This is a genomic window from Pseudomonas sp. TE4620, assembly GCF_056279045.1.
This window is the reverse complement of sequence record NZ_JBWBQO010000001.1, coordinates 338,707-394,795: the sequence shown is the minus strand read 5'-3', so window position 1 is coordinate 394,795 and position 56,089 is coordinate 338,707. Positions and strand designations below refer to the sequence as shown.

At 62.7% G+C, this 56,089-nt stretch carries 57 protein-coding genes and 1 pseudogene (2 of these 58 running past the window's edge); 36 read left to right on the top strand and 22 right to left on the bottom strand.

Going from position 1 to position 56,089, the window contains the following annotated elements; translation table 11 throughout:
- The 8 genes and pseudogenes from ACZ9A3_RS01895 to ACZ9A3_RS01860 all read left to right on the top strand — a co-directional run.
- Positions 1-405: the 3' portion of an RNA polymerase sigma factor gene (locus ACZ9A3_RS01895; protein ID WP_476252074.1), read on the top strand. 108 nt of this gene lie to the left of the window's left edge; the window shows 405 of its 513 coding nt (coding positions 109-513); the start codon falls outside the window, past its left edge; it ends in the stop codon at positions 403-405.
- 93 nt (positions 406-498) lie between these two features.
- Positions 499-1,461, top strand: a complete 963-nt coding sequence (locus ACZ9A3_RS01890) for a FecR family protein (RefSeq protein ID WP_476252073.1) — start codon at positions 499-501, stop codon at positions 1,459-1,461.
- 119 nt (positions 1,462-1,580) lie between these two features.
- Positions 1,581-4,175 carry a TonB-dependent receptor gene (locus ACZ9A3_RS01885; RefSeq protein ID WP_476252072.1) on the top strand — a complete coding sequence of 865 codons (2,595 nt, stop codon included), beginning with the start codon at positions 1,581-1,583 and terminating at the stop codon, positions 4,173-4,175.
- Positions 4,176-4,308: 133 nt separating this feature from the next.
- A complete protein-coding gene (locus tag ACZ9A3_RS01880; RefSeq protein WP_093387105.1) occupies positions 4,309-4,923 on the top strand; it encodes a biliverdin-producing heme oxygenase in 615 nt (204 codons plus the stop codon).
- Between the two features lie 60 nt (positions 4,924-4,983).
- A complete protein-coding gene (locus tag ACZ9A3_RS01875) occupies positions 4,984-5,409 on the top strand; it encodes a YbaN family protein (protein WP_045196600.1) in 426 nt (141 codons plus the stop codon).
- 100 nt (positions 5,410-5,509) lie between these two features.
- Positions 5,510-6,778 (top strand): annotated as a pseudogene (locus ACZ9A3_RS01870) (PDC sensor domain-containing protein); the annotation flags it as partial.
- 102 nt (positions 6,779-6,880) lie between these two features.
- Positions 6,881-7,636 carry a methyl-accepting chemotaxis protein gene (locus ACZ9A3_RS01865; RefSeq protein ID WP_371128687.1) on the top strand — a complete coding sequence of 252 codons (756 nt, stop codon included), beginning with the start codon at positions 6,881-6,883 and terminating at the stop codon, positions 7,634-7,636.
- A 49-nt stretch (positions 7,637-7,685) separates the two neighbouring features.
- Positions 7,686-9,044 (top strand): CoA transferase, encoded by a 1,359-nt coding sequence (locus tag ACZ9A3_RS01860; protein WP_476252071.1) that lies wholly within the window; start codon positions 7,686-7,688, stop codon positions 9,042-9,044.
- Positions 9,045-9,059: 15 nt separating this feature from the next.
- Here ACZ9A3_RS01860 and arcD (ACZ9A3_RS01855) read toward each other — a convergent pair whose 3' ends face one another.
- Positions 9,060-10,487: an arginine-ornithine antiporter gene (gene arcD / locus ACZ9A3_RS01855; protein WP_045196419.1), complete on the bottom strand. Its 1,428-nt coding sequence runs from the start codon at positions 10,485-10,487 to the stop codon at positions 9,060-9,062.
- A 442-nt stretch (positions 10,488-10,929) separates the two neighbouring features.
- Here arcD (ACZ9A3_RS01855) and arcD (ACZ9A3_RS01850) point away from each other — a divergent pair, with 442 nt between their 5' ends.
- The 12 genes from arcD (ACZ9A3_RS01850) to ACZ9A3_RS01795 all read left to right on the top strand — a co-directional run bounded on the left by arcD (ACZ9A3_RS01850) (position 10,930) and on the right by ACZ9A3_RS01795 (position 25,172).
- Entirely contained in the window at positions 10,930-12,357 is a 1,428-nt protein-coding gene (gene arcD, locus ACZ9A3_RS01850) for an arginine-ornithine antiporter (RefSeq protein WP_045196417.1), read from the top strand.
- 33 nt (positions 12,358-12,390) lie between these two features.
- Entirely contained in the window at positions 12,391-13,647 is a 1,257-nt protein-coding gene (gene arcA, locus ACZ9A3_RS01845; protein ID WP_045196415.1) for an arginine deiminase, read from the top strand.
- A 78-nt stretch (positions 13,648-13,725) separates the two neighbouring features.
- Complete coding sequence (locus ACZ9A3_RS01840) at positions 13,726-14,736, top strand: ornithine carbamoyltransferase (protein WP_045196413.1); 1,011 nt, start codon at positions 13,726-13,728, stop codon at positions 14,734-14,736.
- 131 nt (positions 14,737-14,867) lie between these two features.
- Complete coding sequence (gene arcC, locus ACZ9A3_RS01835) at positions 14,868-15,797, top strand: carbamate kinase (protein WP_093387115.1); 930 nt, start codon at positions 14,868-14,870, stop codon at positions 15,795-15,797.
- A gap of 54 nt (positions 15,798-15,851) precedes the next feature.
- Positions 15,852-16,217, top strand: coding sequence for a DUF5064 family protein (locus ACZ9A3_RS01830; RefSeq protein ID WP_195885744.1), 366 nt, complete (start codon positions 15,852-15,854; stop codon positions 16,215-16,217).
- A 145-nt stretch (positions 16,218-16,362) separates the two neighbouring features.
- Positions 16,363-17,871: a sigma-54-dependent transcriptional regulator gene (locus ACZ9A3_RS01825; protein WP_476252070.1), complete on the top strand. Its 1,509-nt coding sequence runs from the start codon at positions 16,363-16,365 to the stop codon at positions 17,869-17,871.
- A 274-nt stretch (positions 17,872-18,145) separates the two neighbouring features.
- Positions 18,146-18,529, top strand: a complete 384-nt coding sequence (gene gcvH, locus ACZ9A3_RS01820) for a glycine cleavage system protein GcvH (protein WP_045196405.1) — start codon at positions 18,146-18,148, stop codon at positions 18,527-18,529.
- A 10-nt stretch (positions 18,530-18,539) separates the two neighbouring features.
- The gene (gcvP, locus tag ACZ9A3_RS01815; protein WP_476252069.1) at positions 18,540-21,395 is read left to right on the top strand and encodes an aminomethyl-transferring glycine dehydrogenase; all 2,856 of its coding nucleotides are present in this window, start codon (positions 18,540-18,542) and stop codon (positions 21,393-21,395) included.
- Between the two features lie 100 nt (positions 21,396-21,495).
- The gene (locus ACZ9A3_RS01810) at positions 21,496-22,872 is read left to right on the top strand and encodes an L-serine ammonia-lyase (protein WP_195885742.1); all 1,377 of its coding nucleotides are present in this window, start codon (positions 21,496-21,498) and stop codon (positions 22,870-22,872) included.
- Between the two features lie 28 nt (positions 22,873-22,900).
- On the top strand, positions 22,901-24,025 hold the full coding sequence (gene gcvT / locus ACZ9A3_RS01805) for a glycine cleavage system aminomethyltransferase GcvT (protein ID WP_213602317.1): 1,125 nt from the start codon (positions 22,901-22,903) through the stop codon (positions 24,023-24,025).
- A 348-nt stretch (positions 24,026-24,373) separates the two neighbouring features.
- Positions 24,374-24,586: a cold-shock protein gene (locus ACZ9A3_RS01800; protein ID WP_007931076.1), complete on the top strand. Its 213-nt coding sequence runs from the start codon at positions 24,374-24,376 to the stop codon at positions 24,584-24,586.
- 97 nt (positions 24,587-24,683) lie between these two features.
- A complete protein-coding gene (locus tag ACZ9A3_RS01795; RefSeq protein ID WP_093387135.1) occupies positions 24,684-25,172 on the top strand; it encodes an RDD family protein in 489 nt (162 codons plus the stop codon).
- A 52-nt stretch (positions 25,173-25,224) separates the two neighbouring features.
- On the opposite strand, the gene lptG is transcribed toward ACZ9A3_RS01795, so the two are convergent.
- Complete coding sequence (lptG, locus tag ACZ9A3_RS01790; RefSeq protein WP_045196392.1) at positions 25,225-26,286, bottom strand: LPS export ABC transporter permease LptG; 1,062 nt, start codon at positions 26,284-26,286, stop codon at positions 25,225-25,227.
- Positions 26,279-27,394 carry an LPS export ABC transporter permease LptF gene (gene lptF, locus ACZ9A3_RS01785; RefSeq protein WP_045196390.1) on the bottom strand — a complete coding sequence of 372 codons (1,116 nt, stop codon included), beginning with the start codon at positions 27,392-27,394 and terminating at the stop codon, positions 26,279-26,281. Before lptF ends, lptG begins: the two co-directional genes overlap by 8 nt.
- A 280-nt stretch (positions 27,395-27,674) precedes the next feature.
- Between lptF and ACZ9A3_RS01780 the strand changes: the two genes are divergently transcribed.
- From ACZ9A3_RS01780 to rlmF, 5 genes are all read left to right on the top strand, one after another.
- On the top strand, positions 27,675-29,168 hold the full coding sequence (locus ACZ9A3_RS01780; RefSeq protein ID WP_045196387.1) for a leucyl aminopeptidase: 1,494 nt from the start codon (positions 27,675-27,677) through the stop codon (positions 29,166-29,168).
- Between the two features lie 51 nt (positions 29,169-29,219).
- Positions 29,220-29,648 (top strand): DNA polymerase III subunit chi, encoded by a 429-nt coding sequence (locus tag ACZ9A3_RS01775; RefSeq protein ID WP_093387140.1) that lies wholly within the window; start codon positions 29,220-29,222, stop codon positions 29,646-29,648.
- A gap of 5 nt (positions 29,649-29,653) precedes the next feature.
- Complete coding sequence (locus ACZ9A3_RS01770) at positions 29,654-30,001, top strand: hypothetical protein (protein ID WP_045196382.1); 348 nt, start codon at positions 29,654-29,656, stop codon at positions 29,999-30,001.
- Positions 30,002-30,136: 135 nt separating this feature from the next.
- Complete coding sequence (locus ACZ9A3_RS01765) at positions 30,137-32,983, top strand: valine--tRNA ligase (protein ID WP_045196381.1); 2,847 nt, start codon at positions 30,137-30,139, stop codon at positions 32,981-32,983.
- 101 nt (positions 32,984-33,084) lie between these two features.
- Positions 33,085-34,047: a 23S rRNA (adenine(1618)-N(6))-methyltransferase RlmF gene (gene rlmF / locus ACZ9A3_RS01760; protein WP_093387145.1), complete on the top strand. Its 963-nt coding sequence runs from the start codon at positions 33,085-33,087 to the stop codon at positions 34,045-34,047.
- A 51-nt stretch (positions 34,048-34,098) separates the two neighbouring features.
- Here rlmF and ACZ9A3_RS01755 read toward each other — a convergent pair whose 3' ends face one another.
- On the bottom strand, positions 34,099-34,380 hold the full coding sequence (locus ACZ9A3_RS01755; protein ID WP_009398256.1) for an HU family DNA-binding protein: 282 nt from the start codon (positions 34,378-34,380) through the stop codon (positions 34,099-34,101).
- 408 nt (positions 34,381-34,788) lie between these two features.
- Here ACZ9A3_RS01755 and yejK point away from each other — a divergent pair, with 408 nt between their 5' ends.
- Positions 34,789-35,796, top strand: a complete 1,008-nt coding sequence (gene yejK / locus ACZ9A3_RS01750) for a nucleoid-associated protein YejK (protein WP_045196375.1) — start codon at positions 34,789-34,791, stop codon at positions 35,794-35,796.
- Here the strand turns inward: yejK and ACZ9A3_RS01745 are convergent.
- From ACZ9A3_RS01745 to ACZ9A3_RS01680, 14 genes are all read right to left on the bottom strand, one after another.
- The gene (locus ACZ9A3_RS01745) at positions 35,777-36,076 is read right to left on the bottom strand and encodes a GIY-YIG nuclease family protein (RefSeq protein ID WP_045196374.1); all 300 of its coding nucleotides are present in this window, start codon (positions 36,074-36,076) and stop codon (positions 35,777-35,779) included. The genes yejK and ACZ9A3_RS01745 overlap by 20 nt on opposite strands.
- A 39-nt stretch (positions 36,077-36,115) precedes the next feature.
- On the bottom strand, positions 36,116-36,586 hold the full coding sequence (locus ACZ9A3_RS01740; RefSeq protein WP_093387155.1) for a nuclear transport factor 2 family protein: 471 nt from the start codon (positions 36,584-36,586) through the stop codon (positions 36,116-36,118).
- Positions 36,587-36,674: 88 nt separating this feature from the next.
- On the bottom strand, positions 36,675-37,958 hold the full coding sequence (locus ACZ9A3_RS01735) for a CynX/NimT family MFS transporter (protein ID WP_093388192.1): 1,284 nt from the start codon (positions 37,956-37,958) through the stop codon (positions 36,675-36,677).
- A 15-nt stretch (positions 37,959-37,973) separates the two neighbouring features.
- Complete coding sequence (locus ACZ9A3_RS01730; RefSeq protein WP_258716396.1) at positions 37,974-38,624, bottom strand: FadR/GntR family transcriptional regulator; 651 nt, start codon at positions 38,622-38,624, stop codon at positions 37,974-37,976.
- A 106-nt stretch (positions 38,625-38,730) separates the two neighbouring features.
- Positions 38,731-39,777: a histidinol-phosphate transaminase gene (gene hisC, locus ACZ9A3_RS01725; protein ID WP_093388186.1), complete on the bottom strand. Its 1,047-nt coding sequence runs from the start codon at positions 39,775-39,777 to the stop codon at positions 38,731-38,733.
- 2 nt (positions 39,778-39,779) lie between these two features.
- Positions 39,780-41,105, bottom strand: a complete 1,326-nt coding sequence (gene hisD, locus ACZ9A3_RS01720) for a histidinol dehydrogenase (protein ID WP_213602325.1) — start codon at positions 41,103-41,105, stop codon at positions 39,780-39,782.
- Between the two features lie 135 nt (positions 41,106-41,240).
- Positions 41,241-41,876, bottom strand: a complete 636-nt coding sequence (hisG, locus tag ACZ9A3_RS01715; protein WP_038996931.1) for an ATP phosphoribosyltransferase — start codon at positions 41,874-41,876, stop codon at positions 41,241-41,243.
- Between the two features lie 107 nt (positions 41,877-41,983).
- Positions 41,984-43,249: a UDP-N-acetylglucosamine 1-carboxyvinyltransferase gene (gene murA / locus ACZ9A3_RS01710; RefSeq protein ID WP_010223372.1), complete on the bottom strand. Its 1,266-nt coding sequence runs from the start codon at positions 43,247-43,249 to the stop codon at positions 41,984-41,986.
- Positions 43,250-43,272: 23 nt separating this feature from the next.
- The gene (locus ACZ9A3_RS01705; protein WP_093388180.1) at positions 43,273-43,512 is read right to left on the bottom strand and encodes a BolA family protein; all 240 of its coding nucleotides are present in this window, start codon (positions 43,510-43,512) and stop codon (positions 43,273-43,275) included.
- A gap of 115 nt (positions 43,513-43,627) precedes the next feature.
- A complete protein-coding gene (locus ACZ9A3_RS01700) occupies positions 43,628-43,933 on the bottom strand; it encodes an STAS domain-containing protein (protein WP_045196361.1) in 306 nt (101 codons plus the stop codon).
- Positions 43,930-44,580 (bottom strand): MlaC/ttg2D family ABC transporter substrate-binding protein, encoded by a 651-nt coding sequence (locus tag ACZ9A3_RS01695; protein WP_045196359.1) that lies wholly within the window; start codon positions 44,578-44,580, stop codon positions 43,930-43,932. Before ACZ9A3_RS01695 ends, ACZ9A3_RS01700 begins: the two co-directional genes overlap by 4 nt.
- Before the next feature lie 9 nt (positions 44,581-44,589).
- Positions 44,590-45,057 carry an outer membrane lipid asymmetry maintenance protein MlaD gene (gene mlaD, locus ACZ9A3_RS01690; RefSeq protein ID WP_010223376.1) on the bottom strand — a complete coding sequence of 156 codons (468 nt, stop codon included), beginning with the start codon at positions 45,055-45,057 and terminating at the stop codon, positions 44,590-44,592.
- Positions 45,057-45,854, bottom strand: coding sequence for a lipid asymmetry maintenance ABC transporter permease subunit MlaE (mlaE, locus tag ACZ9A3_RS01685; RefSeq protein WP_045196357.1), 798 nt, complete (start codon positions 45,852-45,854; stop codon positions 45,057-45,059). The genes mlaD and mlaE overlap by 1 nt, the downstream gene beginning before the upstream one ends.
- The gene (locus ACZ9A3_RS01680; protein WP_045196354.1) at positions 45,854-46,663 is read right to left on the bottom strand and encodes an ATP-binding cassette domain-containing protein; all 810 of its coding nucleotides are present in this window, start codon (positions 46,661-46,663) and stop codon (positions 45,854-45,856) included. Before ACZ9A3_RS01680 ends, mlaE begins: the two co-directional genes overlap by 1 nt.
- Positions 46,664-46,907: 244 nt before the next feature.
- Here ACZ9A3_RS01680 and ACZ9A3_RS01675 point away from each other — a divergent pair, with 244 nt between their 5' ends.
- The 10 genes from ACZ9A3_RS01675 to ACZ9A3_RS01630 all read left to right on the top strand — a co-directional run bounded on the left by ACZ9A3_RS01675 (position 46,908) and on the right by ACZ9A3_RS01630 (position 53,918).
- The gene (locus ACZ9A3_RS01675) at positions 46,908-47,882 is read left to right on the top strand and encodes a KpsF/GutQ family sugar-phosphate isomerase (protein WP_045196353.1); all 975 of its coding nucleotides are present in this window, start codon (positions 46,908-46,910) and stop codon (positions 47,880-47,882) included.
- Positions 47,883-48,407, top strand: coding sequence for a KdsC family phosphatase (locus ACZ9A3_RS01670; RefSeq protein WP_045196351.1), 525 nt, complete (start codon positions 47,883-47,885; stop codon positions 48,405-48,407).
- Between the two features lie 8 nt (positions 48,408-48,415).
- A complete protein-coding gene (gene lptC, locus ACZ9A3_RS01665) occupies positions 48,416-48,991 on the top strand; it encodes an LPS export ABC transporter periplasmic protein LptC (protein ID WP_045196349.1) in 576 nt (191 codons plus the stop codon).
- On the top strand, positions 48,978-49,502 hold the full coding sequence (gene lptA, locus ACZ9A3_RS01660) for a lipopolysaccharide transport periplasmic protein LptA (RefSeq protein WP_045196347.1): 525 nt from the start codon (positions 48,978-48,980) through the stop codon (positions 49,500-49,502). The genes lptC and lptA overlap by 14 nt, the downstream gene beginning before the upstream one ends.
- The gene (gene lptB, locus ACZ9A3_RS01655; protein WP_038996944.1) at positions 49,503-50,228 is read left to right on the top strand and encodes an LPS export ABC transporter ATP-binding protein; all 726 of its coding nucleotides are present in this window, start codon (positions 49,503-49,505) and stop codon (positions 50,226-50,228) included. It abuts the gene before it with no gap.
- Between the two features lie 179 nt (positions 50,229-50,407).
- Complete coding sequence (locus tag ACZ9A3_RS01650; protein WP_045196344.1) at positions 50,408-51,901, top strand: RNA polymerase factor sigma-54; 1,494 nt, start codon at positions 50,408-50,410, stop codon at positions 51,899-51,901.
- An 81-nt stretch (positions 51,902-51,982) separates the two neighbouring features.
- Positions 51,983-52,291 carry a ribosome hibernation-promoting factor, HPF/YfiA family gene (gene hpf, locus ACZ9A3_RS01645; protein WP_010223385.1) on the top strand — a complete coding sequence of 103 codons (309 nt, stop codon included), beginning with the start codon at positions 51,983-51,985 and terminating at the stop codon, positions 52,289-52,291.
- A 12-nt stretch (positions 52,292-52,303) separates the two neighbouring features.
- A complete protein-coding gene (gene ptsN, locus ACZ9A3_RS01640) occupies positions 52,304-52,768 on the top strand; it encodes a PTS IIA-like nitrogen regulatory protein PtsN (RefSeq protein WP_045196342.1) in 465 nt (154 codons plus the stop codon).
- A gap of 2 nt (positions 52,769-52,770) precedes the next feature.
- Positions 52,771-53,625, top strand: a complete 855-nt coding sequence (gene rapZ, locus ACZ9A3_RS01635) for an RNase adapter RapZ (protein ID WP_045196339.1) — start codon at positions 52,771-52,773, stop codon at positions 53,623-53,625.
- A 20-nt stretch (positions 53,626-53,645) separates the two neighbouring features.
- Positions 53,646-53,918: an HPr family phosphocarrier protein gene (locus tag ACZ9A3_RS01630; protein ID WP_045196337.1), complete on the top strand. Its 273-nt coding sequence runs from the start codon at positions 53,646-53,648 to the stop codon at positions 53,916-53,918.
- A 14-nt stretch (positions 53,919-53,932) separates the two neighbouring features.
- Here the strand turns inward: ACZ9A3_RS01630 and ACZ9A3_RS01625 are convergent, their stop codons facing one another.
- The 4 genes in view from ACZ9A3_RS01625 to ACZ9A3_RS01610 are tightly spaced (at most 27 nt apart) and all read right to left on the bottom strand, a layout consistent with a single transcriptional unit that may run on beyond the window.
- Entirely contained in the window at positions 53,933-54,826 is an 894-nt protein-coding gene (locus tag ACZ9A3_RS01625) for a ZIP family metal transporter (RefSeq protein WP_045196335.1), read from the bottom strand.
- An 11-nt stretch (positions 54,827-54,837) separates the two neighbouring features.
- A complete protein-coding gene (locus ACZ9A3_RS01620; protein ID WP_213602331.1) occupies positions 54,838-55,449 on the bottom strand; it encodes a superoxide dismutase in 612 nt (203 codons plus the stop codon).
- Between the two features lies 1 nt (position 55,450).
- Positions 55,451-55,912, bottom strand: coding sequence for a hypothetical protein (locus tag ACZ9A3_RS01615; RefSeq protein WP_093388174.1), 462 nt, complete (start codon positions 55,910-55,912; stop codon positions 55,451-55,453).
- Positions 55,913-55,939: 27 nt separating this feature from the next.
- Positions 55,940-56,089: the 3' portion of a class II fumarate hydratase gene (locus ACZ9A3_RS01610; protein WP_045196328.1), read on the bottom strand. It continues 1,227 nt past the right edge of the window; the window shows 150 of its 1,377 coding nt (coding positions 1,228-1,377); its start codon lies beyond the right edge, outside the window — the gene reads right to left on this strand; it ends in the stop codon at positions 55,940-55,942.

Genomic DNA, 56,089 nt, shown 5'->3' with positions numbered 1-56,089 from the left:
GAGACTTACCTGCGGGTTACCCATGCCCTTGGCGAACGCCCCATCGAGCACCTGGAACCCTTCGTTTTCCAGACTGCGCGCAACCTCGCCCTTGATCACTTGCGCGCGCGCCGGGCGCAGTCGCGCAACCTGGTCGAGGACGTGCCCGAGCAAATTCTGCACAACGTCGCCGCGCCCAGCAGCAGCGCCGAAGACGCCGCCCACGCCGAACAACTGCTCAAGCGCCTGAGCGTCAGCCTCGCCCAGTTGACCGAGCGCCAGCAACGCATCTTCATCCTCAGCCGCCTGCACGGAGCCAGTTACCTGGAAATCGCCGAACAGTTGAAAGTGTCGGCAAGCACGGTTCAGAAGGAACTGAAACTGATCATGGCCATCTGTGTAGGGGTAGCCGACCGGCTGAAGTAAACAGCCCGTCGTGGATCGCAGCTAAAACCTTGCCATCCCCATGGATACCCCGGATCATTCGCAAAAAGCGCCAGCCCCGCCAAGGACCCACCCGTGACCGACAGTCCCCCTCCTCGCCCCGCGCCGCCTGGCCAAGCTGCCAGTGACCAGGCCATGGACCAGGCCCTGGACTGGCTGATCCGCCTGCAATGTGCCAGCGCCGAAGACACCCAGGCCTTCGAAGCCTGGCTCGAGGCTGACCCGGCCAATGCCCGCGCCTATGTCGAGGCCGAGGCCATCTGGAACGGCGCGCCCTTGCGCCAGGCAGCCGGGCAACTGCACCAGGTGCAGCGTCGCAGCCTGCGCTCACGCATCCGCCCGCACTACAAGCCCCTGGCCGCAGCCGCTGTGCTGCTGGTGGGGATTTTCACCGTCGGCAACCTGCCGGTGCGCCTGCAGGCCGATCACCTGACCGTGGTCGGTGAACGCCAGCGCTTGCAACTGGACGACGGCTCCAAGGTGTTGCTCAACACCAATTCGGCCTTTGCCAGCGACCTGCGCGACAACCGCCAGGTTGCCCGGCTGCTGCAGGGCGAGGCCTATTTCGAGATTCCCGCTGGCGCCCAACCGCCCCTGGAGGTGCAAGCCGGCCCGTTGCGCGCCAGTGTGCGCGACACCGACTTTGCCGTGCGCTACCTCAACGGCGAAGCCCAGGTGCGGGTGCAACGCGGCGATGTCGACCTGCAGGCCAGCAGCGACCAGCGCATTCGCCTGTCGGCGGGCGACAGCATCAGCGTCGGCCCCAATGGCTTTGGCCAGCGCGGGCGTCTGGATGCGCAAAAAGACCTGGCCTGGGTCCAGGGCCGGCTGGTGTTCGAAAACTGCCCGCTGAACCAGGTACTGGCCGAATTGCGCCGCTACTACCCGGGGTGGATCATCAACGGCAACGAACAGCTGGCGAACGTCGCGGTCACCGGCAACTACCGCCTCGACCAGCCGCTGGAAACCCTGCGCGCCCTGGCCCACATCACCTCGGCGCAGCTGCATGAGTACCCGGCGCTGGTGATTCTCAACTGAGGCAAAAGTTTTTTTACGCGATCCCTGACGCTGTTACGTCTCGTTATAGCTAATGCAACTGATTCTTATTTTTGAATCAGCCAGCACCTATAACATTTGCGCGACAGGGAGCGCTTTCGATGTCCACTGGTTTCACTCGTCGATCTTCAGCCACTTCACGTACCCCCGGCCTGCAGCGTTGCACGCTCTCCCTGTTGACCCTGGCCATGCTCGCCAGCGGCGCCTGCAGCCTGCCGGCGCTGGCCGCGGAGCCGGCCCAGGCCAGTGCCCCGCGCATGGGCGACTACCGCTTTGCCATCAGCCAACAGCCGCTGGTGTCAGCGCTCAATGCCTTTACCTCGGTCACCGGCTGGCAAGTGGGCTTCTCTGCCGAACTGGCCGAAGGCGTCGCCTCACCGGGCGTGCATGGCTCACTGAAGCCTGAGGCCGCCCTGCAGCGCCTGCTGGCCGGCACCGGCCTGAGCTACCGCACCTTAAGCAGCGCCAACGTGGTGATCGAACGCAGCGCCGGCAAGGCCATCGCCCTGCAGCAGATCACCGTCAGCGCCACCCGCAGCGCCCAGGACGTCAGCCAGGTGCCGAGCACCGTCAGCGTGCAGACCCGCGAACAACTCGACCGCCAGAACGTCAACAACATCAAGGAACTGGTGCGTTACGAGCCTGGCGTTTCGGTCAGCGGCACCGGCCAGCGCAGCGGCCTGAACGGCTACAACATCCGCGGTATCGACGGCGAGCGGGTGCTGACCCAGATCGACGGCGTGTCGATCCCCGACAGCTTCTTCTTCGGCCCCTACGCCCAGACCCAGCGCAACTACGTCGACCCTGAAATCGTCAAGCGCGTGGAGATCCTCCGTGGCCCGGCCTCGGTGCTGTACGGCAGCAACGCCATTGGCGGCGCGGTCAGCTACTTCACCCTCGACCCCGACGACATCATCAAGCCCGGCCAGGACGTCGGCGCACGCCTGAAGACTGGCTACAGCTCGGCAGATGAGAGCTGGCTGAACTCGGCCACCGTTGCCGGCCGCCAGGGCGAGTTCGACGGCCTGCTGCACCTGAGCCAGCGCAACGGCCATGAAACCGAGTCCTACAGCAGCCACGGCGGCACCGGCCTGGCGCGCACCGCCGCCAACCCGGAAGATGTGCGCACCACCAACATCCTCGCCAAGGCCGGCTGGAACTACGCCGACGACGCACGCCTGGCCTTCACCTATGAAAACTACAAGGACGACCGCGACCTCAAACAGAAAAGCGCCGTGGGCGGGCCGTTCATTCCTGGCTTCGGCGCGATGAACTCGTACCGCGACCGCACCGGCAACGACACCGTGACCCGCGAGCGCTTCGGTATCAACCACGAATTCGCCCTCGGTAGCGTGCTGGCCGATAACATGAAGTGGAGCCTGAACTACCAGATCGGCAAGACCGACCAGCGTACCGAAGAGCTCTACTTCGCCTCCGGTCGCCAGGTGTTCCGTGACCGCCAGACCACCTACAAGGACCGCCAGTGGGTGTTCGACGCCCAGCTGGACAAGGCCTTCAGCATCGGCGCCACCGAGCACCTGCTGACCTACGGCACCACCCTCAAGCACCAGAAGGTCACCGGCTCGCGCAGCGGCACTGGCACCTGCCTGAACGTCGGCGGCGCCTGCCGCTTCATCGGCCAGATCAGCGCCAGTGACAGCCAGGCACTGGTGAGCGACTTCCCTGACCCGACCGTCAACACCTACAGCCTGTTCGCCCAGGATGAAATCCGCTGGAACCAGTGGACCTTCCTGCCGGGCGCGCGCTACGACTACACCGAACTCAAGCCGCACATGACCGACGAGTTCTTGCGTGGGGTTGGCGCCAGCCCTACCGACCCGGTTGATGACGATGCGAAGAAATGGCATCGGGTTTCGCCCAAGTTCGGCCTGACCTACGCCTTCAACGACAACTACACCTGGTATGGCCAGTACGCCGAAGGCTTCCGCACGCCGACCGCCAAGGCGCTGTATGGCCGCTTCGAAAACCCGGGCCTGGGCTACAGCGTGCGCGGCAACTCCAACCTCGAACCGGAAAAGAGCAAGAGCTACGAGACCGGCCTGCGCGGTAACTTCGAAGCGGGTAACTTCGATGTCGCGGTGTTCTACAACAAGTACCGCGACTTCATCAACGAAGACGCCGTGCAGGGCAGCAACCTCGGCCAGACCTTCGAAGCCAACAACATCAAGCACGCCACCATCAAGGGTGCCGAGTTCAAGGGCCGCCTGAACCTCGACGCCTTCGGTGCGCCGCACGGCCTCTACACCCAGGGCTCGCTGGCCTACGCCCATGGCCGCAACGACGACACCGGCCAGCCGCTCAACAGCGTCAACCCGCTGACCGCGGTGATGGGCCTGGGTTACGAGCAAGAGCAATACGGCGCGCTGCTGAGCTGGACCCTGGTCAAGCGCAAGGATCGCGTCGACGACACCACCTTCTTCGCCCCCGACGGCACCAGCAAGCAGTTCCGCACCCCGGGTTACGGCGTACTCGATTTGACCGGGTTCTACAAAGTCACCGATGACATCACCGTCAACGCCGGCCTCTACAACCTGACCGACAAGAAGTACTGGCAGTGGGATGACGTGCGCGGCTACGACGGCCTCGGCGAAGCGGCGGTGACCGCCCCCGCCAACCTCGACCGCCTGACCATGCCAGGCCGTAATTTCGCCATCAACCTGGTCTGGGACATCTGACCGCGAACCTGTGGGAGCGGGCTAGACCCGCGATGGGCTGCAAATGCAGCCCCCCACAGGTGAGGTTTTTTTACTGTCCCGCGTCTTCTCATTCGTCTAGTCATCAGGCACGCCCATTTCGCAAGGAATCACCATGACCGCCGCTACCACCGCCGAACGCGCCAGCCTGCGCTCGCAACGCTTGAACCAGCTGACCCACGCCCCGCACACCGAGCTGGACGCCCTGGTCAAATCCCACGCGCCGTTCGAAACCCGCGAGAGCTTCGCCCGCTTCGTGGTTGCCCAGTACCTGTTCCAGTCCGAGCTCAAGGCGCTGTACACCGACCCGGCACTGATCGCCATCGTCCCTGACCTCGCCGCACGCTGCCGCGCCGAACAGGCCGGCCTGGACCTGGCTGACCTGAACACCGAGATCCCCGCCGACTTCGCCGGCGCCCTGCAAAACCCCAGCCTGGGTGAAGCCATGGGCTGGATCTTCGTCTCCGAAGGCTCCAAGCTCGGCGCCGCCTTCCTGATCAAGCGTGCCGTCGGCCTGGGCCTGTCGGACAGCTTCGGTGCCCGTCACCTGGGCGAGCCGGCCGGTGGCCGCGCTGAAGGCTGGAAGCAGTTCACGCGCATCCTCGACGGCCTGGAACTGAGCGCCGAAGAAGAAGCCAAGGCCGAGCAAGGCGCCGTGGCCGCCTTCGAGCGTTTCACCGAGCTGCTCAAACACGCTTACGCAACTGCGCCTAAAGCCGAACTGGCCTGATGCGCCGTACCCGGTTACCCTCGTGGTAACCGGGCCTTGCCCGTGCACACCGACAAGCCCATGACCCGCCCAGCCGCTTCAAAACTCTCGCGCCTGCTCTTCGGCCTGCTGGCTTACGTAAGCCTGGGCATCGGCCTGGTAGCGATCGTGATTCCCGGCCTGCCCACCACCGAGTTCATCCTCCTCGCCGCCTGGGCCGCCACCCGCAGCTCGCCGCGCCTGAGCGCCTGGCTGGAAAACCACCGGCTGTTCGGGCCGATCCTCAGCAACTGGCGCAACGGCAAGGTAATCCAGCGCCGGGCCAAGGTCAGCGCCACTGTCAGCATGCTGCTGTGCGCTGGCCTGATGCTGGTGTTTCTCGAGCACCGCTGGCCGGTGTTTCTCGCCATCGCCGGCATGAGCCTGGGTAACCTGTGGATCTGGTCGCGGCCAGAAACCGCGCCCTTGAGCCTTGCCGACCGTTCATCGGCGAGCACTCATGGCTAAGGCTATAAGGCCGATGAACTGTTATCGCTAAAAGGATGTAGCGAATCGAGCCCGCCCGTGGCTCGGTCCTCTACCGGCCTGCCTTTTAGCGAGTACGTCCATGTTCGACACGCTCTCGATCCGCCTGAAAATCGTCCTGCTCTCCGGCCTCTGCCTGCTTGGCGTGGTCGCACTCGTCGTCGGTATCAACCTGTATCAATCGCACCAGAGCGATGAGCTGGTCGGCGACGCCAGCACCACCATGCTCACCCGCAATGTCCAGGCCCTGCTGCAGGCCCGGGCCGGCGAAAAGGCCGAGATGCTGCGGCGTACTTTCAGCGACAGCCAGACCGTCATCACCGCCCTCGCCGACCAGGTCCAGGACTTACAGCAACTGGCTCGCGAGCGCGGCCTGAGCGCTGGCGACCTGCGGGAAGCGATCAACCAGAGCCTGGCCACCAGCTTCAAGCGCAACCCCGACGTGCTGGGCGTGTGGCTGGCCTTCGAGGCCGACGGCCTGGACGGCGGCGACAGTGCCTTTGCCAACGACGCCAAACGCCTGAGCAACGAGAGCGGGCGCTTTGCCAGCTACTGGAGCCGCGCCCAGGGTCAGGCGCTGAACACTGTGATCAGCGATGTCGACCTGAACAAGACCGAGATCAATCTCAGCGGCACGCCCTACAACGTCTGGTACACCTGCTCGCGCAACAGCGCGCGCTCCTGCCTGCTTGAGCCCTACTCCGACACCGTCGGCGGCAAGCAGATGCTGATGACCAGCATCACCATGCCGCTGCTGCACAACGGCAAGGTGATCGCCGTGGCCGGTGTGGATATTTCTCTCGATGCCCTGCAGGCGGCTGCCGCCAAGGCCCAGCAGGAGCTGTTCAACGGCGCCGGCCACCTGATGATCGTCGCCCCCAGCGGCTTGCTGGCGGCCAACAGCAATGATGCCGGCAAGGTCGGCAAGGCCATCGACCAGGACGGCCAGCAGGCGCTGCAGAAGCTCGCCGGCAACCAGCCACTGATCCTTGAACAAGGCGATACCATTCGCGCCGTCAACCCGGTGCAGCCGATTGCCGACAGCAAACCCTGGGGCATCCTTATCGACCTGCCCAAGCAGGTACTGCTGGCCGATGCCATCAGCCTGCAGGCGACCCTTGAAGAGGCCCGCACCAGCGGTACCCTCAAAGTGGTGCTGTTCGCCACCCTGGCCGGCCTCGGCGGCCTGCTGCTGATGTGGCTGACCGCCACCGGCGTGACCCGCCCGCTCAACAGCGTAGCGAGCATGCTCGAAGACATCGCCAGCGGCGACGGCGACCTCACCCAGCGCCTGCGCTATGCGCGCAAGGACGAGCTGGGGCGGCTGACCGGCGGCTTCAACCGCTTTCTCGACAAGCTGCAGCCGACCATCGCCCAGATCAAACAGAGCATCACCCAGGCCCGGGCCACTGCCGACCAGTCTTCGGCAATTGCCCAGCGCACCAGCGAAGGCATGCAGGTGCAGTTTCGCGAGATCGACCAGGTGGCCACCGCCTCCAATGAGATGAGCGCCACCGCCCACGACGTCGCCAACAGCGCCGCCAGTGCCGCCGACGCCGCCCGCGGTGCCGACCGTTCGGCCAAGGACGGCATGGCGATCATCGAGCGCAGCACCCGCGACATCACTGTACTCGCCGAACAGGTCAGCAAAGCCGTTGGCGAAGTGGAAACCCTGGCGCAGAACAGCGAACAGATCGGCTCGGTATTGGAGGTGATCCGCAGCATTGCCGAGCAGACCAACCTGCTGGCGCTCAACGCTGCGATCGAAGCCGCCCGCGCCGGTGAAAGCGGCCGTGGTTTTGCCGTGGTTGCCGACGAAGTACGCAACCTGGCGCGCCGTACCCAGGACTCGGTCGAAGAGATCCGCCAGGTGATCGAGCGCATCCAGAGCAACACCCGCGAGGTGGTGGCGACCATGCATTCAAGCCACGGCAAGGCCCAGGAAAACGCCGGGCAGATCCACCAGGCGGTGCAGGCGCTGGACAAGATCAGCGAGGCGGTCACGGTGATCAGCGACATGAACCTGCAGATCGCCAGTGCCGCCGAGCAACAGAGCGCGGTGGCCGAAGAGGTCAACCGCAACGTCTCGGCGATCCGCGGGGTAACCGAAACCCTGACCGGCCAGGCCGCGGAATCGGCGCAGGTGAGCAGCCAGCTCAACACCCTGTCGTCGCAGCAGATGGCCTTGATGGATCAGTTCCGGGTTTGACCTGGCGCCGCTGATGGTCTGCAATGGCCCTTCTGCTGGAGGGCCATTGATGACCGCGCTACTCGACACCCTTGTCGCCGAACTGCAGCTGCCAACGGCACTGCGCAATAGCCTGCGCTTTCGCGGCAACGGCGCCCTGCCTTCGACTTTCGCCGTCACCGAGCTTGCCAGCAGCAGCATTGCCGCCTGTGGCCTGGCAATCGCCGAACTGCTGCAGCGCCAGCTTGAGCAACAGCCTGGCGTTGAAGTTGACCGCCGCCTGAGCTCGTTCTGGTTCGCCACCAGCCTGCGCCCGCAAGGCTGGAGCACACCGCCCTTGTGGGACCCGATTGCCGGTGACTACCGCGCCGAGGATGGCTGGATTCGCCTGCACACCAACGCGGCTCATCATCGCGCCGCCGCCCAGCAGGTAGTGGGCCGTGCGGCTGACCGCGCACACATGGCTGATCTGGTTGCGCGCTGGCGCGCTCGTGAGCTGGAAAGCGCGATAGTCACCGCTGGCGGTTGCGCCGCGCAAATGCGCAACTGGTCCGAATGGTCGGCCCATCCTCAGGGCCTGGCAGTGAATGCCGAGCCGTTGATTCATCACCAACGGGCTCCAGCCTTTACAAAAAGACGCTGGACCGGTAACGCCGTCCGACCTCTGGCCGGGGTCAAGGTGCTGGACCTGACCCGCATCCTCGCCGGCCCCACAGCCAGTCGCCTGCTGGCAGGCTTCGGCGCGCAGGTGCTGCGGATCGACCCGCCAGGCTGGGAGGAACCGGCGGTGGTTGCCGAGGTGACCCTGGGTAAACGTTGTGCGCGCCTGGACTTGCACGATGGGGATGATCGACGGGTGTTTGAACGCCTGCTCAGTGAAGCCGATATTCTCCTGCATGGTTACCGCGCCGATGCCCTCGAACGACTGGGGTATGCCAGCGAACAGCGCCGCCAGCTCAACCCCGGGCTGATCGATGTGAGCCTCAACGCCTACGGCTGGAGCGGCCCCTGGCAACAGCGCCGGGGCTTCGACAGCCTGGTACAGATGAGCTGCGGCATCGCTTGTGAAGGCATGCGCTGGCAACAGGCCGACAAGCCCGTGCCGTTGCCGGTGCAGGCATTGGACCATGGCACCGGGTACCTGATGGCGGCTGCGGCGATCAAGGCCTACAGCGAACGCCTGGGCAGCGGTTGCGGGGCAACCCTGCGCCTGTCGCTGGCGCGCACGGCAAAGCTGTTGATCGATCAGGGGACGCTGGCAGCGGATTTGCCGTTACAGGCTGAGACGGCAGCGGATCTGAACCCGCAGCTGGAGCAGACGCCCTGGGGGCTGGCGCAGCGGCTGAAGGCGCCGCTGCTGGTCGAAGGGGCACCGTTGGATTGGCAGCAGGGGGCTTGTGAGCTGGGTTCTGCTGCTGCCTGTTGGTGAATGTGCCGGCACTGATTAAAGGCTCAACATCCCGCTGTACAAGCCATAGGCCGCCAACCCCGCGCCCACCAGCACGGCGGCGAAGATCAGCTTCTCCCAGGTGGTAAACAGCGCCTGGCCCTGCTCGTGCTTGGCCCGGGCAAACAGGATCACCCCTGGCGCGTACAGCAGCGCCGACAGCAGCAGGTACTTCAGCCCACCGGCATACAGCAGCCAGATCGCGTAGATCAGCGCGATACCGGCAATCAGCAGGTCCTTGCGCCGTGCGCCGGGGTGGCCTTCATACGACTCGCCGCGCACCGCCAGCAACACCGCGTAGGCCGCCGACCACAGGTACGGCACGAGGATCATCGACGAGGCCAGGTAGATCAGGCTGGTGTAGGTCCCGGCGGAAAACAGGGTGATCAGCAGGAACAGCTGAATCATCACGTTGGTCAGCCACAGCGCATTGGCCGGCACGTGGTTGGCGTTTTCCCTGGCCAGAAAGCGCGGCATGGTCTGGTCGCGGGCGGTGGCGAAGAGGATCTCGGCGCACAGCAAGGCCCATGACAGCAGCGCCCCCAGCAGTGATACCGCCAGGCCGATACTGATCAGCAAGGCGCCCCAGGGCCCGACGATATGCTCAAGCACCGACGCCAGCGACGGGTTCTGCAAGGCCGCCAGCTCTGGCTGGGTCATCACCCCCAGCGACAGCACGTTGACCAGCACCAGCAAGGCCAGTACGCCGATAAAGCCGATCACCGTGGCCTTGCCGACGTCCGAGCGCTTCGCCGCCCGCCCGGAGTAGACGCTGGCGCCCTCAATGCCGATGAACACGAACACCGTCACCAGCATCATGTTGCGCACCTGGTCGAGCACGCCGCCGAATTTCGGGTTGCTCAAGCCCCAGATGTCCCGGGTAAAAATGTCGGCGCGAAAGGCCACCGCGGCGATGACGATGAACATCACCAACGGCACGATCTTGGCCACGGTGGTCACCTGGTTGATGAACGCCGCCTCCTTGATGCCGCGCAGCACCAAAAAGTGTACGGCCCACAACAGCAGCGAGGCACAGGCGATGGCGATCGGCGTATTGCCCTCGCCAAACACCGGGAAGTAGAAGCCCAGGGTGCTGAACAACAGCACGAAGTAGCCGACGTTGCCCAGCCAGGCGCTGATCCAGTAGCCCCAAGCCGAAGAAAAGCCCATGTACTCGCCAAACCCGGCCTTGGCATAGGCATACACGCCGGAGTCGAGCTCCGGCTTGCGGTTGGCCAGGGTCTGGAACACAAAGGCGAGGGCCAGCATGCCCACCGCGGTGATGCCCCAGCCGATCAGTACGGCGCCGACGTCGGCACGCGCAGCCATGTTTTGCGGCAGCGAAAAGATCCCGCCGCCGATCATCGAGCCGACCACCAAGGCGATCAACGCCCCCAGGCGTAATTTCTGTCCAGGTTCGGACATGCAGATCCCCTTCTGTCTCGTGTTTGTAACGCCAGTGGTACACCCTGAGTTAAATATAATCTGACTCTAAGCGTCTATATATATTAAACCACTAAGCGCTTTCTGCTCATAACTAGCGCGTCTATGCCTGACGAACTAAATGGTGAGTTTTGTGCACAATTCGCGCTTCTTCAAGCTAATAAGAAAAATTCTCAGGGAAAATTTGCGATTCGCCCAAAACGGACTAGCTTCAATTCTCGCAGCCCCGCAAGAGCGATTGCTCTAAAACGCCATGGAGGTGCCAGTTGACAAGGCTTGCAGTACTGCGATCGGCAGACTCCGGGAGGCTGTTTCAGTCATTGATCTGCAATGGAATGTCCTCATGAACTGACCTGAATCAGCTAATGACTTCGCCGCTGGATTTATTCTAGCGTCATCTCTTCTCCTGGTACGGAGTTATTCAATGTCAGACGCTCCCGGAAAACTACGACTTGGTGCGCTGGTTGCACTTGTTGTCGGCTCGATGATCGGCGGCGGGATCTTTTCGCTGCCGCAAAACATGGCCGCAAGTGCTGATGTAGGCGCTGTTCTGATCGGTTGGGGCATCACCGCCATCGGCATGCTGACCCTGGCTTTCGTGTTCCAGACCCTGGCCAATCGCAAGCCTGACCTGGACGGCGGGGTATACGCCTACGCCAAGGCCGGTTTCGGCGATTACATGGGCTTTTCTTCAGCCTGGGGCTACTGGATCAGTGCCTGGCTGGGCAACGTCGGTTACTTCGTGTTGCTGTTCAGCACCCTCGGTTACTTCTTCCCGATCTTTGGCGAGGGCAACACTCCGGCAGCCGTCATTGGCGCCTCGGTGCTGCTCTGGGCCGTGCACTTTCTGGTATTGCGCGGGATCAAGGAAGCGGCCTTCATAAACCTGGTCACCACCGTAGCCAAGGTCGTACCGCTGGCGCTGTTCGTGCTGATCGCCCTGTTCGCCTTCAAGCTGGATATCTTCACCGCTGACATCTGGGGCTCGATGAACCCGGACCTGGGCAGCGTGATGAACCAGGTGCGCAACATGATGCTGGTCACCGTCTGGGTGTTCATCGGCATCGAGGGCGCGAGCATCTTCTCGGCCCGGGCAGAAAAACGCTCGGACGTCGGCAAGGCCACGGTCATCGGCTTCATCACCGTGCTGCTGTTCCTGGTGCTGGTCAACGTGCTGTCGCTGGGCATCATGACCCAACCGGAGCTGGCCAAGCTGCAGAACCCGTCGATGGCCGCCGTGCTTGAGCACGTGGTTGGCCACTGGGGTGCGGTGCTGATCAGCGTCGGCCTGATCATCTCGCTGCTCGGGGCTCTGCTGTCGTGGGTACTGCTGTGCGCCGAGATCATGTTCGCCGCCGCCAAAGACCACACCATGCCGGAGTTCCTGCGCCGCGAGAACGCCAACCACGTGCCGGCCAACGCCCTGTGGCTGACCAACGCCATGGTGCAGATCTTCCTGGTCATCACCCTGTTCTCGGCCAGTACCTACCTGTCGCTGATCTACCTCGCCACCTCGATGATCCTGGTGCCTTACCTGTGGTCGGCGGCCTATGCCTTCCTGCTCGCGGTACGCAGCGAAACCTACGAACAGGCCCTGGCCGAACGCAAGAAAGACCTGGTCATCGGCGCCATCGCCCTGCTCTACGCGGTCTGGCTGCTGTATGCCGGCGGCGTCAAATACCTGCTGCTCTCGGCCCTGCTGTATGCCCCTGGCGTGATCCTGTTCGCCAAGGCCAAGCGCGAGGTCGGCCAACCGATTTTTACCAACGTGGAGAAGCTGATCTTCGCCGCCGTAGTCATTGGTGCCCTGGTGGCTGCCTATGGCCTGTACGACGGCTTCCTGACTCTGTAACCACCCGTTTTCGCAACTTGGAGGAAATGAACCATGTCCACGGATAAAGTTAAGTACGGCGTACATTCCGAAGCCGGCAAACTGCGCAAAGTGATGGTCTGCTCCCCTGGCCTGGCGCACCAGCGCCTGACCCCGAGCAACTGCGACGAACTGCTGTTCGATGACGTTATCTGGGTCAACCAGGCCAAACGCGACCACTTCGACTTCGTCACCAAAATGCGTGAGCGCGGCATCGAAGTGCTGGAAATGCACAACCTGCTGACCGAGACCATCCAGAACCCCGAAGCGCTGAAATGGATCCTCGACCGCAAGATCACCCCGGACACCGTCGGTGTCGGCCTGACCAACGAAGTGCGCAGCTGGCTCGAAGGCCTGGAGCCGCGCAAACTGGCTGAATTCCTGATCGGCGGCGTGGCCGGTGAAGACCTGCCGGAAAGTGAAGGCGCCGGCGTGATCAAGATGTACCGCGACTACCTGGGCCACTCAAGCTTCCTGCTCGACCCACTGCCCAACACCCAGTTCACCCGCGACACCACCTGCTGGATCTACGGCGGCGTGACCCTCAACCCGATGTACTGGCCGGCGCGACGTCAGGAAACCCTGCTGACCACCGCCATCTACAAGTTCCACCCTGAGTTCACCGCGGCCGACTTTGAAATCTGGTACGGCGATCCGGACCAGGACCACGGCAAGGCCACCCTCGAAGGCGGCGACGTCATGCCGATCGGCAATGGCGTGGTCCTGATCGGCATGGGCGAGCGCACCTCGCGCCAGGCCATCGGCCAACTGGCGCAATCGCTGTTTGCCAAAGGCGCGGTGGAAAAAGTGGTGGTCGCCGGCCTGCCGAAATCCCGTGCAGCGATGCACCTGGACACCGTGTTCAGCTTCTGCGACCGCGACCTGGTCACGGTCTTCCCGGAAGTGGTCAAGGAAATCGTGCCGTTCGTCATTCGCCCGGACAGCAGCAAGCCATATGGCCTGGACGTGCGCCGCGAGAACAAGACGTTCCTCGACGTGGTCGCCGAATCGCTGAACCTGAAGAAACTGCGCGTGGTCGAGACCGGTGGCAACAGCTTCGCCGCCGAACGCGAGCAGTGGGACGACGGCAACAACGTGGTGGCGGTTGAACCAGGTGTGGTCATCGGCTACGACCGCAACACCTACACCAACACCCTGCTGCGCAAGGCAGGCGTCGAAGTCATCACCATCAGCGCCGGCGAACTGGGCCGTGGCCGCGGCGGCGGTCACTGCATGACCTGCCCGATCGTGCGCGACCCTATCGACTACTAGACGACCATCAACCGCCTGCACCTGCCGGTGCAGGCGGGCCGATTACCGCTTTCCGTTCACAAGAACAGGAGAAACATCATGGCGTTCAACATCCACAACCGTAACCTGCTGAGCCTGGAACACCACACCCCTCGCGAGTTGCGCTACCTGCTGGACCTGTCCCGCGACCTGAAACGTGCCAAGTACACCGGCACCGAGCAGCAGCACCTCAAAGGCAACAACATTGCGCTGATCTTCGAGAAGACCTCGACCCGCACCCGTTGCGCCTTCGAAGTGGCTGCCTATGACCAGGGCGCCAACGTCACCTACATCGACCCGAACTCCTCGCAGATCGGCCACAAGGAAAGCATGAAGGACACCGCCCGGGTACTCGGGCGCATGTATGACGCCATCGAATACCGTGGCTTCAAGCAGGAAATCGTCGAAGAACTGGCGAAGTTCGCCGGCGTACCGGTGTTCAACGGCCTGACCGACGAATACCACCCGACCCAGATGATCGCCGACGTGCTGACCATGCGTGAGCACGCCGACAAGCCGATCCATGAGATCAGCTACGCCTACCTGGGCGATGCGCGCAACAACATGGGCAACTCGCTGCTGCTGGTCGGCTCCAAGCTTGGCATGGACGTGCGTATCTGCGCGCCAAAAGCCCTGTGGCCGCACGATGACCTGGTCGCCCGTTGCAAGAAATACGCGGAAGAAAGCGGCGCGCGCATCACCCTCACCGAAGACCCGAAAGCTGCGGTCAAAGGCGTCGACTTCATTCACACCGACGTCTGGGTATCGATGGGCGAGCCGGTTGAAGCCTGGGGCGAACGCATCCAGCAACTGCTGCCGTACCAGGTCAACGCCGAGCTGATGAAAGCCACCGGCAACCCGCGCACCAAGTTCATGCACTGCCTGCCGGCGTTCCACAACTCCGACACCAAGGTCGGTAAACAGATCGCCGAGCAGTACCCGAACCTGGCCAACGGCATTGAAGTGACCGACGACGTGTTCGAGTCGCCAGCCTGCATCGCCTTCGAGCAAGCGGAAAACCGCATGCACACCATCAAGGCGATCCTGGTGTCGACCCTGGCTGACCTGTAATCCAGCTGCCAGTCTCTGTGGGAGCGGGCTTGCCCCGCGACAGCGTCACCGCGGTGCAGCAGATGCACCGCCATCGCGGGGCAAGCCCGCTCCTACAGGGTGGCATCTCCCTTTTCTAGAAGGACATCATCATGCGTATCGTTGTTGCATTGGGCGGCAACGCCCTGCTGCGCCGTGGCGAACCCATGACTGCAGACAATCAGCGCGCCAATATCCGCATTGCCGCCGAGCAGATCGCCAAGATCCATCCGGGCAACGAGCTGGTCATCGCCCACGGCAATGGCCCGCAAGTCGGCCTGCTGTCGTTGCAGGCGCAATCCTACAAACCTGATGAAGCCTACCCGCTGGACGTGCTCGGTGCCGAAACCGAAGGCATGATCGGCTACATCATCGAGCAGGAGCTGGGCAACCTGCTGGACTTCGAAGTACCGTTCGCCACCCTCCTGACCCAGGTCGAAGTGGACGCCAACGACCCGGCCTTCAAGGACCCGACCAAGTTCATCGGCCCGGTCTACAGCAAAGAAGACGCCGAGCGCCTGGCCAAAGAGAAAGGCTGGGTGGTCAAGGCCGACGGCGACAAATACCGCCGTGTGGTCGCCAGCCCGAAACCCAAGCGCATCTTCGAGATCCGCCCGATCAAATGGCTGCTGGAAAAGAGCAGCATTGTCATCTGCGCCGGCGGTGGCGGTATCCCGACCATGTATGACGCCGACCGCAAGCTCAAGGGCATCGAGGCGGTGATCGACAAAGACCTGTGCTCGGCGCTGCTGGCCGAACAGCTCGAAGCCGACCTGCTGGTGATCGCCACCGACGTCAACGCGGCGTTCATCGACTATGGCAAGCCAAGCCAGAAGGCAATTGCCCAGGCGCACCCTGACGAGCTCGAACGCCTGGGCTTTGCCGCAGGCTCCATGGGCCCGAAAGTCCAGGCCGCTTGCGACTTTGCACGCCACACCGGCAAAGTGGCGGTCATCGGTTCTCTGGCCGACATCGAGGATATCGTCAAGGGTACGGCCGGTACCCGGGTTTCCACCGCCAAGCCGGGAATCAGCTACCGTTGAATGCAGTTGGCGGGCCTTGGGCCCGCCGTTTTCACCTTTGCGGAGGATTCCATCATGGCCAAATTCGAACCCGGTCACGTGCATATCGAGCGCACTGCGCTGAACAAGGCTGATCACAGCTACGACCTGAATATCGAGTACGCAGTAGTCCGGGAAGCCAACAAACACGGCATTGATTTCCACATGCATGGGAGCATCGAAGGCAAGACCGTGGAGGAAAAGTTCTTCCTGAGCAAGGAAGAGGTACTGCCAAGCTTCCTGAGTGTTGCCACGCGCAAGGCGCAGAGCTACATGCCGTCGCCGAAGAAATTCGAGAGCCTGGGCTCAGGGCACAAGATCTACGACCTGATGTTCGAGGACATTCGCGAGAAGCTGGAGGTGAAGTCGGGCGACCCGGTCAATCCCGAGCACTTCGAATAGCCCTACCGGCCTCATCGCCGGGCAAGTCGGTTCGCCGCACCGCCGCTCTCACCCAGGTAGGAGCGGCGGTGCGGCGAACCGACTTGCCCCGCGATTGCGCTGAACAGCATACTGGCCGCCTTCGGCAGCCTTGACCCCCTCCCCCATGCGCATCCACGTCAGTTTCATCGACCGTGTCGGTATCACCCAGGAAGTGCTGGCCCTGCTCGGCGCCCGCAACCTCAACCTGGACGCCGTGGAGATGGTGCCGCCGAACGTCTACATCGACGCCCCGACCCTCAGCCCCCACGTGCTCGAAGAGCTGCACGACGCGCTGTTCAACGTGCAGGGCGTGCAAACCGTACAAGTGGTCGACATCCTCCCCGGCCAGCGCCGTCACCTGCAGCTCGATGCCCTGCTCGCGGCCATGAGCGACCCGGTGCTGGCCCTGGACAGCGTCGGCCACGTGCTGCTGGCCAACCCGGCGCTGGTGGCGTTGTGCGGGCAGGAACCGTCCGACCGTTCGGTGGCCGACCTGTTTGGCGACCCGGGCTTGCTCGAAGCACTGATCGAACAGGGCTTCCACCTGCCCCTGCGCGAAGTGACCCTCAACGGCCAGACCCTGCTGCTCGACGCCACGCCGATCACCAACGCCGGCGCCCTGCTGACCCTGTACCAGCCCAACCGCATCGGCGAACGGCTGTCGGCACTGCACCATGACCATGCCGAGGGCTTCGATGCGCTGCTCGGCGACTCCCCGCCGATCCGCACCCTCAAGGCCCGCGCCCTGCGCGTTGCAGCTCTGGACGCGCCGCTGCTGATCAACGGTGAAACCGGCACCGGCAAGGAGCTGGTGGCCCGCGCCTGTCACGCTATCAGCAGCCGTCACAGTGCGCCCTTCCTGGCCCTCAACTGTGCGGCGCTGCCGGAGAACCTGGCCGAAAGCGAGCTGTTCGGTTACGCCCCCGGCGCCTTTACCGGTGCGCAACGTGGCGGCAAGCCGGGGCTGATGGAACTGGCCAACCAGGGCACAGTATTCCTCGACGAGATCGGCGAGATGTCACCGTACCTGCAGGCCAAGCTGCTGCGTTTTCTCAACGATGGCAGCTTTCGCCGGGTCGGCGGTGATCGCGAGGTCAAGGTCAATGTACGGATCCTCAGCGCCACCCACCGCGACCTGGAAAAAATGGTCGCCGAGGGCACCTTTCGCGAAGACCTGTTCTACCGCCTGAACGTGCTCAACCTGCAGGTGCCACCGTTGCGCGAACGTGGCCAGGACATCCTCCTGCTGGCGCGCTACTTCATGCAGCAGGCCTGCACCCAGATCCAGCGCCCGCTGTGCCGCCTGGCCCCGGCCACTTACCCGGCGCTACTGGGCAACCGCTGGCCGGGCAACGTGCGCCAGCTGCAGAACGTGATCTTCCGCGCCGCGGCCATCAGCGAAAGCAGCCTGGTGGACATCGGCGACCTGGACATTGCCGGCACCTCGGTGGCTCGCGGCCATGACGCTGAAGTCGACAGCCTTGAACAGGCCGTGGAAGACTTCGAGCGCAACCTGCTGGAAAAGCTCTACAGCAGCTACCCCTCGACCCGCCAGCTAGCCAGCCGCCTGCAAACCTCGCACACCGCCATCGCCCATCGCCTGCGCAAGTACGGCATCCCGGCAAAGTCCTGAACAGCTGTAGCGAAATCACTACATCGTAACGATATCGATACAGCACAGTTTCAGGGCCACAGTGCAAGGTTCTGATCCACTTGAGCTTTTTTTCTCACCCCTAGGTGTAGCGATTTCGCTACACCGGTTATGTATTCTCTTTCCGGAAATTATCTAACTATTTGTTTTAAAAAGATATTTTAGATATGGCCGCAATATTGCTATGGCATTACCCATCCCTGGGCTCACCTGAGCCATGCCCACAGCCGTCCCCTGCGGCCCTTGAGGAGTTTCCATGAGCGAGTTGCGTTTTACCGAAGATCACGAATGGCTGCGTAGCGAAGCTGACGGCAGCGTCACTGTCGGGATCACCGCCTTCGCCCAGAACGCCCTGGGCGATGTGGTCTACGTGCAACTGCCAGAGCTGCAACGCTACGAGCAAGGCGCCGAAGCCTCGACCGTCGAATCGGTCAAGGCTGCCAGCGGCGTGTACATGCCGCTGACCGGCGAAGTGGTAGCAGTCAACGACCAGCTCGAAGGCAACCCCGAACGGGTCAACGAAGACCCGCTGGGTGAAGGCTGGTTCTTCCGTTTCATCCCCGCCGACGCCGGCGCCGTCGCGCAACTGCTCGACCAGGACGCCTACGACCGCCTGATCAAAGCCAACGCTGACGCCTGAGGAACCGCCCATGACCATCAACCTCGGCACTGCCAACGAATTCATCGCCCGCCACATCGGCCCGCGCCAGCACGACGAGCAGCACATGCTCGCCACCCTCGGTTTTGACTCGCTGGAGGCCATGAGCGCCGCGGTCATCCCCGACAGCATCAAGGGCACCAGCGTCCTTGAGCTAGGCGCCGGGCAAAGCGAAGCCCAGGCGCTGGCCTCGCTCAAGGCCATCGCCGGCAACAACCAGCTGTTCAAGAGTTTCATCGGCCAGGGTTACTACAACTGCCACACGCCGGCGCCGATCCTGCGCAATCTGCTGGAAAACCCGGCCTGGTACACCGCCTACACCCCTTACCAGCCAGAGATTTCCCAGGGCCGCCTGGAAGCGCTGCTGAACTTCCAGACCCTGATCAGCGACCTCACCGGCCTGCCGATCGCCAACGCCTCCCTGCTCGACGAAGCCACTGCCGCTGCCGAAGCCATGACCTTCTGCAAACGCCTGAGCAAGAACAAGGGCAGCCACGCCTTCTTCGCCTCGGTGCATTGCCACCCGCAAACCCTGGACGTGCTGCGCACCCGTGCCGAGCCGCTGGGTATCGAAGTTGTCGTCGGCGACGAGCGTGAGCTGAGCGATGTCAGCGCCTTCTTCGGCGCCCTGCTGCAATACCCGGCCAGCAGTGGTGAAGTCTTCGACTACCGCGAGCTGGTCGAGCGCTTCCACGCGGCCAATGCCCTGGTCGCCGTGGCGGCCGACCTGCTGGCCCTGACCCTGCTGACCCCGCCGGGCGAATTCGGCGCCGACGTGGCCATCGGCAGCGCCCAGCGCTTTGGTGTACCGCTGGGCTTTGGTGGCCCGCATGCCGCCTTCTTCTCGACCCGCGATGCATTCAAGCGCGACATGCCCGGCCGCCTGGTCGGCGTGTCGATCGACCGCTTCGGCAAGACCGCACTGCGCCTGGCCATGCAGACCCGCGAGCAACATATCCGCCGCGAGAAAGCCACCAGCAACATCTGCACTGCCCAGGTACTGCTGGCCAACATCGCCAGCATGTACGCCGTATACCACGGCCCTCAGGGCCTGAAGCAGATCGCCGAGCGTACCCACGCGCTGACCGCGATCCTCAAGGCCGGCCTGCAACAGTTGGGTGTACAGGTCGAAGTGGAACACTTCTTCGACACCCTGACCCTGACCACCGGCAGCAGCACCGCCGCCCTGCACGACCAGGCCCGCAGCCAACGCCTGAACCTGCGCCAGATCGACGCCCAGGGCCTGGGCCTGTCGCTGGATGAAACCAGCACCCAGGCCGACGTCGAAGCCCTGTGGCAGCTGTTCGCCGCTGGCAAGGCCAGCCCGGACTTCGCCACCCTCGCTGCCAGCGTTCAGGCACAACTGCCACGCACGCTGCTGCGCCAGTCGGCGATTCTCGAGCACCCGGTGTTCAACCGTTACCACAGCGAAACCGAGCTGATGCGCTACTTGCGCCGCCTGGCTGACAAGGACCTGGCGCTGGACCGCACCATGATCCCGCTGGGCTCGTGCACCATGAAGCTCAACGCCGCCAGCGAAATGATCCCGGTGACCTGGGCCGAGTTCGGCAGCCTGCACCCGTTCGCCCCGGCCGCGCAGAGCCAGGGTTACCAGCAACTGACCAGCGAGCTGGAAGCCATGCTCTGCGCCGCCACCGGCTACGACGCCGTGTCGCTGCAGCCCAACGCCGGCTCCCAGGGCGAATACGCCGGCCTGCTGGCGATTCGCGCCTATCACCAGAGCCGTGGCGAAGCGCGTCGCGACATCTGCCTGATCCCGTCCTCGGCCCACGGCACCAACCCCGCTACCGCGCACATGGCCGGCATGCGCGTTGTAGTCACCGCCTGTGACGCCCGCGGCAACGTCGACATCGACGACCTGCGTGCCAAGGCCATCGAACACCGCGAACACCTTGCCGCGCTGATGATCACCTACCCCTCGACCCATGGCGTGTTCGAAGAAGCCATTGGCGAGATCTGCGCGATCATCCATGACAACGGCGGCCAGGTGTACATCGACGGCGCCAACATGAACGCCATGGTCGGCCTCTGCGCCCCGGGCAAGTTCGGCGGCGACGTTTCGCACCTGAACCTGCACAAGACCTTCTGCATCCCCCACGGCGGTGGCGGCCCGGGCGTCGGCCCGATCGGCGTCAAATCGCACCTGGCGCCGTTCCTGCCGGGCCATGCGCACATGGACAACAAGCAGGGCGCGGTTTGCGCCGCACCGTTCGGCAGCGCCAGCATCCTGCCGATCACCTGGATGTACATCCGCATGATGGGTGGCGCCGGGCTCAAGCGTGCCTCGCAAATGGCCATCCTCAACGCCAACTACATCGCCCGCCGCCTGGAAGAGCACTATCCTGTGTTGTACACCGGCAGCAATGGCCTGGTGGCGCACGAGTGCATCCTCGACCTGCGCCCGATCAAGGACAGCAGCGGCATCAGTGTCGATGACGTGGCAAAACGCCTGATCGACTTCGGCTTCCACGCCCCGACCATGTCGTTCCCGGTGGCCGGCACGCTGATGATCGAACCGACCGAAAGCGAGTCCAAAGAAGAACTGGACCGCTTCTGCGAGGCGATGATCCGCATCCGCGAAGAGATTCGCGCGGTCGAAAGCGGCAGCCTGGACAAGGACGACAACCCGCTGAAGAACGCCCCGCACACTGCCGCCGAAATCGCCGGTGAGTGGAGCCACCCGTACAGCCGCGAGCAGGCGGTGTATCCGCTGGCGTCGCTGGTCGAAGGCAAGTACTGGCCACCGGTCGGCCGCGTTGACAACGTGTTCGGCGACCGCAACCTGGTGTGTGCCTGCCCGTCGATCGAGAGCTATCAGGACGTCTGAGGCCTCTTCGCGGGGCAAGCCCGCTCCCACAGTGAGAACCTCATTCCCTGTGGGAGCGAGCTTGCCCCGCGATAGCCTTCATCACAACGAGGGTACGACCATGTCACTAAGCGTCTTCGACCTGTTCAAGATCGGCATCGGCCCCTCCAGTTCCCATACCGTAGGCCCTATGCGCGCCGCTGCGCGTTTTGCTGAAGGCCTGCGTCGCGACGGCCTGCTGGCCGCTACAGTCAGCGTCAAGGCCGAGCTCTATGGCTCGCTCGGCGCCACCGGCAAAGGCCACGGCAGCGACAAGGCCGTGCTGCTCGGCCTTGAAGGCGAACACCCGGACAGCGTCGACACCGAAAGCATCCCCGCACGCCTGCAGGCCATCCGCAGCAGCGGCCGGCTCAACTTGCTCGGCGAGCATGCAATCGACTTCGTTGAAAAGCAGCACCTGGCGATGATCCGCAAACCCCTGGCCTTCCATCCCAACGGCATGATCTTCCGTGCCTTTGACGCCGCCGGCTTGCAGATTCGCAGCCGCGAGTACTACTCGGTGGGCGGTGGTTTCGTGGTCGACGAGGACGCCGCCGGCGCCGATCGCATCGTCGAAGACAGCACCGTGCTGCCCTACCCGTTCAAGACCGCCAAGGAGCTGCTTGGCCACTGTACCGCGCAGCACCTGTCGATCAGCCAGGTCATGCTGGCCAACGAAGCCGCCTGGCGCCCGGAAAGCGACACCCGCAGCGGCCTGTTGCACATCTGGCAGGTCATGCAGGACTGCGTGTCTGCCGGTTGTCGCAACGAAGGTATCTTGCCTGGCGGGCTCAAGGTCAAACGCCGCGCCGCCGCACTGTACCGCCAGCTGTGCAGCAACCCGGAGGCGAGCCTGCGCGACGCGCTGTCGGTGCTCGACTGGGTCAACCTCTACGCCCTGGCCGTCAACGAAGAAAACGCCTTTGGCGGGCGCGTGGTCACCGCGCCGACCAATGGCGCCGCCGGTATCGTCCCGGCAGTGTTGCACTACTACATGCGTTTTATCCCGGGCGCCAATGACGACGGCGTGGTGCGTTTTCTGCTCACCGCCGCCGCCATCGGCATCCTCTATAAAGAGAACGCCTCGATCTCCGGTGCCGAAGTCGGCTGCCAGGGCGAAGTCGGCGTTGCCTGCTCGATGGCCGCCGGAGCCCTGTGCGAGGTGATGGGCGGCACGGTGCAGCAGGTCGAGAACGCCGCCGAAATCGGCATGGAACACAACCTGGGCCTGACCTGCGACCCGATCGGCGGGCTAGTCCAGGTGCCCTGCATCGAGCGTAACGCCATGGGTTCGGTCAAGGCCATCAACGCGGTGCGCATGGCCCTGCGCGGTGACGGGCAGCACTTCGTCTCGCTGGATAAGGTCATCCGCACCATGCGCCAGACCGGCGCCGACATGAAAAGCAAATACAAGGAGACCGCCCGCGGCGGTCTGGCCGTCAACATCATCGAATGCTGACACCCTCTCAAGCCCCAAGGAGTCATCAATGTCCACCGAAACACTGCTCAAGACCCCGCTGCACGCCCTGCACCTGGAACTGGGCGCCCGCATGGTGCCGTTCGCCGGATACGACATGCCGGTCCAGTACCCGCTGGGAGTGATGAAAGAACACCTGCACAGCCGCGAGCAGGCCGGCCTGTTCGATGTTTCGCACATGGGCCAGATCCGCCTGAGCGGCGCCGCTGCAGCCAAGGCCCTGGAAACCCTGGTGCCGGTCGACATCATCGACCTGCCGGTGGGCATGCAGCGCTATGCCATGTTCACCAACGAACACGGCGGCATCCTCGATGACCTGATGGTCGCCAACCTGGGCAACGACGAACTGTTCCTGGTGGTCAACGCGGCCTGCAAAGAGCAAGACCTGGCCCATTTGCGCAAACATATCGGCGATCAGTGCCAGATCCAGCCACTGTTCGAGGAGCGCGCCCTGCTGGCCCTGCAGGGGCCGGCGGCGGTGAAGGTGCTCGAGCGCCTGGCACCCGTCGTGACGAAGATGACTTTCATGCAGTTCCAGCCGGTACAACTGCTGGGCGCAGACTGTTTTGTCAGCCGCTCGGGCTACACCGGTGAGGACGGTTTCGAGATTTCGGTGCCGGCCGGGAAAGCCGAAGAGCTGGCGCGCCGCCTGCTGGCCGAACCCGAAGTCCAGGCTATCGGCCTGGGCGCACGCGACTCGCTGCGCCTGGAGGCCGGCCTGTGCCTGTATGGCCACGACATGAACACCCAGACCACGCCCATCGAAGCCAGCCTGCTCTGGGCCATCTCCAAGGTGCGCCGTGCCGATGGCCAGCGCGCCGGCGGCTTCCCCGGTGCCGAGGCGATCTTCGCCCAGCAGCAAAGCGGGGTTGCGCGCAAGCGCGTGGGCCTGTTGCCGCAGGAGCGCACACCGGTGCGCGAAGGCGCCGAGATCGTTGACCAGTCAGGCACGGTTATCGGCAGCATCTGCAGTGGCGGCTTTGGCCCGACATTGAATGCGCCGGTGGCGATGGGGTACCTCGATGCCGCGTACAGCGCACTGGAAACCCCAGTGTGGGCGATCGTGCGCGGCAAGCGCGTGGCGATGAAAGTGAGCAAGATGCCCTTCGTTGCCCAACGCTATTATCGCGGCTGAATCGATACTTGAAACAACGTGTCATGAAGCGTTCGGATTTTCGAATTCGAACGCTTTTTATAACTTTCGAAAAGCGTTGCGACAATGCTTGGAATGAGCCGGAAAAAATCGACCGAACGGCGGCTAAAAGGCACAGCGGCGGCGGTCTGCAGGGCTTGTTTTTGTCTTCAAAGTTAGCGTATTGTCTGTGCACTGTGTTTGCATGGGTCGCTATGGTTCGTGACCTGGGCAGTAGCTCTGATGTTTGCTACACCCGTTCGACGTCTCTTACTTTCCTGCAACCCAGCCCAGTACTCTTTCATTTGGAAGAAGCTGTTACTAATTCTAAGTTTCAAAGGAAATAAGACAATGTCCCAACGTCAGAGCGGTACCGTCAAGTGGTTTAACGACGAGAAAGGTTTTGGTTTCATCACTCCAGAAAGCGGTCCGGATCTGTTCGTACACTTCCGCGCTATTCAGGGTAACGGCTTCAAGAGCCTGAAAGAAGGTCAGAAAGTCACCTTCATCGCCGTGCAGGGCCAGAAAGGCATGCAGGCTGACGAAGTTCAAGCCGAAGGCTGATCTTCATCAACAAAGAAGCCTCTGCTGGCAACAGCAGGGGCTTTTTTGTGCGCGCAATTCCGTAGAATGGGCGTTTTGCGCAAGGAGGGCCTCGCCAGTGCCCAAGCAGCTGTTACAGCCCGAAGGTGAATTTCCCCCTGTCGACCTTGGCCGCCGCCTGGCCGCCATGTTCTATGACTTTTTGCTGTGCACCGCGTTGCTGATCGTCACCGCCGGTGCCTACAAGATGATCCAGATGGCTTTCATCGGGGAAGCGCGCATGCGCGAGTTGACCGAGGCCGGCGCCCTGGATGGCGACCCGTTGCTGTCGACCATCCTGCTGTTCGCCCTGTTCGGCTTTTTCGCCAAGTTCTGGACCCACGGCGGCCAGACCCTGGGTATGCAGGTATGGGGCATCCGTGTGCAAAATGCCGACGGCAGCGCCATCAGCCTGTGGCAGGCGCTGCTGCGTTTTGTCGTATCGATCGGCTCGTGGTTGTGCTTGGGCCTGGGTTTTATCTGGGCGTTGTTCGACAAGCGCAAGCGCAGCTGGCACGACATCTACTCCGACACTCAACTGGTGCGAATTCCCAAGCGCAAAAAATAACCGCGCACAAAAAAGCCGACCCTGAGGTCGGCTTTTTCTTGTCTGCGGCAATTTATCCGGCGCGCCGCAACATCCACAACCCGGCCACCGCACAGATCGCCGCCGGCAGCACCACCGCCAGCAACGGCGGGAAGCCGAACACCTGGCTGGAAGGCCCGAGCAGGTCCTGGGCGATGCGGAACACAAAACCCACCAGCACCCCGGTGAACACCCGCTGACCAAGGGTCACCGAGCGCAGCGGGCCGAAGATGAAGGAAATGGCCATCAGCACCAGCGCCGCGGTGACCATCGGCTGCAGCACCTTGGTCCAGAATGCCAGCCAGTACCGGGCGTTGTTCAGGCCCTGGTCGGACAGGTAGTGGATGTAATCCCAAAGACCGGTGATCGACAGTGATTCTGGTGCGACCACTACGGTATTGAGCAACTGCGGGGTGACCGACACGTCCCAGCGTTCTTCAGGCGTTTTGATGACTTCGGTGTGATCGCCGCGGAAATAGGTGGTGGTCACGTCGCTGAGCAGCCAGTGATCTTCCTTGTACTGGGCACGGCGGGCAAAGCTCGAGGTCTGCATGTGCCGCTCGTTGTCGAAGCGATAGCGGGTCACGCCGTAGAGCAAGCCGTTGGGCTGCACCGAGTTGATGTGCACGAACTCGTCACCCTGGCGGTGCCACATGCCGCGCTTGGAGCTCTGCGCCTCACCACCGCCCTGGGCCAGGGAACGGTCGGCCTGGGCCTTGTTCTCGGTGACCGGGGCCAGGTACTCGCCAATCAGGATACCGGCCAGCATCAGCACCAGCATCGGCTTCATCACCGCCCAGACGATCCGCCCGATCGACACGCCGGCGGCGCGCATGATGGTCAGCTCGCTGCTGCTGGCCAGGCTCCCCAGGCCGATCAGGCAGCCGATCAGGGCAGCCATCGGCAGCATGTCGTAGAGCCGCCGCGGTGCGGTGAGCAAGACGAAATTGCCGGCGTCCATCAGCGTGTAGGTGTCGGTGATATCGCCCATTTCATCGATGAAGGCGAACAGCGAAGCCAGGCCCAGAATGATGCCCAGTACGGCGAGGATCGCCATCAGCACGCTTTTGCCGATGTAACTGTCGAGCTTAACCATGGGCCACCTCCGCACGGCGAGCGGCGCGCTTGAGGCGCAACGGCTCCCAGTACATCAGCCCCAGGCCGATCAACAGAAACAGGCCATGGACCCACCAGATACCCAGGCCGATCGGCAGCTTGCCTTTCTCCAGGGCGCCACGCACGGCAATCAGCATTGTCAGGTACGCCATATACAGAAGAATCGCCGGCAGCAGTTTGAGGAAACGGCCCTGGCGCGGGTTGACCCGCGACAGTGGCACCGCCAGCAGGGTGACGATGAACACCAGCAACGGCAGCGACAGGCGCCACTGAAGCTCGGCACGCTCGCGCAGGCCCTTGCTGCCAATCAGTTGCGAGGTCGGGATGGCTTCACGCTCGGTGATCTCTTCACTGACTTCAGGCTTGGGCAACAGCACGCCGTAGGTGTCGTACTTGATTGCGCGGTAATCAGCCTGGCCAGGGTTACCGTCATAGCGGTAGCCGTTTTCCAGGATCAGGTAGCGGTTGCCATCGGGGTTGACCTGCTGGTGGCCTTTTTCCGCCACCAGTACCGACGGACCGCGGTCCTTGGTCTTGTCCTGGTTGAAGCGCTTCTCGGAAATGAACACGCCGCCAAGGTTGACCCGATCTTCCGACAGTTGCTCGGTATAGGTAACCCGTGAACCATCGCGCAGGGTCTGGAAGCGGCCCGGCACCAGGGTGTCGAACTCGGTCAGGGCGTCCTGCTGGTTGATGATCTGTGCGACCTGGGTAACGCCCTGGGGCGCCAGGCTCAGGCTCAGCCAGGCTACCAGCAAGGCCACCAGTGCCGCCGGCGCCATGGTCATGCCCAGCAACCGCTGCTGGCTCATGCCGGTGGCCGAAAGCACGGTCATCTCGCTTTCCAGGTACAAACGGCCATAGGCCAGGAGGATACCGAGGAACAGCCCCAGAGGCAGGATCAACTGCAGGAAGCCCGGCAGGCGGTAGCCCATGATCAGGAACAGCACGCTCGGGTCGAGCACGCCCTGGGCCGCCTGGGCCAGGTATTTGATGAAGCGCCCACTCATGATGATGACCAGCAGCACAGCGCTGACGGCACTCAAGGTCACCAGGACCTCGCGGGACAGATAACGAAAGACGATCAAACCAGACACTCCTGGGTTGTCAGGCTCGGACAGCCGAACAAGAAATCCATAACAGCCAAGATAGTAGCCCGCTCGGCAGAGCGAACCCGGGTAAAAGTTGGCGCATTATCCTGTGATTGGCCGTGCCTGTCACTTGGCGCCGCACAATGCTTCATCTCGGGGTTGTCAGGGCGGGCGAAGCAGGCTCAAACTGGGGGCTTTAGCACTGGTACGCGACCACGCGGCCACGACCGCGCCTGCATAGACAACGCGCATCGACAGATCATTCGGGGAACCTGACATGGAACTGGTTGTAAAAAGCGTAGCCGCAGCATCCTTGAAAACCGCCACCCTGGTCCTGCCCGTGGCTGAAGGCGGCAAACTCGGCGCCATCGCCAAAACCATCGACGAAGCCACCGGCGGTGCCCTGGCCAGCGTGCTCAAGCGCGGCGACCTGGCCGGCAAGGTCGGCCAGACCCTGCTGCTGCACAGCCTGCCAAACCTCAAGGCCGAGCGCGTGCTGCTGGTGGGTACCGGCAAGGATGCCGAGCTGGGTGATCGCAGCTGGCGCAAGGTCGTTGCCGCCGTGCTGGCAGTGCTCAAGGGCTTGAACGGCAGCGACGCAGCACTGGCCCTGGACGACGTCAAGGTTGCCGGCCGCGATGCTTTCTATGGCAAGACCCGCCTGTTGGCCGAGAGCCTGCTCGATGGCCAGTACGTGTTCGACCAGTTCAAGAGCAAGAAAGCCGAACCTCGCGCCCTGAAAAAAATCACCCTGCTCAGCGCCAAGGCCGGTGCCAGCGATGTCGAGCGCGCGGTCAAGCATGCCGTTGCCATCGCCAACGGCATGGGCTTCACCCGCGACCTGGGCAACCTGCCACCGAACGTCTGCCACCCAAGCTACCTGGCCGAACAGGCCAAGGCCCTGGGCAAGGAATTCAAGGGCCTCAAGGTCGAGGTGCTGGACGAGAAGAAGATCAAGGACCTGGGCATGGGCGCTTTCTACGCCGTCGGCCAGGGCAGCGACCAGCCGCCACGCCTGATCGTGCTCAACTACCAGGGCGGCAAAAAGAGCGAGAAGCCTTTCGTGCTGGTGGGCAAGGGCATCACCTTCGACACCGGTGGCATCAGCCTCAAGCCCGGCGCCGGCATGGATGAAATGAAGTTCGACATGGGCGGCGCCGCCAGCGTCTTCGGCACCCTGCGCGCCGTGCTCGAGCTGCAACTGCCGATCAACCTGGTGTGCCTGCTGGCCTGCGCCGAGAACATGCCGAGCGGCGGCGCCACCCGTCCTGGCGACATCGTCACGACCATGAGCGGGCAGACCGTCGAGATCCTCAACACCGACGCCGAAGGCCGCCTGGTGCTGTGCGACACCCTGACCTACGCCGAGCGCTTCAAGCCTCAGGCAGTGATCGACATCGCCACCCTGACCGGCGCCTGCATCGTCGCCCTGGGCAGCCACACCTCGGGCCTGATGGGCAACAACGATGACCTGGTCGGGCAACTGCTCGACGCCGGCAAGCGCGCCGACGACCGCGCCTGGCAGCTACCGCTGTTCGACGAATACCAGGAACAGCTCGACAGCCCGTTCGCCGACATCGCCAACATCGGCGGGCCAAAAGCCGGCACCATCACCGCCGGTTGCTTCCTGTCGCGCTTTGCCAAGGCTTACAACTGGGCTCACCTGGACATCGCCGGCACCGCCTGGATCAGCGGCGGCAAGGACAAGGGTGCCACTGGCCGCCCGGTTCCACTGCTGACCCAGTACCTGCTCGATCGCGCCAACGCCTGAGGCGACGCTGGCCGTCTGCGCCTTGGGGCGTAGCCGGCCGGCAGGCAGACCATGAGCAAAGTCGATTTCTACATATTGCCCAGCGCCGCGCCCTCGGCGCGCCTGGATTTCGCCTGCAAACTGTGCGACAAGGCCTGGCGCCTGGGGCACCGGGTTTACCTGCATTGCAGCGACGCCGCCCAGCGCGATGAACTGGACGCGCGCCTGTGGGCGTTCAAGGGCGAGGCCTTCGTGCCCCACGACGCGGCTGAAGACAACCCGCAGGGCAGCGTCGCTCTGGGCCTTGGCGATGATGCCGGCAGCCACCAGGACCTGCTGATCAACCTTGACCTCAAGGTACCGGCGTTCGCTTCCCGCTTTGCCCGGATCGCCGAGATCGTGGTCGAAGAGCCGGCGATTCGTCAGGCGGCCCGAGAGAGTTTCCGTTTCTACCGCGAACAGGGCTATGCTCTGCAAGATCACCGCTTACAGCGACTCTGAAGACGATGGACAAACCCACTCCCCTGCCCCAATCCGCGCACCTGCTGGACGACCTGGAGTCGATCCGCCAGCTGCTTGGCGATGCATCCCTTGAGCCGCCGCTATTGACCGACACCGTCGAGGAGCAGATCCCGCTGCTGCTCGAAGAGGCCGAAGCAGCGCCGCAGCCGGCGCCTGAAGCGCCAGCCGACCCGCAGGCCAAGCGCCAGGAAACCCTGCTGCACCTGGACGCCGAGCTACGCGCGGCGGCCCAGTTGATCATGCAGGACGTGATCAACGATTTCGCCCCGCATATCGAAAGCGAAATCAAGCGCCGCCTCGATGCCAGGCTTGAGCGCCTGCTTAACCAATAAAAAGCAGTAACAAGCTTCAAGCGACAAGCTGCAAGAGCCGTGCGGCGCTCTGAGCTTGCAGCTTGTCGCTTGAAGCTTGCGGCTTCGTTATACTCTCCGGCTTTCCTGAATAAATGCCTAAGGGTCCCGCCGCGCATGGATAAGACCTACCAGCCGCACGCCATTGAAACTTCCTGGTACAACACCTGGGAGTCCGAGAATTATTTCGCTCCGCAAGGCGCGGGCGATTCCTACACCATCATGATCCCGCCGCCGAACGTCACCGGCAGCCTGCACATGGGTCATGGCTTCAACAACGCGATCATGGACGCCCTGATCCGTTTCCGCCGCATGCAGGGCCGCAACACCCTGTGGCAGCCAGGTACCGACCACGCCGGTATCGCCACGCAGATGCTGGTCGAGCGTCAACTCGAAGCCAAAGGCCAGAACCGTCACGACCTGGGCCGCGAGAAGTTCCTGGAAAAGGTCTGGGAATGGAAAGATCAGTCCGGTGGCAACATCAGCCGCCAGATTCGCCGCCTGGGCTCGTCGGTCGACTGGAGCCGCGAGCGTTTCACCATGGACGACGGCCTCTCGGAAGCAGTGAAAGAAGCCTTCGTGCGCCTGCATGAAGACGGCCTGATCTACCGCGGCAAGCGCCTGGTCAACTGGGACACCAAGCTGCACACGGCGATTTCCGACCTCGAAGTGGAAAACCACGACGAGAAGGGTCACCTGTGGAACCTGCGCTACCCGCTGGCTGACGGCGCCAAAACTGCCGACGGCAAGGACTACCTGATCGTCGCCACCACGCGCCCGGAAACCATGCTCGGCGACGCCGCCGTTGCCGTGAACCCGGAAGACGAGCGTTACAAGGCGCTGATCGGCAAGTTCGTCGAGCTGCCGCTGGTTGGCCGCCGTATCCCGATCATCGCCGACGACTATTGCGACCCTGAGTTCGGTACCGGCTGTGTGAAAATCACCCCGGCCCACGACTTCAACGACTATGAAGTCGGCAAGCGCCACAACCTGCCGCTGCTGAACATCTTCGACAAGAACGCCTTCGTCCTGCCGGCCGCCCAGGTGTTCAACCTCGACGGCAGCGTCAACGACAGCATCGACGCGACCCTGCCGGCCCAGTATGCAGGCCTCGACCGCTTCGTTGCGCGCAAGCAGATCGTTGCCGATTTCGACGCCGCCGGCCTGTTGGTCAGCGTCGACGACCACGCCCTGAAAGTGCCGAAAGGCGACCGCTCGGGTACCGTCATCGAGCCGTGGCTGACCGACCAGTGGTACGTGTCGACCAAGCCGCTGGCAGAGCCTGCGATTGCTGCCGTCGAAGACGGCCGCATTCAGTTCGTGCCCAAACAGTACGAAAACATGTACTTCTCCTGGATGCGCGACATCCAGGACTGGTGCATCAGCCGTCAGCTGTGGTGGGGTCACCGTATTCCGGCCTGGTACGACGAATCCGGCAAGGTCTATGTCGGCCGTAGCGAAGAAGAGGTGCGCAGCAAGCACAACCTCGGCGCCGACGTGGTCCTGAACCAGGACAACGACGTGCTCGACACCTGGTTCAGCTCGGGCCTGTGGACCTTCTCGACCCTGGGCTGGCCACAGCAGACCGAATTCCTCAAGAAGTTCCACTCCACCGACGTGCTGGTCACCGGCTTTGACATCATTTTCTTCTGGGTTGCCCGGATGATCATGCTGACCATGCACCTGGTGAAGAACGAGGACGGCACCCCGCAGGTACCGTTCAAGACTGTGTATGTCCACGGCCTGGTGCGCGATGGCCAGGGCCAGAAGATGTCCAAGTCCAAGGGCAACGTCCTTGACCCGCTGGACATCGTCGACGGCATCACCCTGGACGAACTGCTGGAAAAACGCACCAGCGGCATGATGCAGCCAAAGCTTGCCGAGAAGATCGCCAAGCAGACCAAGGCCGAGTTCCCGGAAGGCATCGCCAGCTACGGCACCGACGCCCTGCGCTTCACCTTCTGCTCGCTGGCGTCCACCGGTCGCGACATCAAGTTCGACATGGGCCGCGTCGAAGGCTACCGCAACTTCTGCAACAAGATCTGGAACGCTGCGCGCTATGTTCTGGACAAGGGCGAAGACTGCGGCCAGAACGGCGAAGCCTACGAGCTGTCGCTGGCTGATCGCTGGATCATCTCGCAGCTGCAGCGCACCGAAGCCGAAGTCACCCGCCAGCTCGACCAGTTCCGCTTCGACCTGGCCGCCCAGGCGCTCTACGAGTTCATCTGGAACCAGTATTGCGACTGGTACCTGGAGCTGTCCAAGCCGGTCCTGTGGGACGAGAACGCCCCGGTCGAACGCGCCCGTGGCACTCGCCGCACCCTGGTTCGGGTGCTGGAAGTGGCACTGCGCCTGGCCCATCCGTTCATGCCGTTCATCACCGAAGAAATCTGGCAGCGCCTGGCGCCGCTGGCCGGCGCGCAAGGCAAGACCATCATGCTGCAGCCATGGCCAGTGGCCAATGAAAGCCGCATCGATGCCGCTGCCGAAGGCGATATCGAATGGCTCAAGGAGCTGATGCTCGGCGTGCGCAACATCCGCGGCGAAATGAACATCGGCCCGGGCAAGCCACTGCAACTGTTCCTGAAAAACGCCAGCGCCGAAGACCAGCGCCGCCTGCAGGAAAACGAAGCGCTGCTGAAGAAGCTGGCGAAGATCGAGTCCTTCACCGTGCTCGGCGAACAGGACGAGGCGCCGCTGAGCGCCACCGCCCTGGTCGGCGATCTGCAAGTACTGGTGCCGATGGCCGGGCTGATCGACAAGGACGCCGAGCTGGCTCGCCTGAACAAGGAAATCCAGCGTCTGCAGGGCGAAGTCCAGCGCGTCGGCGGCAAGCTGTCCAACGCCGCCTTCGTCGACAAGGCACCGCCTGCGGTGATCGACAAGGAACGCGCCAAGCTGGCTGAAGCCGAACAGGCCCTGGCCAACTTCACCGAGCAGCATGCGCGGATTGCCGCCTTGTAACGATCGCTGACCTCAGTGATGCCATCGCGGGTCAAGCCCGCTCCCACAGAAGTCTCTGTAGGAGCGGGCTTGACCCGCGATGCTTTGCACCGGACCTCAACATGACCACAACCAACAAACCGACCCTGCACCCGCGCAACCGCCACCAGGGCCGCTACGACTTCCCCCAGTTGATCAAGAGCAGCCCGCAGCTGGGCCAGTTCATGATCACCAACCCCCACGGCAAGCCGAGCATCGACTTCGCCAACCCGGATGCCGTCAGGGTCTTCAACCGCGCCCTGCTCAAGGCCCAGTACGGTATCCAGCACTGGGACATCCCGGCTGACTACCTGTGCCCGCCAATCCCCGGCCGGGCCGACTACGTACACGTGCTGGCCGACTTGCTGGCAGACGAAAACGGCGGCGAAATACCCCGTGGCGCGCAGGTCCAGGCCCTGGACATCGGCGTCGGTGCCAATTGCATCTACCCGTTGCTGGGCAACAGCGATTACCGCTGGCGCTTTCTCGGTTCAGACATCGACGCCACGGCACTGGCTGCGGCCGGCGCCATCGTCCAGGCCAATGGCCTGGGCAAGGCCATCAGCCTGCGCCAGCAAGGCAACCGCAAGCACATCCTGCTGGGGCTGCTCAAAAGCGACGAGCGCTTCGACCTGACCCTGTGCAACCCGCCCTTCCACGCCTCACGCGAAGAAGCCACCCGCGGCAGCCAGCGCAAATGGCGGGCACTGGGCAAGGCCGATCCCAAGCGCAAGCTGCCGGTGCTGAACTTTGGCGGGCAGAACAACGAACTGTGGTGCGAAGGCGGCGAGATCCGCTTCGTCAGCCAGTTGGTGGCCGAGAGCGTCAGCCTGAGCCAGCAGGTGCTGTGGTTCACCAGCCTGGTATCGAAAGCCTCCAACCTGCCCGGCATCCAGGCCGCGCTGAAAAAGGCCGGGGCGGCCGAACAGCGGGTGGTGGAGATGGGCCAGGGGCAGAAACAGAGCCGCATGATCGCCTGGACCTTCCAGGACGCCGCAGCGCGCCAGGCTTGGCGCCAGCAGCGCTGGAGCAAAACCCAGTCATAAAAAAACCGCGTCCGGGCAACCCGGACGCGGCTTTTGTCGAGCTGTTTACAATTACTTGTTTACAGCGTCGGTCAGCACTTTGGCTGGTACGAACTTGACGACTTTCTTGGCAGCGATTTCGATGGCAGCGCCAGTCGAAGGGTTGCGGCCGGTACGGGCAGGACGCTCGGTGATTTTCAGTTTGCCGATGCCTGGCAGGGTGATTTCGCTGCCATTTTCCAGTTGATCAGCAACGATCTGGCCCAGTTGCTCCAGAGCGTTACGCGCGGTGGTTTTTGGCGCGTCGATAGCTTCAGCGATATCGGCGATCAGTTGGTCTTTGGTCAATGCCATGGTGGTGTTCCTTCCCTATCAAATTCAGTGAGTATGCAGAGTGCTACGTCAGTCATCGAGCCAGACCTGCGGGGGATCCGGCGGTCCGGTGTTACAGCCACGTCAATCGCGTATGTAGATACGTAAAACGACGTTTGGTTCGACGTGACGCGAGCGGTCTGCCAGCAATGCGCCACACACGGGGCGCAAGACCGGGCAAAACTACCACAGGAATAGATAAATATCCGCCTCCCACAGGGCAAATGTGCAGGTTTTTCGGGGGTTTGCGCGAAAAAACGCAAAAATTTGAACAAAAAATAAACAACCGACATATCTGCCAACATCTGGCCGCTGAATCACCCCTGTGCTGAGGTACACTTGGCGACTTTGCAACGCGGCCAGCACCGCCCATTTTCAACCGAGAATCCCATGCCGATCCGTCATTGCATCGTCCACCTGATCGACAAGAAACCCGATGGCAGCCCCGCCGTGCTGCACGCCCGCGACTCGGAACTGGCCGAGTCGGGTGCCATCGAAAACCTTCTGGCCGACCTCAACGATAGCTACAACGCCAAACAGGGCAAAGCCTGGGGCTTCTTCCACGCAGAATCCGGCGCCCACCCGTTCAGCGGCTGGCTCAAGGAATACCTCGACGAAGGCAGCACCTTCACGGCCTTCAGCCGCGTCGCCGTCGAGCACCTGCAAAAGCTGATGGAAGAGTCCAACCTGTCGGTCGGCGGCCACGTGTTGTTCGCCCACTATCAGCAAGGCATGACCGATTACCTGGTGATCGCCTTGCTGCACCACAGCGAAGGCGTGGCGGTAAACGCCGAGCTGGACGTGACCCCGTCGCGCCACCTGGACCTGGGCCAGCTGCACCTGGCCGCGCGCATCAACCTTTCCGAGTGGCAGAACAACAAGGCCTCCAAGCAGTACATCTCGTTCATCAAGGGCAAGAACGGCAAGAAAGTCTCGGAGTACTTCCGCGACTTCATCGGCTGCCAGGAAGGCGTCGACGGCCCGGGCGAGACCCGCACCCTGCTCAAGGCTTTCAGCGATTTTGTCGAAAGCGAAGACCTGCCCGAAGAAGCCGCCCGCGAGAAGACCCAGACCCTGGTCGACTACGCCACCAGCCAGACCAAGGCCGGCGAGCCAGTAACCCTCGAGGAGCTCTCAGGGCTGATCGATGAAGACCGCCCACGGGCCTTCTACGAACATATTCGCAACAAGGACTACGGCCTGTCGCCGGAAATCCCCGCCGATAAGCGCACGCTCAACCAGTTCCGCCGCTTCACCGGCCGTGCCGAAGGGCTGTCGATCAGCTTTGAAGCGCACTTGCTGGGCTCGAAGGTCGAGTACGACGAGGAAGCCGGCACCCTGATCATCAAAGGCCTGCCGACGCAACTGACCGATCAGCTCAAGCGTCGCAAGGACTGAGCCCCGCCCAGGAGGCCACCAGCGCCTCCTTGGCACTCTTGCGCAGCTTTTTCACCAGCCGCTCCTGTTGCAGCGCCTTGGTTTTGTCGGGCCAGGCCTCGACATAGACCAAAGCCACTGCCGGGCTGGTGCTGAAGTAGCGTGCCCCCTGGCCCTTCTGGTGGGCCTGGAAGCGCCGCTCCGGGTTGTCGCTGATCCCGCAGTACAGCGAGCCATTGGCGGCGCGTACCAGGTAGACGTACCAGGGTTTGTTCGGTGGTTGGGCAATGGGCTCGGACACGTTAGTGACTATCAACGGCAAAGCGCACAGCTTAGCGCCTCAGCGCCCCGCCTGAAACGCCCGCAGGCCTTTCTGCGCCTGGGCGCGCACCTTGCCCTGGACCAGCGGCGACCAGCCCAGCAGCACCCCCGTGGTGCCCAAGGCCTGACGTGCCCAGCGCCACAGGTCGAAACTGTCGTGGTGCTCGCAGATCTTGCCGTCCCGAAACACAAAGCGTGCCTGGATGTCGTTGACCACGGTGCGGCCGGTCTGGCTGAACAGGTAGCGGGCGACCCAGCGGGCGCTGCCAGCGCGCTCGTCGGCGCGTACCGTGTCGAAGGTCAGGGTAAAGTCCTTGGCGCGGGTGGTGAGCATGCGCCACATGTCACCGGCATCCTTGCCGCGCAAAGTACCGAAGACCGGGTCACTGAAAACGATATCGTCGCTGTAACAGGCGACCATGGCTTCGGCGTCCAGGCGCTGGAAGGCCTGGTAGAAGCGGGTGATCAGGGCAGTATTGGCGTCGCTCATGGTGCAGGTCCGGTTCATGGCAATAGACCTGCACCATAGTCCGTCGAAGTGGCAAAAAGCTATGGGCATTTGCCTGGCGAATGTCTGCTCAAACCCGCTCGCTGACCACCTGCACATGCAGGTTGCGCCCGGCCTTGAGGCCAAAGCCTATGGCGCCGATGCCCAGCACGGCAAAGATCCAGCCCACCGCGTTCCAGCCGCCGGTCAGGTCATGCACCAGGCCGACCGCGAACGGCCCCATCGATGCCAGGGTGTAACCGATGCCCTGGGCCATGCTCGACAGGTTGGCGGCGACGTGAGCGTCTTTGGAACGCAGCACGATCAGGGTCAATGCCAGGGCGAAGGTACCGCCCTGCCCCAGCCCCAGGACAATGGCCCAGCCCCACAGGCCTTCCAGCGGCGCATACAGGCAGCCGAACAAGCCGGCCAGGGCCATGAGCATGACCACCACAATGGCCAGGCGCTGGTCCTTGCCACGGGTCGCCAGCCACGGCGCGCTGAGCGAACTGAGCAACTGCACGATCACCGAGCCGGACAACACCAGCCCGGCCTGGGTCGGGCTCAGGCCGCGACCGATGAGGATCGACGGCAGCCAGCCGAAAACGATATAGGCCAGCGACGATTGCAGGCCCATGTACAGGGTGACCTGCCAGGCCAGCGGATCGCGCAGCAGGCCGCGTACACGGTAGGCCACATTGTGGGCGCCGTGGCCCTGGCGGGCCTGGGGCAGCCAGATCAGCGCCGCCAGCAAGGCCGGGATCAACCAGAAGCCCAGGCCCAGCGACCAGCTGTCGCCCAGGCGCTCGCTCAGGGGCACGGTGGCGCCCGCAGCCATTGCCGCGCCCAGGCACAAGGCCATGGTGTAGACGCCGGTCAGGGTCCCGGCATGCTTGGGGAAGTCGCGCTTGACGATGCCCGGCAACAGCACGCCGATCACACCGATGCTAGCCCCGGCCATGATACTGCCGACGAATACCCCGGTGCTGCCAAAGGCGCTGCGCACGGCAATCCCCGCAGCCAGTACCAGAAGGATGCCGAGAATGACCCGCTCACTGCCAAAACGTCGCGCCAACACCGGCGCCAGTGGCGCGAACAAGCCCAGGCAAAGCACCGGCAAGGTGGTCAGCAGGCCCGCCTGGGAAGCGCTCAAGCCGAGGTTGTCGCTGACCTGGCCCAGCAGCGGCGCCATGCTCGACAACGCCGGACGCAGGTTCAGCGCCACCAGCACCAGGCCGAGCAGCAACAGCCACGGGCGCTTGAGCAGCACCGGTTGCTGTTGCACTTGTTCGTCGTCGGCTTCGGCGTCGATCAGCAGTTCTTCCAGCTCCGGCCCGTTGGCCGGCGCCGCAGTTCGGGTTGTTTCATCGCCCATGGCAGTCTCGCAAGGTCAGGATTCGTTGATCAGGGTCCGGCTCAGGGCCTTGGCCTTGTCCGGATCGCGTTGTTCGATGGCATCGAGAATCTGCCCGTGCAGGTCGAACACAAGCTGGCAGCGGGGAGCGTGGCTCAGGTTGTGATGCAAGGTGGCCGCCACCACCCCGGAAAAGTAGCGATACAACTCGCTCAGCGCCGGGTTATGCGCGGCATCCACCAGGCGCTGGTGGAACACCAGGTCGCAACCGATGTATTGCTCCAGGTCGTCGTGAAAATGCGCACTGCTGTGCTTGAGGGCCTCTCGTAGCCCTTGCAGGTCTTCTTCGCTGCGGCGCAGCGCGGCCAGGCCAATGGCCTCGGCTTCAAGGAGATGGCGGGTTTCCCGCGCCTGCTCCAGGTCGCAGCGTGACAGCGCCTGAAGGGCCTGCAACGGGTCGACGGCGGTACGCAGGTAACTGCCATCGCCCTGGCGAACTTCGACCAGGCCACTGAAAGCCAGCACACGCATGGCTTCGCGCACCGTGTTGCGGCTGATGCCGAGCTCAGCAGCCAGTTCCGGCTCGGTGGGCAGGCGCTGGCCCACCGTCCAGGCGCCGCTGGCAACCCGTTGTCGCAGTTGCTCGACCGCTTGTTCGACCAGGGAGCGTTTGATCAGTAAGGTCATGACATCCAATCATCGGATGAATTTGAGAGAGGGAGGTTACCGGTAAAATCCATCGCGGGGCAAGTCGCGACGCCTCGACTTGCCCCGCGACAAGGACTGTGCTCTATCAGTTCAACGCATCGAGCAACGCCTGATTCTGCTCCGGGGTACCAATGGTGATGCGCAGGAACTGGGCGATCCGCGCCTGCTTGAAGTGACGCACGATCACCCCCTGCTCGCGCAGGCGCGCTGCCAGTTCGGCGGCATCCTGCTGCGGGTGCCGGGCAAAGATGAAGTTGGCTGCCGAGGGCAGTACTTCAAAGCCACGGGCAGTGAGTTCAGCTACCACCTTCTCGCGACTGTCGATCACCTTGCGGCAGGTTTCTTCAAAGTAGGCACGGTCCTCGAACGCCGCCGCCGCACCCACAATCGCCATACGGTCCAGTGGATAGGAGTTGAAGCTGTTCTTGATCCGCTCCAGCGCCTCGATCAGGTCCGGATGGCCGACCGCCAGGCCTACCCGCAGGCCGGCCAGCGAACGCGACTTGGACAGGGTCTGGGTGACCAGCAGGTTGTCGTAGCGATCCACCAGGCTGATGGCGGTCTGGCCGCCAAAGTCGATGTAGGCTTCATCGACCACCACCACCGAGTCGGGGTTGGCCTCGAGCAGTTGCTCGATGGCCTCCAGGGCCAGCAGGCAACCGGTCGGCGCGTTGGGGTTGGGGAAGATGATCCCGCCGTTGGCCTTGCGGTAGTCAGCGACCCGAATCTGGAACTGCTCGTCCAGCGCCACTGCTTCAAACGGGATGCCGTACAGGCCGCAGTAGACCGGGTAGAAGCTGTAGCTGATGTCCGGGAACAGCAACGGCGCATCGTGCTGGAACAGGCCATGGAAGATGTGCGCCAGCACTTCATCCGAACCGTTGCCGAGGAACACCTGGTTGCCCTGCACACCGTAGTAGTCCGCTACCGCCTGCTTTAGCAGGTCGCTGTTGGGGTCCGGGTACAGGCGCAGGTTGTCGTTGAGTTCGCCGCGCATGGCTTCCAGCGCCTTGGGCGACGGGCCGTAGGGGTTCTCGTTGGTGTTGAGCTTGACCAGCCTGGCCAGCTTTGGCTGCTCGCCCGGCACGTAAGGCACCAGGTCCTTGACGAAGGGGCTCCAGAATTTACTCATGTTCAGTTCCCCTTCTTGTCGGCAAGGATGCGGTATTCGGCGCTGCGGGCGTGGGCGGTCAGCGACTCGCCACGGGCCAGTACCGAGGCAGTGTGGCCGAGCTCGGAAGCGCCCTGCTCGGAGCAGAAGATGATCGACGAACGCTTCTGGAAGTCATACACCCCCAGCGGCGACGAGAAGCGCGCGGTGCCGGAAGTCGGCAGTACGTGGTTGGGGCCTGCGCAGTAATCGCCCAGGGCTTCGCTGGTGTGGCGGCCCATAAAGATCGCGCCGGCGTGGCGAATCTGCGGCAGCCAGGCCTGCGGGTCGGCGACCGACAGCTCCAGGTGCTCAGGGGCAATGCGGTTGGCAACGTCCATGGCCTGCTGCATGTCGCGCACCTGGATCAGCGCACCACGGCCGTTGATCGAGGTCTTGATGATCTCGGCGCGCTCCATGGTCGGCAGCAACTTGTCGATGCTGGCTGCGACCTTGTCGAGGAATTCGGCGTCGGGGCTGACCAGAATCGCCTGGGCGTCTTCGTCGTGCTCGGCCTGGGAGAACAGGTCCATGGCGATCCAGTCCGGATCGGTCTGGCCGTCACAGACCACGAGAATCTCCGACGGGCCGGCAATCATGTCGATACCGACCTGACCGAACACATGGCGCTTGGCGGTGGCGACATAAATGTTGCCCGGGCCGACCACCTTGTCGACCTGCGGCACGCTTTCGGTGCCATAGGCCAGAGCGGCAACCGCCTGGGCGCCACCGATGGTGAAAACCCGGTCGACACCGGCGATGCAAGCGGCGGCCAGCACCAGCTCATTGACCTCGCCACGCGGGGTCGGCACCACCATGACCACTTCACCAACGCCGGCGACCTTGGCCGGAATCGCGTTCATCAGTACCGATGACGGGTACGACGCCTTGCCGCCCGGCACATACAGGCCGGCACGATCCAGCGGCGTGACCTTCTGGCCAAGCACAGTGCCGTCAGCTTCGGTGTAGCTCCAGGAGTCTTGCTTCTGTCGCTCGTGGTAGCTGCGCACGCGCTCGGCGGCTTTTTCCAGGGCTTCGCGCTGGGCCGGGGTGATGCGGGTCAGGGCCAGTTCCAGGCGCTCGCGACCGAGGATCAGGTCGTCGATCGAAGTCGCCTGCACGCCATCAAAGCGCTGGGTGAACTCCACCAGCGCCGCATCGCCACGCTCGCGCACGGCTTTGATGATGTCGAGTACGCGCTGGTTGACCGCGTCGTCAGAGACACTTTCCCAGCTCAGCAGATGATCCAGATGTCGGGCGAAATCCGGGTCAGCGGCATTGAGTCGGGCGATTGCAGTGGACGTGGTCATAGCGAGGGCCTCATAAATGGCGAATGCTCAGGCGCCCTAAGCTACCAGTCCATCCGCGCGGGCACCCGAGAAAATTGGCTATGACGCGGATAGACGGGCGCGACAGCGAAGGCCGCGCGCAGGAGGTAGAAAGTCTTAGCCGCGGTGTCGCGATTCGACAGCCTGGCGCAAGGTGTCGATCAGGCTCTGGATGCGGGCGTGCTGCATCTTCATCGAAGCCTTGTTGACCACCAGCCGGGAGCTGATGGTGGCAATCAGTTCCTGGGGTTCCAGGCCATTGGCACGCAGGGTGTTACCGGTGTCGACAACGTCGATGATCTTGTCGGCCAGGCCAATCAGCGGCGCCAGCTCCATCGAACCATACAGCTTGATGATATCGACCTGACGGCCTTGTTCGGCATAGTAGCGCTTGGCGACGTTGACGAACTTGGTGGCGATGCGCAGACGGCCCTTGGGCTCGGCAGCGCCGACTTTGCCGGCGGTCATCAGCTTGCACTGGGCAATCTGCAGGTCCAGCGGCTCGTACAAGCCCTGGCCACCGTACTCCATCAGCACGTCCTTGCCGGCCACGCCCAGGTCGGCGGCACCATGCTCGACGTAGGTCGGCACGTCGGTGGCGCGCACGATCAGCAGACGCACGTCTTCCTGAGTCGTCGGGATGATCAGCTTGCGGCTCTTGTCCGGATTTTCGGTCGGCACAATACCGGCTTCCGCCAGCAGCGGCAGGGTATCGTCGAGAATCCGACCTTTGGATAGCGCGATGGTCAACATGGGAAACGTCGGTCCTTATGCGGCTACAGCCGGCCGGGCGCTAACAGGCCCGACCGCATTCAATTCGGTGCAGCAATTGGCTGGCGCGTCCCTGCGCCACTCACAGACTAGCCCGGCACGCGGCGGATCTTGGCGCCGAGCATCTGCAGTTTCTCTTCGATGCACTCATAACCACGGTCGATGTGGTAAATGCGGTCGATCAGGGTATCGCCTTCGGCAACCAGCGCCGACAGCACCAGGCTGGCCGAAGCCCGCAGGTCGGTGGCCATCACTGGAGCGCCTTTGAGGGTTTTGGTCCCGGTAACGATGGCAGTGTTGCCTTCGACCTGGATCAGGGCACCCATGCGGTGCATCTCGTAGACGTGCATGAAGCGGTTTTCGAAGATCGTCTCGATTACCGCGCCAGTGCCTTCGGCAATGGCGTTGAGCGAGATGAACTGCGCCTGCATGTCGGTCGGGAACGCCGGGTACGGAGCGGTACGCAGGTTGACGGCTTTCGGCCGCTTGCCATGCATGTCCAGCTCGATCCAGTCTTCACCGGTGGTAACTTCGGCGCCGGCTTCCTTGAGCTTCTCAAGGACGGCTTCGAGGATGGTCGGATCGGTGTCCTTGACCTTGACGCGACCGCCAGTCACGGCAGCGGCAACCAGGTAGGTACCGGTCTCGATACGGTCAGGCATGACCCGGTAGGTCGCCGAACCCAGGCGCTCGACGCCATCGATGGTGATGGTGTCGGTACCAGCGCCCTGGACTTTCGCGCCCATGGCGTTGAGGAAGTTGGCAAGGTCGACCACTTCCGGTTCGCGCGCAGCGTTTTGCAGCACGCTGCGGCCTTTGGCCAGGGCTGCAGCCATCATGATGTTCTCGGTACCGGTGACACTGACGGTATCGAAGAAGAAGTGCGCGCCACGCAGGCCGCCTTCTGGGGCCTTGGCCTTGATGTAGCCGCCTTCGACCTCGATCTTCGCGCCCATGGCCTCAAGGCCGCGGATGTGCAGGTCGACCGGACGCGAACCAATGGCGCAACCGCCAGGCAGGGCCACTTCGGCTTCGCCAAAACGGGCGACCATCGGGCCCAGTACCAGGATCGAGGCACGCATGGTTTTCACCAGCTCGTACGGCGCGACCAGGGTCTTGATGGTACGCGGGTCGATTTCGACCGAGAGCTTCTCGTCGATCACCGGCTCAATGCCCATGCGGCCGAACAGCTCGATCATCGTGGTGATGTCGTGCAGGTGCGGCAGGTTGCCAACGGTGACCGGGCCATCGCAGAGCAAGGTGGCCGCCAGGATCGGCAGGGCAGCGTTCTTTGCCCCGGAAATGCGGATTTCGCCATCGAGGCGAACGCCGCCAGTAATAATCAGTTTGTCCATTAGAGTCTCGCCGCCAAGTTGGCTCAGGTGCGCTCAGCCCAGGCTGCGCTGCTGAAAAATTTCATGGTTACCGCATGGATGCTGCCATCGGTGATCCACGGGTTAAGGTGAGCATAGATCTGCTGCTGACGCTTGACCGGGCTCAGGCCCGCCAATTCGTCGCTGATCACGTTCAACTGGAAGTTGCAGCCTTCGCCTTCAACTTCGACCCGGGTTCCCGGCAACTTTTCTTCAAGGAAGTTCTTAACTTCTACGGCCTGCATGCTCAACCTCAATCGGCGCCCTTTGCGCGCGGGTCGGCCATCATACAAAAAAGCCCCTCGCCTGCGAACCCCGTAATCGGAGACTCTGACAGAGGGGCCAGTCACTGGCTGGCGGTCATTGACCGGCCAGCACCTCGTCGAGGTCATAAACCTCGGCGATTTCCCGCATATCCTGGGGCATGGCGCGAACCTCGACGGCCTTGCCGGCCGCCTTGCCGTCGCGCATGAAGGCCAGCAGCAGGGACAGGCCGACGCTGCTGGACTTCTCCACCTGCGCGCAATCGAGCACCAGCCCAGGGGCCTTGCACGCCGCAATCAGGGCCTTGCCCTGTTTGCGCAAGGCCGGCCCGCTGCGGTAGTCGAGCACCCCGGCCAGGCTCAATACGCCTGGCTCGCTCATGGTCACGACACTGTCGCTCATTGCCCTTGCTTCTCGGCCGCTTGCTCGGTGCTTTCCTTGGCCTTGGCCACTTCGCCCGCCCAGCCGTCGATGGTCTTGTCCAGATCGTTGCCGTTGCGGTTCATGGCGTCGGCGAACTGGTCACGGAACAGCTTGCCGATGTTGATGCCGTTGACGATGACGTTACGCACCTTCCACTCGCCGTCGAGCCTGGTCAGGGTGTAGGACACCGGATAGACAGCACCGTTGTTGCCCTTGACGCTCATGTCGACGCTGGCACGGTCGTCGCCATCCTTCTTCTCGTTGCCGACGGTAATGCCCTGGTTGTTGTACTCGAGCAGGGCGTTGCCGTAGAACTGCATCAGGCTGCGCTTGAAGTTTTCCTGGAAGCGCTGCATCTGCGCCGGGGTAGCCTTGCGCGAATACTTGACGGTCATGATGCTTTTCGAGATGCCATCGGCATCGACGACCGGCCCCAGGTTGGCATTGAGCGCATCGTAGAAGGCGCTCGGGTTGGCCTTGTATTGCTCCTTGTTGGCTTTCAGGTCAGCCAGCAACTGGGTGGTGGTCTTCTCGATCACCTGCTTGGGTGACAGAGCAGCTGCACTGGCCATCAGCGGCAGTGCTGCCAGCAACACCAGCAAGCCGCGTCGCAGGATAGAAATCATGGAAACTCCTTATTTAGCTTCTTTGCCAACGGTATTGAGCAGGAACTTGCCAATCAGGTCTTCCAGTACCAGCGCCGACTGGGTGTCGTGGATGGTTGCACCATCCTTGAGCACCGCATCTTCTCCGCCCACGCTGATACCGATGTATTTCTCGCCGAGCAGCCCTGCGGTGAGGATAGATGCAGTGGAATCGACAGGCAGGTTATCGACCCGTTTTTCCAGCTGCAGCGTCACCCGACCGGTGAAGGTGTCACGATCCAGATCGATGGCAGTGACCTTGCCGATGGTCACACCGGCCATGGTCACTTTAGCTCTGACCGTCAAACCGGCGATATTGTCGAAGTTGGCATAAAGTTTATACGTGTCGCTGCTCGGGCTCGCCGACAGGCCGCTGACGCGCAGGGCCAGCAGGATCAGCGCCAGGATCCCGGCCAGGAGGAACAGGCCGACACCGATTTCCAGGGTGCGGTTTTGCATCAGAAATCTCCAAACATCAAGGCGGTCAGAATAAAGTCCAGACCCAGGACTGCCAATGAGGCATAGACCACGGTCTTGGTGGTGGCACGACTGATCCCTTCTGAAGTGGGCTCGCAGTCATAACCCTGGAATACGGCAATCCAGGTCACGACGAAGGCAAACACCAGGCTTTTGATCACCCCGTTGAGCACATCGTCGGTAAAGGAAACACTGTTCTGCATGTTGGCCCAGAACGAGCCCTCGTAAACGCCCAGCCAGTCGACGGCAACCCACGAACCACCCCAGATACCGACCACGCTGAAGATCAAAGCCAGCAACGGCAGCGAGATGAAACCGGCCCACAGCCGCGGCGCGACGATGTACTTGAGCGGATCGACACCGATCATTTCCAGGCTGGACAGCTGCTCGGTGGACTTCATGTTGCCGATTTCGGCGGTCAGCGCCGAGCCTGCACGGCCGGCGAACAGCAGCGCGGTAACCACCGGGCCCAGTTCACGCAGCAGGGTCAGGGCGACCATCTGCCCCACCGCCTGCTCCGAACCGTACTTGGTGAGGATGCTGAAGCCCTGCAGGGCCAGGACCATGCCGATGAACACACCGGACACGACGATGATCGCCAGCGACAGCACGCCAACCGAATAGAGCTGGCGAACCAGCAACTGAAAGCCGCCGCCAGTGCCGCTGCGCCCGACCAGCGAATGCAGCAGGAACAGGAAGGAGCGGCCGAGAATGGCCAGCACGTCGATGGCCGATCGGCCAAAGCGACGAATACGTTCGAGTAAGGATTTTCTGCGCATCAACGCTTCCCCAGAAGATCGGCGCGGTAATCCGGCGCAGGAAAGTGAAAGGGCACCGGCCCATCCGGATCGCCTTTCATGAATTGACGAATGCGCGGGTTGTCGGAGCCCATCAGCTCTTGCGGCGTGCCCTGCCCCAATACCTGGCCGTCACCGACCACGTAGATGTAGTCGGCGATGCTGGCGGTTTCGGCCAGGTCGTGAGAAACCACGATGCTGGTGATGCCCAGGGCATCGTTGAGCAGGCGGATCAGCCGCACCAGCACGCCCATGGCAATCGGGTCCTGGCCGACGAACGGTTCATCGTACATGAGGATTTGCGGATCCAGAGCAATCGCCCGGGCCAGCGCCACACGACGTTTCATGCCACCGGATAGCTCGTCGGGCATCAGCTCGATGGCGCCACGCAGGCCAACAGCCTGGAGTTTCATCAGGACTATGTCGCGAATCATCTCGTCAGACAGCTGGGTATGCACGCGCAACGGGAAGGCGACGTTCTCGAACACATCGAGATCGGTGAACAGCGCGCCACTCTGGAACAGCACGCCCATCTGCTTGCGGGCATCGAACAGGTCACTGCGCGACAGGGTCGGCAGGTTCTGCCCGGCCACCCAGACCTCGCCACTGGCCGGGCGCAGTTGTGCACCCATCAGCCGCAGCAGCGTGGTTTTGCCGCACCCGGAAGGCCCCATGATGCCGGTAACCTTGCCACGGGGAATGCGTATGTCGACATTATTGAAGATGCTGCGCGAACCGCGCTTGAAGGAAACGCCCTTCAATTCGACCGCGTAGGCGTTATCAACGCTCATCTAGACTCCTTGCGATGCAGCCTTCTCACTCAGACGCGCGCCCCCTTCGTGGAGGCACGCACGCACCAAGCGGGCCGAACAGCGGCGAACTATAGCACCGCTGATAGGGCCGCCCCAAGGCCGCCGAAGTGCTTGTTCAGCTATGGTTAAGCCAACCGGGCGAATGTATGACAATCACAAGGTGAGGCTTTCGCCCATTACCGCTATAATCGCCGCCTTTTCATCAGGCAATCCGATTTTCGACATGAGCCAATCCAGCGACCTGATCCAATCCGCGCAGCGCACCATCCGTTTCGAACTCGAGGCGGTTGAGGGCCTGCTGGCCCACATCGACGCCGATTTCGTCAAGGCATGCGAGCTGATCCTGGCCAGCAAGGGCCGGGTGGTGGTGGTCGGCATGGGCAAGTCGGGGCACATCGGCAACAAGATCGCCGCGACCCTGGCCAGCACCGGTACGCCGGCGTTTTTCGTTCACCCGGCCGAAGCCAGCCATGGCGACATGGGCATGATCACCCGCGACGACGTGATCCTGGCCCTGTCCAACTCGGGCTCCACCGCCGAGATCGTCACCCTGCTGCCGCTGATCAAGCGACTGGGTATCCAGCTGATCAGCCTCACCGGCAACCCCGATTCGCCCCTGGCCAAGGCCGCCGAGGTCAACCTCGACGCCCGCGTTGCCCAGGAGGCCTGCCCGCTGAACCTGGCACCGACCTCCTCGACTACCGCCGCGCTGGTGCTGGGCGACGCCCTGTCCATCGCCCTGCTCGAGGCCCGCGGCTTTACCGCTGAAGATTTCGCCTTCTCGCACCCCGGCGGCGCCCTCGGCCGACGCCTGCTGCTGAAAGTCGAGAACGTCATGCACGCCGGCGACGAGCTGCCGCAGGTGCAACGCGGCACCCTGCTCAAGGACGCGCTGCTTGAAATGTCTCGCAAGGGCCTGGGCATGACCGTGGTGCTCGAAGCCGACGGACGGTTGGCCGGGATCTTCACCGACGGCGACCTGCGCCGCAGCCTCGATCGCAATATCGACGTGCACAAGACCCTCATCGAAGAAGTCATGACCGCCCACGGCAAGACCGCCCGCGCCGAGATGCTCGCCGCCGAAGCCCTGAAGATCATGGAAGACCACAAGATCAGCGCCCTGGTGGTGATCGACAAGGACGAGCGCCCGGTCGGCGCCCTGAACATGCACGACCTGTTGCGTGCGGGAGTGATGTAAATGACCCAGGACCTGCTCCAGCGCGGCAAGGCCATCAAACTGGCGGTTTTTGACGTAGACGGCGTGCTCACCGACGGTCGCCTGTACTTCCTCGAAGATGGCAGCGAATTCAAGACCTTCAACACCCTCGACGGCCAGGGCATCAAGATGCTCATGAACTCGGGCGTGACCACGGCGATCATCAGCGGTCGCAAGACCCCGGTGGTCGAGCGCCGGGCAAAGAACCTCGGCATTCCTCACCTGTACCAGGGCCGGGAAGATAAACTGGTGGTATTGGACGAGCTTCTTGGCCAGCTCAACCTAAGCTATGAACAGGTCGCCTATCTGGGCGACGACCTGCCTGACCTGCCGGTAATCCGCCGGGTCGGCCTGGGCATGGCGGTGGCCAATGCTGCCGCGTTCGTCCGCGAGCACGCCCACGGGGTAACCCTGGCACGTGGCGGCGAAGGTGCAGCCCGCGAATTCTGCGAACTGATCCTGCAAGCCCAGGGCAACCTCGACGCGGCCAACGCCCATTACCTGTAGAGCGACACATGTTCAGTAAGAAAATCCGCAACATTGCGCTGTTCAGTGTGATCGCCGCCCTGCTGGTGGCGGTCGGCTACTGGAACATCAGCCCCGAGAGCTTCCTCGACAACAAGCCGGTTGCCGGGCCGGACCAGAGCGCCATCGACTATTACGCGGTGAACGCCCACAGCGTGCAGTTTTTGCCTGATGGCAAGATGCAGTACGAGATGACCGCCGACAAGGTCGAGCACCTCAAGGCCAGCGAAGTCACCCTGCTGACCAAGCCCGACCTGCAGATGTACCGCGGCACCACTTATCCGTGGCACGTGCAGAGCGAGCGCGGCGAGGTCAACCCCGACGGCAGCGAAGTCGAACTGATCGATTCGGTAAGGGTCGCCCGCACCGACGAAAAGAACCGCACCATGATCATTACCAGCAGCCGCATGACGGTATTCCCGCAGAAGCAATATGCGCAAACCGAGCAAGCCGTTAGAATCGACGGCGCCGGTGGCGTCACTACGGGCAATGGAATGAAAGCGTATTTGAAAGACGGCAGGATGGACCTGCTGTCCAACGTAAGAGGACAGTATGAGGCTCGTTAAAACCCTCCCCTTTTTGCTCAGCCTGAGCGCAGCACTGGGAAGCGCGAGCGCCTGGGCCCTGCCGAACGACCGTGACCAGCCGATCCGCATCCAGGCCGACCACGCTCAACTGGACGACAAAAAAGGCATCGCCACCTACACCGGTGACGTGATCATCACCCAGGGTTCGATGATGATCAAAGGCAACACCGTGACCATCACCCGTACCGCCGGTGGCGACATCGACGTGGTGACCTCGGTGGGCAACCTGGCCTACTTCGAGCAGCAGCAGAGCGCCGCCAAGCCAGACAAGATGCAGGGCTACGGCAAGACCATCCAGTACAATGCGCCGCAAAACCGCATCGTCCTGATCGACCGCGCCAAGGTCATCAACGAAGGCAACACCACCGAGGGCGAGAAAATCGTCTACGACACGGTGAAACAGATCGCTACCGCCGGTCGAGGTGGCAAAGTCACCGAGTCGCGTCCGCGTATCGACATGGTGATCCAGCCGAAGAAGAAGGCCGAGTAAATGGCAACCCTCAAAGCCCAGCACCTGGCCAAGAGCTACAAGAGCCGGCAAGTGGTCCGCGACGTCAGCCTGTCGATCGACAGTGGCCAGATCGTCGGCCTGCTCGGCCCTAACGGCGCCGGCAAGACCACCTGCTTCTACATGATCGTCGGCCTGGTCCAGGCCGACCAGGGCCGCGTCCTGATCGACGACCTCGATGTCAGCCACCAGCCCATGCACGGCCGCGCCCGCGCCGGTATCGGCTACCTGCCGCAGGAAGCCTCGATCTTCCGCAAGCTGTCGGTGGCCGACAACATCATGGCGATCCTCGAAACCCGCAAGGACCTGGACCGCGATGGCCGGCGCAAAGAGCTGGAAAGCCTGCTGCAGGAGTTCCACATCAGCCACATCCGCGACAACCTCGGCATGAGCCTCTCCGGTGGTGAACGCCGCCGCGTCGAGATTGCCCGCGCCCTGGCCACCGCGCCCAAGTTCATCCTGCTCGACGAACCCTTTGCCGGTGTCGACCCTATTTCGGTCGGCGACATCAAGCAGATCATCCACCACCTGAAGGCCAAGGGTATTGGCGTTCTGATCACCGACCACAACGTCCGTGAAACCCTGGATATCTGCGAAACCGCTTACATCGTCAACGATGGCCAACTGATCGCCGAAGGCGATGCAGAGACCATCCTGGCCAACGACCTGGTCAAAGAGGTTTACCTCGGCCATGAGTTCCGCCTGTAGGCTCAAGGTGTAAGGCGCTGCCGGAGCGCTCGTAAACAAGCCAGATAATGGCTTAATTGTTACGGCGCTCTAGGCAAACGCTGCAATTTCAGGCATATAATTTGCTTAAAGTTGGCGCTTCGGTGCCCTTGTAGTGGATGGCGCATGTGCGCCGGCAAATAAGGTGTTAAGCCCCTGCCATGAAACCATCGCTCGTCCTAAGAATGGGCCAGCAACTGACGATGACCCCGCAGTTGCAACAGGCCATACGTCTGCTCCAGCTTTCTACCCTGGACCTCCAGCAGGAAATCCAGGAAGCGCTGGAATCAAACCCGATGCTCGAGCGCCAGGAAGAAGGCGACGACTTCGACAACAGCGACCCGATGGCCGACAACGCCGAGAGCAAACCCGTCGCCGACGTTCAGGAAACCAGCTTCCAGGAGACCGCCCCAACGGTGGACAACCTCGAAGAGGGCGAGTGGAACGAGCGCATCCCCAACGAGTTGCCGGTCGACACCGCCTGGGAAGACATCTACCAGACCAGCGCCAGCAGCCTGCCCAGCAACGACGATGACGAGTGGGACTTCACCACCCGCACTTCGGCTGGCGAAAGCTTGCAGAGCCACCTGCTCTGGCAGCTCAACCTGGCACCGATGTCCGACACCGACCGGCTGATCGCCGTGACCCTGATCGACTGCATCAACAACCAGGGTTATCTCGACGAAACCCTGGAAGAAGTCTGCGAATCCTTCGACCCCGAGCTCGACATCGAGCTGGATGAAGTCGAAGCCGTGCTGCACCGTATCCAGCAATTCGAACCCGCCGGCATCGGCGCGCGCAACCTCAGCGAGTGCCTGTTGCTGCAACTGCGCCAGCTGCCGCCGCGTACCCCGTGGATGGCCGAAGCCCAGCGTCTGGTCAGCGACTACATCGACCTGCTCGGCGGCCGCGACTACAGCCAGCTGATGCGCCGCATGAAGCTCAAGGAAGACGAGCTGCGCCAGGTCATCGAACTGGTACAGAGCCTCAACCCGCGCCCGGGCTCGCAAATCGAGTCCAGCGAAGCCGAGTACGTGGTGCCCGACGTGATCGTGCGCAAGGACAACGAGCGCTGGCTGGTCGAACTCAACCAGGAAGCAGTCCCGCGCCTGCGGGTCAACCCGCAGTACGCCGGTTTCGTCCGTCGCGCCGACACCAGCGCCGACAACACCTTCATGCGCAACCAGTTGCAGGAGGCGCGCTGGTTCATCAAGAGCCTGCAAAGCCGCAACGAAACCCTGATGAAGGTCGCCACCCAGATCGTCGAGCACCAGCGCGGCTTCCTCGATCACGGTGACGAGGCGATGAAGCCGCTGGTGCTGCACGACATCGCCGAAGCGGTGGGCATGCACGAGTCGACCATTTCCCGGGTGACCACGCAGAAATACATGCACACGCCGCGCGGAATTTACGAGCTGAAGTACTTTTTCTCCAGCCACGTCAGCACCTCCGAAGGCGGCGAATGCTCGTCCACAGCGATCCGCGCAATCATCAAGAAACTAGTTGCAGCGGAAAATCAGAAAAAGCCATTGAGTGACAGCAAGATCGCTGGTTTACTGGAGGCACAAGGCATCCAGGTAGCACGTCGCACCGTCGCCAAGTACCGCGAGTCCCTCGGCATCGCACCGTCGAGCGAGCGCAAGCGATTGATGTAACGGCTCCTGAGGTGTGCCACCGCAGTTCAGTGGCAGGCGCAATACCTGCCTCTTATGCACCGGCAACAAAGGAGAAGCTGTATGCAAGTCAATATCAGTGGACAGCATGTAGAAGTTACTCAGCCCCTGCGTGAGTACGTCGAGCAGAAATTGAAACGACTGGAGGGGCATTTCGACAAGATTACCAATGTGACGGTAATCATGAAGGTCGAGAAGCTGCAGCAGAAGATTGAAGCGACGCTGTTCATTCCCGGCGGCGAAGTGGTTGCAAATGCCGAACACCAAGACATGTATGCAGCGATCGACGCCTTGACCGACAAGCTCGACCGCCAACTGAAAAAACACAAGGAAAAACAGCAAAGCCTGCTGCAAGGTGCAGCGGCCCGCTGATCCCCCTCATCCATGATCCGACTTGAAACCATCCTGACCCCCGGCCGTTCCCTTGTGAACGTGCCGGGCGGCAGTAAAAAGCGTGCGCTCGAACAGATCGCCAATCTGATCGGCAGAGAAGTGCCCGAGCTGGACACCCAGATCGTGTACGAAGCCTTGATCGCCCGGGAGAAACTGGGCTCCACCGGCTTCGGCAACGGCATTGCCATTCCCCACTGCCGCCTCAAGGGCTGTGAGTCGCCGGTCAGCGCGCTGCTGCACCTTGACGCCCCTATCGATTTCGACGCCATCGATGGCGCCCCGGTCGACCTGCTGTTCGTACTGCTGGTCCCGGAAGCGGCTACCGATGCGCACCTGGAGCTGCTGCGCCAGATCGCCAGCATGCTCGATAGCAAGGACGTACGCGAAAAGCTGCGTGCGGCCACCAGTAACGAAGCCTTGTACCAGGTCGTACTGGACGTACAGAACGGGCATTGAACATGCGCTTGATCATCGTTAGCGGCCGGTCTGGCTCCGGCAAGAGTACCGCCCTCGATGTACTTGAGGACAACGGCTACTACTGCATCGACAACCTGCCTGCTGGCTTGCTGCCGCAACTGGCCGAAAGCGCCCTGATCAACACGGAATTGATGCAGCCCAAGGTGGCCGTTTCGATTGACGCGCGCAACTTGCCCAGCCACTTGTCGCGCTTTCCCGAGCTGCTTGAGGACGCCCGTAGCCGGCACATCCAGTGTGATGTGCTGTACCTGGATGCCGATGAAGAAACATTGCTCAAGCGCTTCTCGGAAACCCGCCGCCGCCACCCGCTGACCAACAACGAACGCTCGCTGGCCGAAGCGATCGAAGTCGAAAGCGAGCTGCTCGGGCCGATTGCCGACCTCGCCGACCTGAAGATCGATACCACCAACCTGAACCTGTATCAGTTGCGTGACTCGATCAAATTGCGCCTGCTCAACCAGCCGGAGCCCGGTACGGCCTTCCTGGTCGAATCCTTCGGTTTCAAACGCGGCATGCCGGTCGATGCCGACCTGGTGTTCGATGTGCGCTGCCTGCCCAACCCTTACTGGAAGCCGGAACTGCGCGACCATTCGGGCCTGGAGCAACCGGTGATCGATTACCTGGCTGCGCAGCCGGATGTCGAGGACATGTTCCAGGACATCTCCAGCTACCTGCTCAAGTGGTTACCGCGCTTTGCCGCCAGCAACCGTGCCTATGTCACCATTGCCATTGGCTGCACGGGTGGCCACCACCGTTCGGTGTACCTGACCGAGCGTCTGGGCCAGTTACTGCAACAATCGTTAAAGAATGTCCAGGTTCGCCACCGCGACCTCTAGCCCACAGGACCAGCGCCTCGATGCCCGCAAAAGAAATCACCATCATCAACAAGCTGGGGCTGCACGCCCGGGCAGCGGCAAAGTTCGTTGGCGTTGCGGGCAAGTTTCCCTGCCAGGTTCGCGTTGGGCGTAATCCGCAATCCCTGGTTGATGGCAAGAGCATCATGGCGGTCATGATGCTGGCGGCCGGCAAGGGCACCGCCATTCATCTGCACACCGAGGGCGAGCAGGACGATGATGCACTCAACGCCCTGATCGAACTGATCAACAATTACTTCGACGAGGGCGAGTAACCGCCCCCGTTTTCTCACGAAAGCGCCGTATCCATCACCATCATCAGGCAGAAGCCGATGCACAGGCCCAGGCTGGCTAGCCGGTGATGGCCATTGCTGCGCGACTCGGGAATGATTTCCTGGGTCACGACCAGCAACATCGCCCCGGCAGCACACGCCAAGCCCAGTGGCAGCAACAACTCTGCCACGGTCACCAGCCAGGCACACACCACCGCTGCCAGCGGCTCGACCAGACCAGAAGCCGCACCAATCAGAAACGCCTTGAAGCGGGCCATCCCCGCCCCTGCCAACACCAGGGCGATCACCAGGCCTTCCGGCACATCCTGCAGGGCAATGCCCATGGCAAGGCTGTCGGCATCGGGCATGCCACCACCGGCAGACACGCCAATGGCCATGCCTTCGGGGATGTTATGGGCAATGATGGCAATGACGAACACCCAGATCCGCGCGGCGATCACCGGTTGCTGCGGCGTGCCGACCAGGGCCTCGGGCGATGCACCGGACACCTTGAGGTCGACCAGGTACAGGCAGAAGGCCCCGAACAGCAAGCCGAAGCTGACCAAACCACCGGCGCCCCATTTACCCAGGCCAATGGCCTGGGCGGCATCCAGCCCGGGAATGATCAGCGAAAAGGCCGTGGCCGCCAGCATCACCCCGGCACCAAAGCCCAGCAAGGTATCGGCCAACGCCACTGGCATGTTGCGGATCACCAGCACCGGCACCGCGCCCAAGGCCGTACCCAGGGCGCACAGCGCACCGCCTTCGAGCGCCCGTAACATGCGCGGCTCCAGGTCCAGCCAGGCGATACCCTGGGCCACCAGCAGGGCGAAGCCGACCAGCAGCAACAGGGTACCGAGCGCCAGGCGAAACAGCCGCACGCCGGCAATCGACATTACATCCGAACGCATTGCGCTGCGACTCACACAAGCGCAGCTGCGTAACGACGCTCTACCTCGGACCAGTCGATCACGTTGTAGAAGGCGTTGATGTATTCCGGACGACGGTTCTGGTACAGCAGATAGTAAGCATGCTCCCAGACGTCCAGGCCGAGGATTGGCGTATTGCCGGTCATCAGCGGGCTGTCCTGATTACCACTGCTTTCAACCACCAGGGTCTTGGCCGGGGTCACGCTCAGCCAGGCCCAGCCGCTGCCAAAGCGAGTCAGCGCAGCCTTGGTGAAGGCGTCCTTGAACGCCTCGAAGCCACCCAATTGCTCATCAATGGCCTTGGCCACAGCGCCTTGTGGCAGGCCGCCGCCCTGGGGCGACATCACGGTCCAGAACAGCGAATGGTTGGCGTGACCGCCGCCCTGGTTGATTACCGCGTTGTGCAATTTTTCCGGAAGTTGCTTGACGCTGGCCACCAGTTTTTCCACCGGCCACTCGGCATACTCGCTGCCTTCGACCGCCGCGTTGAGGTTGTTGATGTAAGTCTGGTGGTGCTTGCTGTGGTGAATCTGCATGGTCTGGGTATCGATGTGCGGTTCCAGCGCATCGTAGGCGTAAGGCAATGCAGGCAAGGTATAAGGCATATCACTGGATTCCATATTGTAGGACTGAAGGCGCGGCGCTTTCCTGGCCGGCATGCAGGGCCGGCTGCGGCTCGTGCCGGTAGAGCAGACGTTCGGTACGGGGGTACTGGCCGTACTCGCTGATGAAGCTCAGCAACTCGGTGTAGGTCTTGCTGCTGTGGCGCAACGCAGCTTCGCGCAGTATCGGCGCCATGCGCGGGTCCTGGGCGGTCTGCAACAACCGCTGGTGAATGGCGCACAGGTACTCGGCGCTTTCCTGCGGCTGATTCAGCCGCAGGTGCAGGTCAGCCAGGTTGTGGTGGGCGATGACGCACACGGCCACCGCTTCGTCGGCGTCATGCCAGCGTTCGAACAACACCTGGGCAAGCGCCAGGGCTTGCAGATACAACTCGCGGGCATCGACCAACTCGCCCTGTTCGAACAGGCGGTTGGCAATTTCGGTGGTGCGTTTCCAGTGCTGCATGACAAACCTCCAGAGCGGTGGGCCGGCTCAGATCCCGCCGGCGGTGAGCTTTTCCGGATCGAGCAGCGCTTCAAGCTGGCTGCGCGGCAGGTCGGTGTTTTCGAGGGCTACGTCGATAATCGGGCGGCCTTGCTTGTAAGCGGTCTTGGCGATTTCGGCAGCCTTCTGGTAGCCGAT

Bases quoted from the DNA above. Each gene is read 5' to 3' on its own strand.
- ACZ9A3_RS01885 (WP_476252072.1), top strand. From the start codon at position 1,581: ATGTCCACTGGTTTCACTCGTCGATCTTCAGCCACTTCACGTACCCCC.
- ACZ9A3_RS01880 (WP_093387105.1), top strand. From the start codon at position 4,309: ATGACCGCCGCTACCACCGCCGAACGCGCCAGCCTGCGCTCGCAACGC.
- ACZ9A3_RS01875 (WP_045196600.1), top strand. From the start codon at position 4,984: ATGACCCGCCCAGCCGCTTCAAAACTCTCGCGCCTGCTCTTCGGCCTG.
- ACZ9A3_RS01865 (WP_371128687.1), top strand. From the start codon at position 6,881: ATGCAGGTGCAGTTTCGCGAGATCGACCAGGTGGCCACCGCCTCCAAT.
- ACZ9A3_RS01860 (WP_476252071.1), top strand. From the start codon at position 7,686: ATGACCGCGCTACTCGACACCCTTGTCGCCGAACTGCAGCTGCCAACG.
- arcD (WP_045196419.1), bottom strand. From the start codon at position 10,487: ATGTCCGAACCTGGACAGAAATTACGCCTGGGGGCGTTGATCGCCTTG.
- arcD (WP_045196417.1), top strand. From the start codon at position 10,930: ATGTCAGACGCTCCCGGAAAACTACGACTTGGTGCGCTGGTTGCACTT.
- arcA (WP_045196415.1), top strand. From the start codon at position 12,391: ATGTCCACGGATAAAGTTAAGTACGGCGTACATTCCGAAGCCGGCAAA.
- ACZ9A3_RS01840 (WP_045196413.1), top strand. From the start codon at position 13,726: ATGGCGTTCAACATCCACAACCGTAACCTGCTGAGCCTGGAACACCAC.
- arcC (WP_093387115.1), top strand. From the start codon at position 14,868: ATGCGTATCGTTGTTGCATTGGGCGGCAACGCCCTGCTGCGCCGTGGC.
- ACZ9A3_RS01830 (WP_195885744.1), top strand. From the start codon at position 15,852: ATGGCCAAATTCGAACCCGGTCACGTGCATATCGAGCGCACTGCGCTG.
- ACZ9A3_RS01825 (WP_476252070.1), top strand. From the start codon at position 16,363: ATGCGCATCCACGTCAGTTTCATCGACCGTGTCGGTATCACCCAGGAA.
- gcvH (WP_045196405.1), top strand. From the start codon at position 18,146: ATGAGCGAGTTGCGTTTTACCGAAGATCACGAATGGCTGCGTAGCGAA.
- gcvP (WP_476252069.1), top strand. From the start codon at position 18,540: ATGACCATCAACCTCGGCACTGCCAACGAATTCATCGCCCGCCACATC.
- ACZ9A3_RS01810 (WP_195885742.1), top strand. From the start codon at position 21,496: ATGTCACTAAGCGTCTTCGACCTGTTCAAGATCGGCATCGGCCCCTCC.
- gcvT (WP_213602317.1), top strand. From the start codon at position 22,901: ATGTCCACCGAAACACTGCTCAAGACCCCGCTGCACGCCCTGCACCTG.
- ACZ9A3_RS01800 (WP_007931076.1), top strand. From the start codon at position 24,374: ATGTCCCAACGTCAGAGCGGTACCGTCAAGTGGTTTAACGACGAGAAA.
- lptG (WP_045196392.1), bottom strand. From the start codon at position 26,286: ATGGTTAAGCTCGACAGTTACATCGGCAAAAGCGTGCTGATGGCGATC.
- ACZ9A3_RS01780 (WP_045196387.1), top strand. From the start codon at position 27,675: ATGGAACTGGTTGTAAAAAGCGTAGCCGCAGCATCCTTGAAAACCGCC.
- ACZ9A3_RS01775 (WP_093387140.1), top strand. From the start codon at position 29,220: ATGAGCAAAGTCGATTTCTACATATTGCCCAGCGCCGCGCCCTCGGCG.
- ACZ9A3_RS01770 (WP_045196382.1), top strand. From the start codon at position 29,654: ATGGACAAACCCACTCCCCTGCCCCAATCCGCGCACCTGCTGGACGAC.
- ACZ9A3_RS01765 (WP_045196381.1), top strand. From the start codon at position 30,137: ATGGATAAGACCTACCAGCCGCACGCCATTGAAACTTCCTGGTACAAC.
- rlmF (WP_093387145.1), top strand. From the start codon at position 33,085: ATGACCACAACCAACAAACCGACCCTGCACCCGCGCAACCGCCACCAG.
- ACZ9A3_RS01755 (WP_009398256.1), bottom strand. From the start codon at position 34,380: ATGGCATTGACCAAAGACCAACTGATCGCCGATATCGCTGAAGCTATC.
- yejK (WP_045196375.1), top strand. From the start codon at position 34,789: ATGCCGATCCGTCATTGCATCGTCCACCTGATCGACAAGAAACCCGAT.
- ACZ9A3_RS01740 (WP_093387155.1), bottom strand. From the start codon at position 36,586: ATGAGCGACGCCAATACTGCCCTGATCACCCGCTTCTACCAGGCCTTC.
- ACZ9A3_RS01735 (WP_093388192.1), bottom strand. From the start codon at position 37,958: ATGGGCGATGAAACAACCCGAACTGCGGCGCCGGCCAACGGGCCGGAG.
- ACZ9A3_RS01730 (WP_258716396.1), bottom strand. From the start codon at position 38,624: ATGACCTTACTGATCAAACGCTCCCTGGTCGAACAAGCGGTCGAGCAA.
- hisC (WP_093388186.1), bottom strand. From the start codon at position 39,777: ATGAGTAAATTCTGGAGCCCCTTCGTCAAGGACCTGGTGCCTTACGTG.
- hisD (WP_213602325.1), bottom strand. From the start codon at position 41,105: ATGACCACGTCCACTGCAATCGCCCGACTCAATGCCGCTGACCCGGAT.
- hisG (WP_038996931.1), bottom strand. From the start codon at position 41,876: ATGTTGACCATCGCGCTATCCAAAGGTCGGATTCTCGACGATACCCTG.
- murA (WP_010223372.1), bottom strand. From the start codon at position 43,249: ATGGACAAACTGATTATTACTGGCGGCGTTCGCCTCGATGGCGAAATC.
- ACZ9A3_RS01705 (WP_093388180.1), bottom strand. From the start codon at position 43,512: ATGCAGGCCGTAGAAGTTAAGAACTTCCTTGAAGAAAAGTTGCCGGGA.
- ACZ9A3_RS01700 (WP_045196361.1), bottom strand. From the start codon at position 43,933: ATGAGCGACAGTGTCGTGACCATGAGCGAGCCAGGCGTATTGAGCCTG.
- ACZ9A3_RS01695 (WP_045196359.1), bottom strand. From the start codon at position 44,580: ATGATTTCTATCCTGCGACGCGGCTTGCTGGTGTTGCTGGCAGCACTG.
- mlaD (WP_010223376.1), bottom strand. From the start codon at position 45,057: ATGCAAAACCGCACCCTGGAAATCGGTGTCGGCCTGTTCCTCCTGGCC.
- mlaE (WP_045196357.1), bottom strand. From the start codon at position 45,854: ATGCGCAGAAAATCCTTACTCGAACGTATTCGTCGCTTTGGCCGATCG.
- ACZ9A3_RS01680 (WP_045196354.1), bottom strand. From the start codon at position 46,663: ATGAGCGTTGATAACGCCTACGCGGTCGAATTGAAGGGCGTTTCCTTC.
- ACZ9A3_RS01675 (WP_045196353.1), top strand. From the start codon at position 46,908: ATGAGCCAATCCAGCGACCTGATCCAATCCGCGCAGCGCACCATCCGT.
- ACZ9A3_RS01670 (WP_045196351.1), top strand. From the start codon at position 47,883: ATGACCCAGGACCTGCTCCAGCGCGGCAAGGCCATCAAACTGGCGGTT.
- lptC (WP_045196349.1), top strand. From the start codon at position 48,416: ATGTTCAGTAAGAAAATCCGCAACATTGCGCTGTTCAGTGTGATCGCC.
- lptA (WP_045196347.1), top strand. From the start codon at position 48,978: ATGAGGCTCGTTAAAACCCTCCCCTTTTTGCTCAGCCTGAGCGCAGCA.
- lptB (WP_038996944.1), top strand. From the start codon at position 49,503: ATGGCAACCCTCAAAGCCCAGCACCTGGCCAAGAGCTACAAGAGCCGG.
- ACZ9A3_RS01650 (WP_045196344.1), top strand. From the start codon at position 50,408: ATGAAACCATCGCTCGTCCTAAGAATGGGCCAGCAACTGACGATGACC.
- hpf (WP_010223385.1), top strand. From the start codon at position 51,983: ATGCAAGTCAATATCAGTGGACAGCATGTAGAAGTTACTCAGCCCCTG.
- ptsN (WP_045196342.1), top strand. From the start codon at position 52,304: ATGATCCGACTTGAAACCATCCTGACCCCCGGCCGTTCCCTTGTGAAC.
- rapZ (WP_045196339.1), top strand. From the start codon at position 52,771: ATGCGCTTGATCATCGTTAGCGGCCGGTCTGGCTCCGGCAAGAGTACC.
- ACZ9A3_RS01630 (WP_045196337.1), top strand. From the start codon at position 53,646: ATGCCCGCAAAAGAAATCACCATCATCAACAAGCTGGGGCTGCACGCC.
- ACZ9A3_RS01625 (WP_045196335.1), bottom strand. From the start codon at position 54,826: ATGCGTTCGGATGTAATGTCGATTGCCGGCGTGCGGCTGTTTCGCCTG.
- ACZ9A3_RS01620 (WP_213602331.1), bottom strand. From the start codon at position 55,449: ATGCCTTATACCTTGCCTGCATTGCCTTACGCCTACGATGCGCTGGAA.
- ACZ9A3_RS01615 (WP_093388174.1), bottom strand. From the start codon at position 55,912: ATGCAGCACTGGAAACGCACCACCGAAATTGCCAACCGCCTGTTCGAA.